This window comes from Aeromonas sp. 600282 (genome assembly GCF_049175755.1).
Lineage (GTDB): Bacteria > Pseudomonadota > Gammaproteobacteria > Enterobacterales > Aeromonadaceae > Aeromonas > Aeromonas veronii_A.
This window is the reverse complement of sequence record NZ_JAAKVR010000027.1, coordinates 1-47,413: the sequence shown is the minus strand read 5'-3', so window position 1 is coordinate 47,413 and position 47,413 is coordinate 1. Positions and strand designations below refer to the sequence as shown.

General features: G+C 59.2%; 41 protein-coding genes and 2 tRNA genes. 25 read left to right on the top strand and 18 right to left on the bottom strand.

What is annotated here, in order from left to right; all coding sequences use genetic code 11:
- Positions 1 to 245: 245 nt before the first annotated feature.
- Together G5137_RS19865 and yjjG are read left to right on the top strand one after the other, a co-directional pair.
- Positions 246 to 1,736, top strand: a complete 1,491-nt coding sequence (locus tag G5137_RS19865) for a M17 family metallopeptidase (protein WP_227342736.1) — start codon at positions 246 to 248, stop codon at positions 1,734 to 1,736.
- A 22-nt stretch (positions 1,737 to 1,758) separates the two neighbouring features.
- Positions 1,759 to 2,439, top strand: a complete 681-nt coding sequence (gene yjjG / locus G5137_RS19860) for a pyrimidine 5'-nucleotidase (RefSeq protein WP_216953489.1) — start codon at positions 1,759 to 1,761, stop codon at positions 2,437 to 2,439.
- A gap of 136 nt (positions 2,440 to 2,575) precedes the next feature.
- Here the strand turns inward: yjjG and G5137_RS19855 are convergent, their stop codons facing one another.
- The 3 genes from G5137_RS19855 to dusC form a co-directional block, all read right to left on the bottom strand.
- Positions 2,576 to 3,283, bottom strand: coding sequence for a substrate-binding periplasmic protein (locus G5137_RS19855; RefSeq protein ID WP_421255860.1), 708 nt, complete (start codon positions 3,281 to 3,283; stop codon positions 2,576 to 2,578).
- 158 nt (positions 3,284 to 3,441) lie between these two features.
- Positions 3,442 to 3,810, bottom strand: a complete 369-nt coding sequence (locus G5137_RS19850; RefSeq protein WP_227342738.1) for a TraR/DksA family transcriptional regulator — start codon at positions 3,808 to 3,810, stop codon at positions 3,442 to 3,444.
- 97 nt (positions 3,811 to 3,907) lie between these two features.
- Entirely contained in the window at positions 3,908 to 4,852 is a 945-nt protein-coding gene (dusC, locus tag G5137_RS19845; RefSeq protein ID WP_227342739.1) for a tRNA dihydrouridine(16) synthase DusC, read from the bottom strand.
- 123 nt (positions 4,853 to 4,975) lie between these two features.
- On the opposite strand from dusC, the gene G5137_RS19840 reads away from it, so the two are divergent.
- The 5 genes from G5137_RS19840 (at position 4,976) to nfo (ending at position 10,388) form a co-directional block, all read left to right on the top strand.
- Complete coding sequence (locus G5137_RS19840) at positions 4,976 to 5,353, top strand: YbaN family protein (RefSeq protein ID WP_005352406.1); 378 nt, start codon at positions 4,976 to 4,978, stop codon at positions 5,351 to 5,353.
- Between the two features lie 134 nt (positions 5,354 to 5,487).
- Positions 5,488 to 6,033 carry an adenine phosphoribosyltransferase gene (gene apt / locus G5137_RS19835; protein WP_005333447.1) on the top strand — a complete coding sequence of 182 codons (546 nt, stop codon included), beginning with the start codon at positions 5,488 to 5,490 and terminating at the stop codon, positions 6,031 to 6,033.
- A gap of 171 nt (positions 6,034 to 6,204) precedes the next feature.
- Positions 6,205 to 8,796, top strand: coding sequence for a DNA polymerase III subunit gamma/tau (gene dnaX, locus G5137_RS19830; RefSeq protein ID WP_421255859.1), 2,592 nt, complete (start codon positions 6,205 to 6,207; stop codon positions 8,794 to 8,796).
- Positions 8,797 to 8,910: 114 nt separating this feature from the next.
- Complete coding sequence (locus G5137_RS19825; protein WP_005333445.1) at positions 8,911 to 9,240, top strand: YbaB/EbfC family nucleoid-associated protein; 330 nt, start codon at positions 8,911 to 8,913, stop codon at positions 9,238 to 9,240.
- A 305-nt stretch (positions 9,241 to 9,545) separates the two neighbouring features.
- Positions 9,546 to 10,388: a deoxyribonuclease IV gene (nfo, locus tag G5137_RS19820; protein ID WP_005352396.1), complete on the top strand. Its 843-nt coding sequence runs from the start codon at positions 9,546 to 9,548 to the stop codon at positions 10,386 to 10,388.
- A gap of 95 nt (positions 10,389 to 10,483) precedes the next feature.
- Here the strand turns inward: nfo and G5137_RS19815 are convergent, their stop codons facing one another.
- Complete coding sequence (locus G5137_RS19815) at positions 10,484 to 11,389, bottom strand: LysR substrate-binding domain-containing protein (protein WP_019445811.1); 906 nt, start codon at positions 11,387 to 11,389, stop codon at positions 10,484 to 10,486.
- A gap of 102 nt (positions 11,390 to 11,491) precedes the next feature.
- On the opposite strand from G5137_RS19815, the gene G5137_RS19810 reads away from it, so the two are divergent.
- From G5137_RS19810 to G5137_RS19795, 4 genes are all read left to right on the top strand, one after another.
- A complete protein-coding gene (locus G5137_RS19810; protein WP_158112510.1) occupies positions 11,492 to 12,484 on the top strand; it encodes a TDT family transporter in 993 nt (330 codons plus the stop codon).
- 255 nt (positions 12,485 to 12,739) lie between these two features.
- Positions 12,740 to 13,729 carry a lauroyl-Kdo(2)-lipid IV(A) myristoyltransferase gene (gene lpxM / locus G5137_RS19805; RefSeq protein ID WP_216953494.1) on the top strand — a complete coding sequence of 330 codons (990 nt, stop codon included), beginning with the start codon at positions 12,740 to 12,742 and terminating at the stop codon, positions 13,727 to 13,729.
- 150 nt (positions 13,730 to 13,879) lie between these two features.
- Positions 13,880 to 14,875, top strand: a complete 996-nt coding sequence (locus G5137_RS19800) for a lauroyl-Kdo(2)-lipid IV(A) myristoyltransferase (RefSeq protein ID WP_216978871.1) — start codon at positions 13,880 to 13,882, stop codon at positions 14,873 to 14,875.
- A 195-nt stretch (positions 14,876 to 15,070) separates the two neighbouring features.
- Positions 15,071 to 15,931: a PA4780 family RIO1-like protein kinase gene (locus G5137_RS19795; protein ID WP_216978870.1), complete on the top strand. Its 861-nt coding sequence runs from the start codon at positions 15,071 to 15,073 to the stop codon at positions 15,929 to 15,931.
- Positions 15,932 to 16,172: 241 nt separating this feature from the next.
- On the opposite strand, the gene G5137_RS19790 is transcribed toward G5137_RS19795, so the two are convergent.
- The 3 genes from G5137_RS19790 to G5137_RS19780 all read right to left on the bottom strand — a co-directional run bounded on the left by G5137_RS19790 (position 16,173) and on the right by G5137_RS19780 (position 18,455).
- The gene (locus G5137_RS19790) at positions 16,173 to 16,517 is read right to left on the bottom strand and encodes a hypothetical protein (protein WP_421255858.1); all 345 of its coding nucleotides are present in this window, start codon (positions 16,515 to 16,517) and stop codon (positions 16,173 to 16,175) included.
- Positions 16,517 to 17,755 carry a GGDEF domain-containing protein gene (locus G5137_RS19785; RefSeq protein WP_421207270.1) on the bottom strand — a complete coding sequence of 413 codons (1,239 nt, stop codon included), beginning with the start codon at positions 17,753 to 17,755 and terminating at the stop codon, positions 16,517 to 16,519. Before G5137_RS19785 ends, G5137_RS19790 begins: the two co-directional genes overlap by 1 nt.
- A 208-nt stretch (positions 17,756 to 17,963) precedes the next feature.
- Positions 17,964 to 18,455: a prolyl-tRNA synthetase associated domain-containing protein gene (locus G5137_RS19780; RefSeq protein WP_421255857.1), complete on the bottom strand. Its 492-nt coding sequence runs from the start codon at positions 18,453 to 18,455 to the stop codon at positions 17,964 to 17,966.
- Positions 18,456 to 18,621: 166 nt separating this feature from the next.
- Here G5137_RS19780 and G5137_RS19775 point away from each other — a divergent pair, with 166 nt between their 5' ends.
- Positions 18,622 to 21,048, top strand: coding sequence for a DNA polymerase II (locus G5137_RS19775; RefSeq protein ID WP_421255856.1), 2,427 nt, complete (start codon positions 18,622 to 18,624; stop codon positions 21,046 to 21,048).
- A 74-nt stretch (positions 21,049 to 21,122) separates the two neighbouring features.
- A complete protein-coding gene (locus tag G5137_RS19770) occupies positions 21,123 to 21,374 on the top strand; it encodes a DinI family protein (RefSeq protein WP_129503940.1) in 252 nt (83 codons plus the stop codon).
- A gap of 172 nt (positions 21,375 to 21,546) precedes the next feature.
- On the opposite strand, the gene G5137_RS19765 is transcribed toward G5137_RS19770, so the two are convergent.
- The 5 genes from G5137_RS19765 to dcuC form a co-directional block, all read right to left on the bottom strand.
- Positions 21,547 to 22,410, bottom strand: coding sequence for a DUF2927 domain-containing protein (locus G5137_RS19765; protein ID WP_421255855.1), 864 nt, complete (start codon positions 22,408 to 22,410; stop codon positions 21,547 to 21,549).
- A gap of 26 nt (positions 22,411 to 22,436) precedes the next feature.
- Complete coding sequence (locus G5137_RS19760) at positions 22,437 to 22,940, bottom strand: M48 family metallopeptidase (RefSeq protein ID WP_005333421.1); 504 nt, start codon at positions 22,938 to 22,940, stop codon at positions 22,437 to 22,439.
- Positions 22,941 to 23,084: 144 nt separating this feature from the next.
- Positions 23,085 to 24,728 carry a hypothetical protein gene (locus G5137_RS19755; RefSeq protein ID WP_421255854.1) on the bottom strand — a complete coding sequence of 548 codons (1,644 nt, stop codon included), beginning with the start codon at positions 24,726 to 24,728 and terminating at the stop codon, positions 23,085 to 23,087.
- A 193-nt stretch (positions 24,729 to 24,921) separates the two neighbouring features.
- Complete coding sequence (locus tag G5137_RS19750; RefSeq protein WP_216978863.1) at positions 24,922 to 26,568, bottom strand: bifunctional metallophosphatase/5'-nucleotidase; 1,647 nt, start codon at positions 26,566 to 26,568, stop codon at positions 24,922 to 24,924.
- 90 nt (positions 26,569 to 26,658) lie between these two features.
- A complete protein-coding gene (dcuC, locus tag G5137_RS19745) occupies positions 26,659 to 28,011 on the bottom strand; it encodes an anaerobic C4-dicarboxylate transporter DcuC (protein ID WP_421249971.1) in 1,353 nt (450 codons plus the stop codon).
- A 195-nt stretch (positions 28,012 to 28,206) separates the two neighbouring features.
- On the opposite strand from dcuC, the gene G5137_RS19740 reads away from it, so the two are divergent.
- Together G5137_RS19740 and G5137_RS19735 are read left to right on the top strand one after the other, a co-directional pair.
- Positions 28,207 to 28,671 carry a hypothetical protein gene (locus G5137_RS19740; RefSeq protein WP_421173185.1) on the top strand — a complete coding sequence of 155 codons (465 nt, stop codon included), beginning with the start codon at positions 28,207 to 28,209 and terminating at the stop codon, positions 28,669 to 28,671.
- A 183-nt stretch (positions 28,672 to 28,854) separates the two neighbouring features.
- On the top strand, positions 28,855 to 29,451 hold the full coding sequence (locus G5137_RS19735; RefSeq protein ID WP_216953506.1) for a DUF922 domain-containing protein: 597 nt from the start codon (positions 28,855 to 28,857) through the stop codon (positions 29,449 to 29,451).
- A gap of 108 nt (positions 29,452 to 29,559) precedes the next feature.
- Here the strand turns inward: G5137_RS19735 and mnmC are convergent, their stop codons facing one another.
- Positions 29,560 to 31,578 carry a bifunctional tRNA (5-methylaminomethyl-2-thiouridine)(34)-methyltransferase MnmD/FAD-dependent 5-carboxymethylaminomethyl-2-thiouridine(34) oxidoreductase MnmC gene (gene mnmC, locus G5137_RS19730; RefSeq protein WP_421223801.1) on the bottom strand — a complete coding sequence of 673 codons (2,019 nt, stop codon included), beginning with the start codon at positions 31,576 to 31,578 and terminating at the stop codon, positions 29,560 to 29,562.
- 90 nt (positions 31,579 to 31,668) lie between these two features.
- Between mnmC and fabB the strand changes: the two genes are divergently transcribed.
- Positions 31,669 to 32,880: a beta-ketoacyl-ACP synthase I gene (fabB, locus tag G5137_RS19725; RefSeq protein ID WP_421255853.1), complete on the top strand. Its 1,212-nt coding sequence runs from the start codon at positions 31,669 to 31,671 to the stop codon at positions 32,878 to 32,880.
- A gap of 299 nt (positions 32,881 to 33,179) precedes the next feature.
- Here fabB and G5137_RS19720 read toward each other — a convergent pair whose 3' ends face one another.
- Entirely contained in the window at positions 33,180 to 34,865 is a 1,686-nt protein-coding gene (locus tag G5137_RS19720) for an aspartate:alanine antiporter (RefSeq protein ID WP_005345980.1), read from the bottom strand.
- 773 nt (positions 34,866 to 35,638) lie between these two features.
- Positions 35,639 to 35,714: transfer RNA gene (locus G5137_RS19715), tRNA-Asn, on the bottom strand.
- A 133-nt stretch (positions 35,715 to 35,847) separates the two neighbouring features.
- Between G5137_RS19715 and uvrB the strand changes: the two genes are divergently transcribed.
- The 3 genes from uvrB to G5137_RS19700 all read left to right on the top strand — a co-directional run bounded on the left by uvrB (position 35,848) and on the right by G5137_RS19700 (position 38,940).
- Positions 35,848 to 37,860 (top strand): excinuclease ABC subunit UvrB, encoded by a 2,013-nt coding sequence (gene uvrB, locus G5137_RS19710; protein ID WP_421255852.1) that lies wholly within the window; start codon positions 35,848 to 35,850, stop codon positions 37,858 to 37,860.
- Positions 37,857 to 38,114, top strand: coding sequence for a YkvA family protein (locus tag G5137_RS19705; RefSeq protein WP_005360976.1), 258 nt, complete (start codon positions 37,857 to 37,859; stop codon positions 38,112 to 38,114). Before uvrB ends, G5137_RS19705 begins: the two co-directional genes overlap by 4 nt.
- Before the next feature lie 178 nt (positions 38,115 to 38,292).
- A complete protein-coding gene (locus G5137_RS19700) occupies positions 38,293 to 38,940 on the top strand; it encodes a DedA family protein (RefSeq protein ID WP_158111158.1) in 648 nt (215 codons plus the stop codon).
- 79 nt (positions 38,941 to 39,019) lie between these two features.
- On the opposite strand, the gene dsbB is transcribed toward G5137_RS19700, so the two are convergent.
- Together dsbB and nhaB are read right to left on the bottom strand one after the other, a co-directional pair.
- A complete protein-coding gene (dsbB, locus tag G5137_RS19695; RefSeq protein WP_005336895.1) occupies positions 39,020 to 39,541 on the bottom strand; it encodes a disulfide bond formation protein DsbB in 522 nt (173 codons plus the stop codon).
- Positions 39,542 to 39,639: 98 nt separating this feature from the next.
- Positions 39,640 to 41,220 (bottom strand): Na(+)/H(+) antiporter NhaB, encoded by a 1,581-nt coding sequence (gene nhaB / locus G5137_RS19690; RefSeq protein WP_204419054.1) that lies wholly within the window; start codon positions 41,218 to 41,220, stop codon positions 39,640 to 39,642.
- A 333-nt stretch (positions 41,221 to 41,553) separates the two neighbouring features.
- On the opposite strand from nhaB, the gene fadR reads away from it, so the two are divergent.
- The 6 genes from fadR (at position 41,554) to G5137_RS19660 (ending at position 47,166) form a co-directional block, all read left to right on the top strand.
- On the top strand, positions 41,554 to 42,267 hold the full coding sequence (fadR, locus tag G5137_RS19685; protein ID WP_026034983.1) for a fatty acid metabolism transcriptional regulator FadR: 714 nt from the start codon (positions 41,554 to 41,556) through the stop codon (positions 42,265 to 42,267).
- 265 nt (positions 42,268 to 42,532) lie between these two features.
- Positions 42,533 to 42,673 (top strand): TIGR02808 family protein, encoded by a 141-nt coding sequence (locus G5137_RS19680; RefSeq protein ID WP_005345965.1) that lies wholly within the window; start codon positions 42,533 to 42,535, stop codon positions 42,671 to 42,673.
- A 188-nt stretch (positions 42,674 to 42,861) separates the two neighbouring features.
- Positions 42,862 to 43,419 carry a YaeQ family protein gene (locus tag G5137_RS19675; RefSeq protein ID WP_005336887.1) on the top strand — a complete coding sequence of 186 codons (558 nt, stop codon included), beginning with the start codon at positions 42,862 to 42,864 and terminating at the stop codon, positions 43,417 to 43,419.
- A gap of 12 nt (positions 43,420 to 43,431) precedes the next feature.
- Positions 43,432 to 44,316: an AEC family transporter gene (locus G5137_RS19670; RefSeq protein WP_421255851.1), complete on the top strand. Its 885-nt coding sequence runs from the start codon at positions 43,432 to 43,434 to the stop codon at positions 44,314 to 44,316.
- Positions 44,317 to 44,582: 266 nt separating this feature from the next.
- A complete protein-coding gene (locus tag G5137_RS19665) occupies positions 44,583 to 45,047 on the top strand; it encodes a hypothetical protein (protein WP_076491525.1) in 465 nt (154 codons plus the stop codon).
- Between the two features lie 283 nt (positions 45,048 to 45,330).
- Entirely contained in the window at positions 45,331 to 47,166 is a 1,836-nt protein-coding gene (locus G5137_RS19660) for a sigma 54-interacting transcriptional regulator (protein WP_227342775.1), read from the top strand.
- Between the two features lie 170 nt (positions 47,167 to 47,336).
- On the opposite strand, the gene G5137_RS19655 is transcribed toward G5137_RS19660, so the two are convergent.
- A tRNA-Val gene (locus G5137_RS19655) sits at positions 47,337 to 47,413 on the bottom strand.

Below are 47,413 nucleotides of genomic sequence, written 5' to 3'. Positions count from 1 at the left end.
GGGTGGAGCAGCTCGGTAGCTCGTCGGGCTCATAACCCGAAGGTCGTCGGTTCAAATCCGGCCCCCGCAACCAACTTCCTGATAGTTTTCTTCTTTTCCCCCTCATTACATTGAATATATCTCCATCGGGTATTCAACCGATGGCGATTAATGCTGTTTCCTGCGCTTTTTCAAGACCATAACTGGTCGTCTCGACCATTTGTTAGGTATCATCAGATATCTCTTCATGGATGAGGCACGCGCCTGTGATCACTCCTTTTACCTATCTTCCTCCTGCTATTGAAAGCCGGGATGCCACGCTGACCGAGACCCTTTCACAGGGCTTGCCATTGCAACTGCTGCTGATCGCCGAAGAGCAAAAGGAGGCATTGCTGTCGCTACCGGCCCTGTCGGGGATCAACACCCAGTTGGCGCTTGGGCAAAAAGCACCTTTCACCCTGATGCATGGTTCCACCCTGTTGCTGGTCATATTGGTGACCGGCAATGTGACGCGGGATCACCGTCTTTATAAGCAGGTCAGAGGTTGGATAGCCCCGCTCTCCGGGCTCAAGGTAGAGCGGCTCGGGCTGCATCTGGAGGGGTTCTCCCCCTCAGAGCGGGTGATGCTGGCTGAATTGATGTTGTCGGCTCTGTTGGCCGCCAATCTACCGTTGCCGACCAGCAAAAGCCGTAGCGAAAGTGGCTGGAACTATCAGCATGTGTCGGTCTCTCCTGCTGTAGTGCTGGATCTCGCTCGTATCTACAGCGAAGCAGGGGGCAATGGGCTGGCTCGTCATTTGGCGGTGTTACCCGCCTCGGAGCTGACTGCGGCCAGCTATCGCGAGTTCGTCAGCCAGCTGGCTCAGGATGAAGGTTGGCAGTGCCATCACTACGATCAGGCGCAGCTGGCCGAGCTGGGAGCGGGGGCTTTTTTGGCGGTAGCCCGCGGTTCGGAAGATAATCAGGGGGCCATGGTCAAGCTCAGCTACTACCCGTCCAAGCCGGTACGCCGCATTGCGTTGGTGGGCAAGGGGATCTGCCATGACTCAGGTGGCTATAACCTCAAGGTTTCCGGCAGCATGTATGGCATGCATCTCGATATGGGGGGCAGTGCGGTGGCGTTGGGTACCCTTTATGCCATCAGTCGGGCTCAGCTGCCCTATGAGGTTCACTGCTGGTTGGCGATTGCCGAGAATCATATCGGTCCCCAGGCTTATCGTCCGGGTGAAGTGGTGACAGCGATGAATGGTCTCACCATCGAAGTGGTGGATACCGATGCGGAGGGACGAATGGTGCTGGCCGATACTCTGACGATGGCGGCGCAGGATACCCCGGATCTGCTGATCGATTATGCGACTCTGACCGGCGCTTGCAAGCGGGCACTGGGCAGTCGCTATAGCGGCGTCTTTACCAATCGCCACGAATGGCTGGCATCGCTGGTCAAGCTGGGTCAGCACAGCGGTGAACGAGTTTGGCCCTTTCCGCTCGATGAGGATTACGATGAAAATATCGAGAGCGAGTGGGCCGATCTGTTGCAGTGTGCACCAGGCAGTTCGCCGGATCACATTGATGCGGCCCGCTTTCTTGCCCATTTTATCCCCGAGCAGACGCCCTGGCTGCACTTCGACCTGAGCGGTTTTCGCAACAAGGGGGGCAATGGGGTGGTCTCCAGCGAAGTGACCGGCTTTGGTGTGCGGCTCACGCTGGATCTGCTGGCTGGCCCACTCGGTCGAGTGGGGCACTCAGCTTCCGAATAATCTGACTGATAAAAGGATTTCTGTGAAACAACCAAGCTATGACTGGGTGCTGTTCGATCTGGATGAAACCCTGCTCGATTTCCCGGTCGCCGAGGCACTGGTGCAAACTCTGCAGATCTATGGTGTGGAGGCCGATGACGCCAGCATGGCGCAGTATCATGCTATCAACCATGAGCTCTGGCAGCAGTACAACGATGGCGAGATCGATGCGACAGTGCTACAGCAGACCCGCTTCTCCCTCTTTGCCCAGCAAGTTGCCGCCGACCCCATGGCGATGAACAATACCTTTCTGGAGCAAATCATTGCCCTTAGCATGCCCCTCGAAGGGGTGGTCGAGACCCTGCAGCAATTGCGCAGCAAGGTGCGGATGGGGATCATCACCAATGGTTTCAGCGTCCCCCAACGTGGCAGACTTGGAAAACTGGGCTGGAGCGAGTGGTTCGAGCCCCTGGTGATCTCTGACGAGATCCGGGTGACCAAGCCGGCGCCGGCTATTTTCCAGCACACCCTCTCCCTGATGGGGAAGCCGGATCCGGCCAGAGTGCTAATGGTGGGGGACAATCCGAAAACTGATATTGCCGGGGCTGCGTCACAGGGATTGGCCACCTGCTGGTATAACCCGAGGCGGCACTCGGGGGAATGCGATGCGACCCACGAGATCCACCACTTCGCCCATCTTGCCGACATTGTGCTGGGATGCTGACGGGCAGAGGTAACCCATCATGTCATCGGTGGCCAAATCGTCTTGGCAAGTCGCAACAAGGGTAGTTTGAGACAAGATAGGGTTTGCTTGAGACGGCAAGGGGAGCGGATGCTCCCCTTGCTCATTGGGTGTTTTGTTATGGTTGCAGTGATCTGAACTGGTAGCGGTCGAGGATCTGCTGATAGTCGGGGCTCTGTTTCAACTGATGGATGGCCTGATTGATCCGGTGCAGTTGCGCCTCTGTGGTGCTCTCTTTGCTCAGCATCAGGTGTACTGGTGTCTGCTCGAGCGGCAGCTGGATCTTGAATTCGGAAAGTATATCTCCATCATGACTCAACCCCTGCATCCCGTGGGGGTCTAGCACGAGCCCCTGAACTCGCCCAGCCCGTAGCATCTTCAACAGCTGATCCAGCCTCAGGCGTATCTGCAGGCGTGGTTGCATTTCGGGTTCGGTCATCAGCTGGCGAAAGGCATTGCCGTAATCAAAATTCTTGAGGACACCAATATTGAAGTCAGCTCGTTCGCGCAGCGATGCCAGCGAGGTAATGTCGCGCCAGCGTTGCTCATCCTGCCGGCGGATAATAATAACGGCCTGCTCTTCCCGGTAGGGATGGGTGAATCGCGCATATTGTTGTCGTTCGGTGGTGATATTGGCAGACATGGCAAGTTGTACCGTGCCAAAACGCAGTTCATGAAGCACCCTAGACCAAGGCATTTCGCTGAATCTGGCCTGATAACCGGCTCGCTGGAAGATGGCGTTGACCAGCTCAACGTCCAGCCCCCGCAACTGTTGCTGCTTATCGCGAAAACTGAAGGGTTGCCACTCTGTCCAGCCTACAACCAGGGGCTCTTGTGCTATTGCTTGGCAGCATAAACACCATATCAGCAAGACTCTGTACACACCTTATCCCCCCGGATCGGCTGATAGGGTTGAGTATTGGACAGGAATGACGGACTAACCAGTAGAGAAGAGGGGTGAGTGGATGCACTGATGTGCATCCCTCACAGTTCGTGGGCGTGGAATCCCTTGCGATAACGGGTTTCACAGCGCGGGCAGCGTTGCAGGGTCGGATCCTGTTCCAGCTGTTCGATGGAAAGCGGCTCTTCACAATCGGAGCAGAGGCCATAGAGGCCGAGATCCATCTGGCAGAGTGCCGCATCGATCCGCTTGAGGCGAGCCACGCTCTGCTCAACCTTCGGCAGATCCAGCTGGCTGGTCAGTTCCACCAGTTGATCCTGCTCGCAGTGACCGACCTGTTCGGCCCACTCGTCACGGCGGCAAGCTTTAAGCTGACCGATCAGCGTTTCTCTTACTTGGGCCCAGTCTGACAGCAGGCGATTACGCCAGACAGTCAACTGTGCTTGCGTCATTTCACACACATTATCCCCCACAGGACAGACGACAGATTCGGGGCAGTATAGGGATCCGATAACTTTATCAAGATGATATGCGTCAAGTTAAACGTGGTTAGCTGTGGCTTTTGGCTGCTTGCAGCAGGGCATCGCGGATCGGATCCGTCTCTTTGAGCACCCGGATCTCCTGAAACAGCAGGTCCGCTTCGGGATATTCCCGCTTGAGATAGCTGAACCACTGTTTGATGCGGCTGGGGTAGTAGTCGGCTTTTTCGCTGTCCAGATCCTGCTCGGTATAGCTCACCATCAACTGCAGCACCTCGGCCCAGCTCATGTGCGGGCAGCCGGTTTTCATCACGTTGGCCAGATTGGGCAGGGAGATGGCGCCGCGCCCGACCATCAGGGCATCGCAACCCGAGACCCTGGCGCAGGCGAGGGCATCTTTGTGATCCCAAATCTCGCCGTTGGCGGTGACGGGGATGGGCAGGGCGCGGCGAATGGCATCCACATACTCCCAGTGGGCGGGGGCCTTGTAGCCTTCGCGCTTGGTGCGGGCATGAACGGCCAGCTCGTTGGCGCCCCCCTGGAAGACCGCCTGAGCGTTCTCCAGATAGAGATCCTTGTCGTCGTAACCGAGGCGAATTTTGGCGCTCACCGGCAGATGGGCAGGCACCGCCTCGCGCACCGCCTTGACGATGCGGTAGATGGTCTCGGGCTCTTTGAGCAGCACCGCACCGCCCTTGCTCTTGTTGACCGTAGGGGCGGGACAGCCGAAGTTGAGATCGACGCCGGGGGAGCCCAGCTCGATGGCGCGCACGGCGTTCTCGGCCAGCCACTCGGGGTGTTGCCCCAGCAGTTGCACCCGCACCGGGGTGCCTGCGCGGGTTTTGCCATCTTGCAGCAGTTCAGGGCAGAGGCGGTAGAACACCTTGGCGGGGAGCAGCTGATCGACGACCCGGATAAACTCGCTCACGCAGAGATCGTAATCATTGACGGAGGTGAGTACCTCCCGCATCAGGTGATCCAGTACCCCCTGCATGGGGGCCAAAATAACGCGCATAACGGCTTTCCGACGAGAGTGGGGAGAAAAAAGAGGGCAGATTGTAGTGGGGTTGCGGCCCGCTGTCAGCACCCGCTCAAACTCTGTTAGGCTAGAGGGAGATAAATCACGCAAGGAGAAGGAATGAAGCGTTGGTGTCTGATGGCGCTCGGGTGGCTGGCATTTGCCACCGGTATTGTGGGCATTGTGCTGCCGCTCTTGCCGACTACCCCCTTCATGTTGCTGGCAGCCGCCCTGTTTGCCCGCTCATCGCCCCGTTTTCATCGCTGGTTGCTGACCCATCCCTGGTTTGGCCCGCCCATCGTGGATTGGCAGCAGTATCGCGGCATTCGTCGTCAGGCCAGACGGCGCGCCATTATCTTCATTTTGCTCACCTTTTCGGTGTCACTGGCGGTGGTGCCACTGCTGTGGGTCAAGGGGTTGCTGGTTGTCATAATGGTGATCCTGCTCACCTGGTTAATGCGTCTGCCAGTGCTGGAGCCAGTTGCAATGGTGAAGTGAAGTCCCTAAGCTATTGCAGCAATAATGCTATGGAGTCGGCCTGTCATTTTTGCGTGACAGGCTTTTTTATTTCCCGCAGAAGGGAATTGAGAAAAAATGGCCACCCCTGGGTCAAAAAAATAAGCGGTCAACACATGAATCCGGAAACCCTGAAATTTATCGAAGCAAGCATCAAGACCATTCCCGACTATCCGAAGCCGGGCATTCTGTTTCGTGACATCACCAGCCTGATCGAGAACGCCGAGGCCTTCAAGGCCACCATCGATCTGCTCGCCAATCATTATCGTGATCAAGGGATCACCAAGATTGTTGGCACCGAAGCCCGCGGCTTCATCTTTGGTGCACCGGTCGCTTTCGCCATGGGACTGGGCTTCGTGCCGGTCCGCAAGCCGGGCAAGCTGCCGCGCGAAGTGATCGAGGAGTCCTATGCCCTCGAGTACGGCACCGACACCCTGCAACTGCACACCGATGCCATCGTGCCCGGTGACAAGGTGCTGGTCGTGGACGATCTGCTGGCGACCGGCGGTACCGTCGATGCGACCGTCAAGCTGATCCGCCGTGCCGGTGGTGAAGTGGCCGATGCGGCCTTCATCATCTCCCTGCCGTCTCTGGGCGGCGATGCCCGCCTGACTGCCGCTGGCATCAAGGTGGTCTCACTGGTCGAGCTGGCCGGCGAGTAAAGCCTCTTCGGCCCGATCCTCTGCATCGGGCCTGCATTGAACCGGTGCCCTGCGGGCATCGGTTTGAAAATCAAGCGATCCCTCCCGCTCTCACCGATAGCCGATACAGCCAGCCCGCCATTTGTGTTAGCATCCGGCCTCAATGCCCTGTCTTCCCTGCATGATGGATTTATGAGCTATCAGGTTCTGGCGCGTAAATGGCGCCCCCATACGTTTGAACAAGTGGTAGGCCAGCAACATGTGCTGACCGCCTTGACCAACGCCCTGGATCAGGGACGGCTGCATCACGCCTATCTGCTGAGCGGTACCCGCGGGGTCGGCAAGACCACCATCGCCCGTATTCTGGCCAAGAGCCTCAACTGCGAACAGGGGATCAGCAGCCACCCATGCGGCGTCTGTGATACCTGCCGCGAGATCGATCAGGGCAACTTTGTCGACCTGCTGGAGATTGACGCGGCGTCCCGCACCAAGGTGGAAGATACCCGCGAGCTGCTCGACAACGTGCAGTACCGTCCGGCCCGCGGCCGCTTCAAGGTCTACCTCATCGATGAAGTGCACATGTTGTCGCGCCACAGCTTCAACGCGTTGCTGAAAACCCTGGAAGAGCCGCCCCCCTATGTGAAGTTTCTGCTGGCCACCACGGATCCGCAGAAGTTGCCCATTACCATTCTCTCGCGCTGCCTGCAGTTTCATCTGAAGAGTCTGGATCAGACCCAGATCGCCAAGCAGCTCGAATGGGTGCTGGATCAGGAGGGGCAGCCCTTTGAACCGCGTGCGCTGCTGGCCCTGGCCAAAGCCGCTGACGGCAGTATGCGCGATGCCCTGAGCTTGACCGATCAGGCGCTGGCCCACGGCAATGGTAGCGTGCGCCTCGACAGCGTGCTGGCGATGCTGGGCACGCTCGATCACCGCCATCTGCACCAGCTGCTGGAAGCCATTTTGCGGCAAGATGCGCCAGCGACCATGGCCAAGATCACCGAGATCGCCACCCTGGGCCCCGATTTTGATCAGCTCCACGCCGAGCTGGAAGGCTTGCTCCATCGCATCGCCATGGCGCAGCTGCTGCCTGCCAGTGTGCAGGAGCAGGGGGCGGATGCCGATTCCCTGCTGCAACTGGCCAAGGCGATGAGCCCGGAAGAGGTGCAGCTCTGCTACCAGATCGTGCTGGGTGGCCGTAAAGATCTGCCCTGGGCCCCCGATGGCCGCACTGCGCTGGAGATGACCTGCCTGCGGATGCTCGCCTTCTCCCCAAGGTGTGATGCCCTGCATCCGGCCAGCCTCACCGCGTTGCCCCCGTCAATGACGAGCGGTGCGGCGAGCAGCGCTACTTCGGTTGCCTCTTTGCCGGGAAAGCGCCCGGCCGCTGAATCGGCCGCACTGGCACCGATCAGCGGCGCCGTGCCTGCACCGCTAGCCAGCCCTGTTGCTACCAGTGCCGTGCCCGCGGTTGATGTCTTCCTGCCTTCGATGGTGGATGACATCGGCAACCCCGCCGATAGCGAGGAGGAGGCACAAGCCGCCGAGCTGTTCAGCCAGCAGGATGAACTGCTGCGTGAAGCCGCAGGCATGGGGTATCAACCCGAGCCCGCGTTACCCCATGTGCAGCCCGATGTGTCTGCGCACTCGGTTGCACAGCCCGCAGATGCGGATGATCGAGCGTCTGCCGCAGCCGATACCGACTATTCCCGTGGCGAGCCGCTGACCGCCCCCTTCGAGCCCGCGCTCGCAGCGACAGCAACGCCTGTTGCCGCTGCTGAACCGGTATCAGCGGTATCGAGCATGCAGAGTCTGCTTGGCAAGCGAAATATGCTGCGCAGCCGCCAGCGAGGTCAGGATGCCCCGGCGGCGCCTGCGCCGCGCGCAGTACCAGTTGCGCCAGCTCGCCCTGTCGCGCCCGCTGCTGCACCGGTCGTCTCGCAACAGCCAGCTCCGGTCGGCCAACCGGCCGGGCAGGGGATGGCGGCGATGGGTCACTATGATGATCTGCCGCCGGTGGATTTCTATGGCGATGGCTACGAGCCACAGGGTGACAACGGGGAATACGAAGAGTACCTCAATCAGGGCTTTGCCGAGCAGGCTCCAGCAATGAGTCACGCCCCCGTCACGGCACCGGCCCAGCCAACCGATCTGCCACCCTGGGATCTCGACGGGCAGCCGAGCTATCGACCCGGTGAGCGCAGCGCTGCGGCGCCAGCGGTGACGTCCACCCCAGCGACCCAGCCGCCCGTTGCAAGCACGGCGGTGGCTGCTGCCCCTGTGACGCAGGATGAACCCCCTCAACCAGTGATGGAGACCATCGACTGGGATGAGCTCGAAAGCGACAGCGAGCCGCAAGAGGGGGAGGCGACCCGTCTGATTCCCTCCTCGCTGCTCAATGGTTGCGGCGACCCTTGGGCCGAGTTGATCGCTCACACTCAGGTGGGAGGGCGGCTGCGCCAGCTGGCCATCAACTCGGTGATGACGCGGGAAGGGGACAAGGTACTGCTAACCCTCAAGCCCGAGCAGCGCCATCTGGTGAGCGACAAGGCGCGCGCCGATCTGGCCGAGATCATCGGGCCAGCGCTGGGTCAACCGGTGCAGGTCGAGGTAACGCTCGGTGTGGTGCCTGACAAGGAGACCCCCCTCGAGATCGAGCATCGCCTCTATCTCGGGGTGCGCGAGCAGGTGACCCGGGATCTGGAGCAGGATCCCAACGTGCAGTTTTTAGTTCAGCGGTTTGGTGCCGTGCTCCATCACGAGAGCATCGAGCCCCTCAACCGCTAAATTCCGTGGCCGGGAGCTTGCTTCCGGTTGAAAAGCAGTTTGGCTGTCCCCATCTAGGACAGACAAGCCCACAGCCCGGCGCTGGATGCCGGATTTCAAGACGAGAGACGACATATGTTTGGTAAAGGTGGAATGGGGAACCTGATGAAACAGGCCCAACAGATGCAAGAGCGTATGCAGAAGGCGCAGGAGCAGCTGGCTCAGATGGAAGTGACCGGTGAAGCCGGTGCAGGCATGGTCAAGGTCACCATGACCGGTAGTCACAGCGTCCGTCGCATCGAGATCGACCCCTCCCTGATGGAAGATGACAAGGAGCTGCTGGAAGATCTGGTTGCCGCCGCTTGCAACGATGCCGTGCGCCGTGTGGAAGAGCAGAACAAGGCCAAGATGGGCGAGCTGACCGGTGGCATGCAACTGCCGCCAGGCTTCAAGATGCCCTTCTAAGGCGACTCTCCCCGCGCATTCTTGCTCCCTTGTCGCTGGCCATTCGGGTCACGGCAAGGGGGACGGCCGAGAGACCCAAAGACGCAGCGTTATTGCTCAGGCGATACGCTGCGTTTTTTTATGGGCGCCATGCTGGCGCGGGCGGGCTCTAACTGAGAGGTTGCCACAGCGAAGGCCGATTACGCCATGAAACGCAGCGCCTTGTATAGGCGGCACTATTTGTCGATACCCGCTATCGGATATCCCGGTTTGGCGTGGCCGGGCGGGAGCGGCATAATGGCGGCTTGCCGTATTGAGGAGATTGTATGAAATATATCGGAGCCCACGTCAGTGCGGCCGGCGGGGTGGAGAATACCATCGCCCGCGCCCAGGCCATCGGGGCCAACGCGTTTGCCCTCTTTACCAAGAATCAACGTCAGTGGCAGGCGGCCCCCTTGTCGGATGCCACCATTCGTGCCTTCAAGGCGGCCTGTGACAAGGCCGGTTTTCTGCCGGAGCAGATCTTGCCCCACGACAGTTACCTCATCAATCTGGGCCACCCGGATCCCGATGGTCTGGCCAAATCCCGCGATGCGTTTCTCGACGAGATGAAACGCTGCGAGCAACTGGGGCTCTGTTATCTGAACTTCCACCCCGGTAGCCATCTCAAGCAGATCCCAGAGGCGGCCAGCCTCAAGCTGGTGAGCGAGTCCATCAACTGGGCGTTGGAGCGCAGTGAAGGGGTGACGGCGGTGATTGAGAATACCGCAGGGCAAGGGACCAACCTCGGCTGGTCGTTCGAGCACCTAGCCACCATCATCGAGGGAGTGGAGGACAAGAGCCGGGTCGGGATCTGTTTCGATACCTGCCACGCCTTTGCCGCCGGCTACGATCTGCGCACTGCAGAGAGCTGCGCTGCTGTCTTTGCCGAGTTCGATCGCACGGTGGGTTTTCATTATCTCAAGGGGATGCATATCAACGGCGCCAAGTGCACCTTCGGCAGCCGGGTCGATCGCCACCACAGCTTGCGGGAGGGCAATCTGGGAGAGGCGGTATTCCACCACATCATGAATGATGAGCGCTTCGATCGCATTCCGCTGATCCTCGAGACCATAGACGAGTCTATTTGGGGCGAGGAGATCAGCTGGTTGCGCAGTCTGGCGAAGTGATACTCAGAAGCGGATCAAAGAGAGGGAGCCGTGGCTCCCTCTCTGCTTTTTCCGTTATTGGTGGGCGGACCAGCCAGCGGCGCTCCGATCGGGCGTTACTCTGCGCGGCTCACTTCGGCATTGTTCACCTGAGCCCGGCAGAAGTGGATAAAGTGGCGCAGGGAGGTGGAGTGGTACTTCTGCTTGTGCCAGATAAGGGAGAGCTGGCGCGGGAAGCGACGGGAGAGGGGCAGGGCGATCAGCCGCCCATCTGCCAGGCGATCCGAGGCTGCCAGCCGGGAGATAAAGGAGATGCCAAGCCCCTTCTCCACCGCCAGCATCACCGCCTCCAGGGTGTTGAGTTCAAGCCCTGGTTGCCAGCGGGGCAACTCGGGCTGGATCTGCTGGATAAATTGCTCGCGGCTGCCCGATTGTGCTTCACGCAATACCCAGGTTTCGCCCCCCAGACGGGAGAGGGAGAGCTCCTTCTTGTTGGCAAGCGGGTGACCGGGTGGGGCCACCACCAGCATCTCGTCCTGCAGCCAGGGTTCGGCGAGCAGGTCGGGGTGGTGGTTCTCCCCCTCGATCAGTGCCATATCCAGCTCGAAGTTGGCCAACGCATGGCAGAGCAGGTGAGTGTTGTTGATGGTCACCTTGGGGGGGAGCCCCAGCTCCTGTTTGCTGCTGGCGAGCAGGGTGGGGAGCAGGTAGTTGCCGATGGTCTGGCTGGCACCAAGGCGCAGTTGGCCGCTCGGCTCGGCATCGGGGCTGAACAGGTTCTCGATATCTTGCATCCGTGTCAGCAGCTCTTCGGCGGCCGGTTGCAGCAGGCGCCCCTCGTTGTTGAGCTGCAATCTGGGGTGAATGCGGTCAAACAACGGGGTGGAGAGCTGGCGCTCCAGCTCCTGTAGCGACTGGGAGACGGCCCCCTTGCTCAGGCAGAGCTCGTTGGCGGCAAGGCCAAGGTTTCCATAACGGGCAATGGTGGCGAACACTTTCAGCTGCTGCAGGGTCAGTTTCATCGTGTTTGGTTTTCCTGAATGATTGATTTAATTCATTTAGATATCGTAAACGATAAGGGACCATTATCCTATCGCCATCGTCATCAATAGAAAGGTGTCATCATGATCGCAAGAACCCGTAAATCACTGGCTGCCGCCCCAACCCCCATGGCGGGTCTGGCGCTGGGCATCGCCAGCCTTGGTTGGTGTTGGGAAAATGCCGGTCACTTCGATGGCCGGATGCAACTGCTGGGTGCTGCCATTGCGGCCGTGCTGCTAGTGATCCTGACCTTCAAGTTTCTGCTTCACCCCCGCCTGCTGTTGCTGGATCTCGCTCACCCCGTGGTGGGCAGTGTGGTACCGACCTATGCCATGGGCACCATGGTGGTCTCCAAAGCGCTCGGTATGATTGCGCCGCAAGCGGGCGAGGCCCTCTGGCTGTTTGCCGTGGCGGTTCATCTGCTGTTCCTGGCCACCTTTATCTGGCATCGCGCCAAAGAGTTTGAAATCCACCACATGGTGCCGAGCTGGTTCGTGCCGCCGGTGGGGATCATCGTGGCTGACGTCGCCTTCCCGGGTGGTCAGTTTGCCCCGCTGGCCAACGGTCTGCTCTGGTTCGGGATCATCTGCTACGGCTTGATGCTGCCGCTGATGCTCTACCGCCTGATCTTCAGCCATGAAGTGCCGGATGCCGCCAAACCGACCATTGCCATTCTGGCTGCCCCTGCCAGCCTCTCTCTGGCCGGTTACCTGACTGTCAGTCAGGAGCCGTCACTGCTGCTGGTGGCCGTGCTGTTGGGGATCGCCATCCTGATGACCGGCATCATCTATCTGGCCTTCATCAAACTGCTGCGTCTGCCCTTCTCGCCGGGTTATGCCGCCTTCACCTTCCCGCTGGTGATCGGTGCCACCGCTCTGTTCAAAGTGGCTCATCTGGTTGAAGGGTTTGCGCAAGGGAGTCACTACGTCGAGCAGATCAGACTGCTGGCTCACTTCGAGCTGGGGGTGGCTACCGTGATCGTCGGGTATGTGGCACTGCGTTACCTGATGTTTTTTCTGCCGCAGCGTAATACCGAAATGAATAACGGCATGGCTCGCCAAGGGGCTCACCGATAAACCTTGATGATGTGACAACGGGAAATGGATAAGCAGTGCGCTCCGAGAGCGACGGGATAAACGACCAGTCATACGATGGATGGACAAAGAGCCTCCACCCTGGTTGTGTAACGAGCAAAATGCCCCGCAGTGCGGGGCATTTTTTTATGGTTTTTTGATGTGGCGCCAGTGGCGGGCTATTTGACATGGATTTAACTGGTATTACCTGTCAGGACGACTACAATGCAGCACCACTTTTTCGCTCGACCCCGATACATGTCGTCCCAAGATCCCGTATTTGACTCCTCTTTTGAAGCCCGTTTTCTGCATCCCCGCTACTGGTTCAGCTGGCTGGCGCTCGGTGTGCTGATGCTGCTGGCCTTTGTGCCGGTGCGATTGCGCGACCGTTTGGCCGAAGCCTTGGCACCGCTGGTGTTTCGTATCTCGAAAAAACAGATCTATATCGCCAGAACCAATCTGGAGATCTGCTTCCCGGACAAGAGCCCGGAAGAGCGGGATGCCATTGCACTGACCTCGATCCGGGTCGGCCTCAAGAGTCTGTTGGGATTTGGCGAGTTCACCATGCGCAGTCAGCGTTATCTGATGAGCCGGATGCAGGTGATCGGTTGGGAGCATATCGAGGCGGAGCGGGCTGCCGGTCGTCCGGTGATCCTGGTGGTGCCCCATACCTGGCCGGTGGATGCCGCCGGTTACTGCTTCACCCAGCGCGGGGTGCCCATGTGCACCATGATGAAACGGGCACGCAATCCGGTGTTTGACTGGCACCTCAACCGTGCACGGGCCAAAAACGGTTGCCGCGTTTACGAGCGCAGCGCCGGGATCAAGGCGGTGATCAGAACCATCAAGAGTGGTCGCAGCTTCTTCTACCTGCCGGATCAGGATCACGGTCGCGAGAAGAGCATCTTTGCTCCCTTCTTCGGCCACCCCAAGGCGACCCTGCCAGCCTTGCCCCGTCTGGTTCAGGTCAGCGGCGCCAAGGCGGTGCCGCTGCTCGCCTGCTATGACGAAGCGAACCACTGTTACCGGCTTGAGATAGATGCCCCGTTTGACAACTATCCCACCGAGGATGTGATGGCCGATACCTGTCGGATGAACGATATGGTGCAACAGCAGCTGACGCGCCATCCGGGCCAGTACATGTGGTTCCTCAAGATCTTCGATACCCGTGAAGATCAGGAGGGGCCGGATGGCCTCTACGAGGCGGGGATCCAGCGGATCCGCAAGGGATTGTCGCCCCACGGCTGACCCTGAATTAAGATTGATTGAAATGGCCCCAGGTGGGCCATTTTTTATGATAACTAGTCTGATCTGTGCCTTGCAGGTCGATAGCAAGCCTCCTCAGGGTAGAAAAAAATGTCAGGATAATTACAATAACCGCTTGTTTTTGATGACTTGATGGTCGCCATGTCTGCGTTAGATCCGGTATTTGATACCTCATTTCATAGCCGCCTGCTGCATCCCAAATGGTGGGGCAGCTGGTTCGCACTGGGCCTGCTCTCCCTGCTGGCATTTACTCCTGCGAGGTTGCGGGATCGCTTTGCCGATCTGGTCTCACCGACCCTGCTGCGTTTTTCGAAAAAGCAGGCCTATATTGCCGATACCAACCTCAAGATCTGCTTTCCAACGCTGGATGCCGCCGCACGTCAGGCGCTGCTGCTCAAATCGATCCGGGTCGGGCTCAAGACCTTTATGGGCTTTGGCGAGCTCAGTTGGCGCAGCAAGGCGCGCCTGACCCGCCGCGTCAAGGTGAGCGGCTGGGAGCATGTGCAAGCGGAGCAAGCTGCGGGCCGTCCGGTGATCCTGGTGGTGCCTCATACCTGGGCGGTCGACATGATTGGCCGCTACTTCTCCATGATGGGCATCGAGATGTGCACCATGATGAAGAGCCCGAAAGATCAGGTTTTTGACTGGTACATCAACCGCGAGCGGGCCAAAGGGGGCAAGGTCTATGAGCGCAGTGTCGGTATCAAGCCGGCGATCAAGTCGATCCGCGCTGGCGCCAGTTTTTTTTATCTGCCGGATCAGGATCACGGCCGTGAGGCGAGCGTGTTTGTTCCCTTCTTCGGTCGTCCCAAAGCAACCCTGCCAGCGTTGCCCAAGCTGGTGAAACTGACTGGTGCCAGAGCCGTGCCCATCTTCGCCAGCTATGACGAGGATGAGGGATGCTATCTGCTGGAGATCGAGCCGCCGTTTGACCCTTATCCCACCGCCGATCTGCTGGCAGACGTCAACGCCATGAACCGGGTGGTGGAGATGCAGGTTGCCCGCCATCCCGAGCAGTACATGTGGTTTCTCAAGATCTTTGAAACCCTGGAGCATCAGGAGGGGGATGACGGACTCTATGAAGCGGGGATCCAGCGTATTCGTCAGGGCTTGCCGCCCGAACCTTGAAAATTGGCCCGCATGCGGGCCAATTTTGTTGGCAGAGGAGCCTTTCGTATTTGGTCTGTTGCGGGTGGTTTTTAAGGCGAACGGGTGGACAAAAACAGCGCAAACAGAGGATAACAGGGTGTCTTATGACAGGGAGAGGCAAGTGAGCGTGCGCGGAGCTATCTTCGAGAGCGGAAATAGGGTAAAAGGGCGGCCATGAAAATTCCAAATCGAATCCAACCCCTGGTGGATGACGGCCTGGTCGATGACGTCATCAGCCGGCTGATGAGCGGCAAAGAGGCCGACGTCTATGTGGTGCGCTGCGGCGACGAGATCCGCTGCGCCAAAGTCTATAAAGAAGCGTCCAAGCGCAGCTTCAAGCAGGCCGTGGTCTATCAGGAAGGCCGCAAGGTGCGCGGCAGTCGCGATGCTCGCGCCATGGAGAAGGGCTCCAAGTACGGCCGCAAACAGCATGAAGAGGTGTGGCAGAACACCGAGGTCGACGCCCTGTTCAAGCTGGCGGCGGCCGGTGTGCGGGTGCCGCAGCCCTATGTCTGCCTCGATGGCGTCCTCTTGATGGAACTTATCACCGATGAGGATGGCAATGTCGCGCCGCGCCTCAACGATGTGGCGCTTACCCCCGAGCAGGCGGTCATCGACCATGCCAAGGTGATCCGTTACGTGGTGAGGATGCTCTGCGCCGGTCTTATCCACGGCGATCTCTCCGAGTTCAATGTGCTGGTGGATGAACAGGGCCCCGTCATTATCGACCTGCCCCAGGTGGTGGATGCCGCCGCCAACAACCAGGCCAAGGCGATGCTGGAGCGGGACGTCAACAACATGCGCAACTACTACGGCATGTATGCCCCCGAGCTGCTCAAGACCCGCTACGCCCGGGAGATGTGGGCCCTGTATGAAGATGGCAAACTGACCCCCGACAGCGAGTTGACCGGCTTGTTCGAGGAGAGCCGCGAGCAGGTGGATCTCGATTCTGTATTGCACGAGATCGAGAGCGCCCAGGAGGAGGCACTGGCTCGTCAGGCCAGGATGAAGGCCGAAGAGGAAGACAGCTACTGATCTTGTTGGTGGCCGTGGTCAATGGAAAAAGAGCGCCTAGTGGTGCTCTTTTTTATTGTCTGCCGCACAGCCCTGGCCTCTTGGCCGGGGCCAGCCGGTAAAACCGGACCCAGCAGAGATCGCCGGTATGATAGCGGCGATCCAGCCATTGTCCATCTGCAGCTTCAATGACCTTGAGCGAGGCGGGATTTGTCTTGTCACAGCTGATGAGCACAGGTTCGCTGAGCACATGGCGCTGCACTCAACCGAGCAGGATGCGGGCGGCACCTTCACCCCGGCGGGTGGGATGGTCTCGTAATCGATATAGCCAAGCCACTGGTGGGTGGCTTGGCTTGTCGCCGTGGCGCAGGCGCAAGGTGGCGAGGAGCGCTTCCCCTTCGAGGGCAAAATAGGTGGTGGTCGGTAGGTAGCCCGGCGGCAGATGCAGGCCATTGGCATGGGCGAGCAACTCCTGCAGCCACTGAGTCGAGCCGAATTGCGCCACCTGACAGAGCGGCAACCCGGCGGCGCCACATTCGGCCTCGTAGCGGCGGTAGGCGGGGGCGTCGGTCAGCCGAGCGGCCCGGCACTCGATGAGGGGTTGCATCAGGTCTGGGTGGCCAGAGGCCACAGCGGCCAGGGTTCGCTGTGGTGTGGCTCCTGGATGCAAGCGCGCTGGCGGCCAGCCTGTTTGGCGGCATAGAGTGCCCGATCCGCGCGCGAATAGGCCTGCTCAAAGCTCTCGCCCTGCTGCAGCGAAGTGAGCCCTATGCTGAGGCTGATGGGGCCACCGGCCAGCGACCGAGTGGCGTCTGCGACCCGCTGCTGCAGGGTCTGGCAGCAGGCCGGCAGCGTTTGCGAAGTCTCCATCACCAGCAGCGCCAGCTCGTCGCCGCCAAGGCGCCCGGCTAGCCCCGCCGTCGGCAGGCTCTCCCGGATCACCCGTCCCACCGCCCGCAGCATGGCGTCGCCAGCGGGATGACCGTGGCGGTCATTGATCTGCTTGAAGTTGTCCAGATCGATCAGCAGCAGCTGGCCGGGGCTAGCCATCTCGCGGGCACGCAGGGCCACCTGGTGTTCGAAATAGTGTCTGCTGTCCAGTCCGGTCAGGGCATCCAGGTTGGCGCGCCGCTCCAGCTCGCGCTGGGTGGCGAGCAGCGCCTGCTGCTGACGGGTGTGCACTAGGCTCAGCAAAATGAAGCTGCGGGCAATGGTAAAGAGCAGGCTGAGCAGGAGCACCGGGCCGAGCAGGGGATCGGTCAGGCTGGAGGCAGCCGACTCAGGCCACCACTGATGCTTGGCCATCCTGATCAGTTGCAGGGCCAGTTGCAGCGCAAGCAGCAAGATGGCAAAGCGCAGCACCCGGTAGGCGGGGGCCAACCGCTGATAGCGCCAGAGCTGCCACAGCAGCAGGCACATTTGCAGCGAGATGGCCCCGGATAGCACCACGATCCGGCTGTGTATGTCATCCTGCGGTAGCTGTGTGGCGGTGACAGCGAATAGCAGGAAGCCGGCGAGGGCAAGGAGCGGGCAGAGCCAGCCGAAACGGTCGGCCTCGCGCCGGAAGAAGTGGCGCAGCCCCCGCTCATAGAGTAGCGGGGTGGCGATGATCAGCAGATTGGTAAGCAGGATATTGGCAAGGGAGATCTCTCCCGTAAGGGGTCGCAGCAGCAGGCAGCCAAAGGCGGCGGCGATGGCCAGTTCGCTGGCCGACCAGTAGAGCAGGGAGCGCAGCTGTCGCTGGGTATGCCACAGGTAGGCGAAAATGGCCGCGACCCCGATGTGCGACAGGCTGACGAACAGCACCAGACTCAGCAACTGGGCCGAGGAAAACAGACTCTGCATCAAGGGTTTGGGCTCTTCCTGCCGGGAACGGCGCAGCGACCTCAGGGCCGGGTGACTGGGCCGGATCACAGCATGAATTGCGCCGTTGAGCAATGGTTCAAGTGATCCGGGCACGATCGCGGCAACAACCGCCACAAGAGGGCTGCTGACTCGATTAATCAGGGGCGGGGCATGACGCCGGAGCGTTTATGCTTCCCACACTCTTGGGTCAGTCAATAATGACCGGCAGCCGCATGACGTTGGCCTCCCGACCGAGGTGGGCCAGCAGGCGGCGCACGTCGTCGAGGCGGATGATCAGAGTCGCGGTGTTGACCAACGGATGGCACTGCACCTGTTCGGCCTGCCAGATGGCCTCGTCTACCACCAGCTCTACCGCTTTTTCCCTGTCGCGCACCATGGCGAGCAGGGTTACCGAGCCCGGGGTAAGGCCGAGCACCGCATTGAGTCGCTCGGGGGCGCCAAAGCTCAGCCGCTTGACGCCGAGCATGGCAGCCAGCGCCTTGAGGTCGACCCGGCGCTCCTCCGGACTCACCACCAGAAACAGCCGCTCGCTTTTCGGATCGCGCAAAAAGAGGTTCTTGGTCTTGGCTGCGGGCAGGTCGGGCAGCAATTTGCTCGCCTCCTCACAGGTAAACACCGGGTGATGATCGACACGCTGGTAGGGGATAGCCAGCTGATCCAGCAGAGAATAGATTGCCACAGAGACTCCTTTTGTCGGCGAAGAGTGGTCAGAACGGGATGGGTGGGAATCACGACCGGATCGAGCTTACCAGTTTGACTCCCGCCTCGCAGCCAGCGTGACGATTGCGAGCAGGCACTGTATGAACGTACAATAGTCCCATTCTCGGACAGCCCCTTTACGCTTCATGACTGCAACCCAGCCCACCGTACCCGCCACTCCGCCCCTCGACGGTTTTATCCTGACCCGCCATGGTCGGGACGTGCGCGGTCGCAACGGGCAGCCTGCAACCACCGAAATCGTGATGTGGCTCTGGAGCGCGCAGGGGCCGGTGCGGGTGGTGGTGCCGGGGCAGGAGCCGGTGTTTTTTTTGCCGCAGAGCCATATGGCTGAAGCTGCCGAGCTGTTCAAAGGCGCCGGGGTGAGCGGGCGGTTTCGCCGCCTGCCGATGCACACTTTCGATGGCCGCCCTGTGGTGGGCTGCTATTTCGCTACCCTGAGCGCCTTTCACCGCGCTATCGAGCTGCTGCTTATTCGCGGACTGGAGCACTTCGAGGCGGATATCCGGCTGCCGGAGCGCTTCCTGATGGAGCGTTTCATCACAGCTGGCGTGCGCTTCGATGGCCGGGCTGTAAAAAAGGGGGGCAAGCAGGGCTACTGGGAGGTCAACGAGGCGCGCTGCGCGCCGCAGGCGGTGACACCGACCCTCTCCTGGGTGTCGCTCGACGTGGAGTGCGCCATGGACGGGGCCCTCTTCTCGGTCGGTCTTTACAGCGAACAGGATGCGCGGGTCATCATGATCGGCACCCCGGAAGCGGATGCCGACAGCTGGGGCACCCAGGTCCAGTGGGTAGAGGACGAGAGCGCCCTGCTGAGTGCGCTGGAGAGCTGGTTCAGCCTGCATGACCCCGATCTGGTCATCGGCTGGAACGTGGTCAATTTTGACTTTCGTCTGCTGCTGCGCCGCGCCGAGCTTAACAAGCGGAGACTGCGGCTCGGGCGGGGGCGCGAGCTCTGCTTCTGGCGCTCGTCACGGGGCGATCCCCAGACTGGCAACGTCATCATTCCCGGGCGCATGGTGCTCGATGGCATCGATACCCTCAAAAGCGCCACCTGGCAGTTTGCCAGCTACAGCCTGGATGCGGTGGCGAGCGAACTGCTTGGCCGTGGCAAGGATATCGAGGATGTGGCCAATCGGGGGGAGAAGATCACCGAGCTGTTCCACTCCGACAAGGAGGCGCTGGCTCGCTACAACCTGGAAGATTGCAAGCTGGTGTGGGAGATCTTCGACTACTGCCACCTCATCCCTTTTGCCATCGAGCGCGCCTCCCTCACTGGTCTTGAGCTGGACAGAGTAGGGGGCTCGGTGGCGGCCTTTACCAACCTCTATCTGCCGCGGCTCCATCGTGGCGGCTACGTGGCCCCCAATTTGCCGGCCGACGGTGGGCTGGCGAGCCCCGGCGGCTATGTGATGGACTCCAAACCCGGTCTCTATCGCCATGTGCTGGTGCTCGATTTCAAGAGCCTCTATCCCAGCATCATCCGCACCTTCTGCATCGATCCCATGGGACTCATCGAGGGGTTGCAACACCCCGACCACGCCATTCTAGGTTTTCGCGGCGCCATGTTCTCCCGCGAGCGGCACTTTTTGCCGGATCTCATCGCCACCCTGTGGGCGGCGAGGGACAGAGCCAAGGCTGCCAGCAACAAGGCACTCTCCCAGGCCATCAAGATCATCATGAACTCCTTCTACGGGGTGCTGGGGTCGGGGGGCTGCCGTTTCTATGATCCGCGACTTGCCTCGTCAATTACCTTGCGTGGTCACAGCATCATGCAGCAGACCCGCGAGTGGATTGAGGCGAAGGGGTTCGAGGTGATCTATGGTGACACCGACTCCACTTTTGTCCATCTGGGGCGCGAGACCAGCCCGGATGAGGCGGACGAGATTGGCCAGCGACTGGCGCAAATGATCAACGATAACTGGGCTGCACTGATCAGGCGAGAGTTCGACCTGCCGAGTTATCTCGAGATCCAGTACGAGACCCACTATCGCCGCTTTCTGATGCCCACCATCCGCGGGCTGGAGAAGGGCAGCAAGAAGCGCTATGCGGGGCTGGTTGGCAAGGCCAGTGAGGAGAGTGAACAGCTGGTGTTCAAGGGGCTCGAATCGGTGCGCACCGACTGGACCATGCTGGCCAAGCAGTTTCAGACCCGCCTCTACGAGCTGGTGTTTCACGATGAAGATCCCAGCGGCTATGTGCGCACCATGGTGGATGAGACCCGCGCCGGTCGTCACGACGATCTGCTTATCTACCGCAAACGGCTGCGCCAGAAGCTCGAAGAGTATCAGAAGAATGTGCCGCCCCATGTGCGTGCGGCGCGGCTGGCCGATGAGGAGAACCTGCGCCGCGGGCTGCCCCAGCGCTATCAGCATCGGGGCGCCATCGCCTATCTGATGACCCTCAATGGCCCCGAGCCGCTGGAGTACCGGCGCAGCGCCATCGATTACGAGCACTATATCGACAAGCAGTTGCGGCCCATTGCCGATGCCATCCTGCCCTTTATCGGCGAGTCGTTCGACCGGATCTGTGGTCAGCAGCTGGATCTTTTCTGATTGGTGCAAGTTGGCACTTTACTTCCCATGAATACTGGATAAAAATACAGTTATAAATCATGGAGAAGTTTCCTATGCGTCTTGAAATCATCATCGACAGAAAACATCAGATCCCGACCTCGACCATGGAGGCGCTGCGTCAGGAGCTGCTCAAGCAGCTTGGCGAAAAATTTCCCGACATCCATGTGCGGGTCGCGCCGGGCAGTACCATGGCTCTGACCGTCAGCCGTGCCAGCAAGGAAGACAAAGAGCTGGCCGAAGCTATGGTGCAGGAGGTGTGGGAGAACGCCGACAGCTGGATGCCGGAAGAGAACGTCGCATCCTGATCCCCATGGTCAGTGGATAATTCTGGGCGGTGGATAAATGGGCTGCGGATAAACGGGCATGCCTGCTAATGCACTGCTGATACCCATACAACAAAAAACGCAGCCAGGTGGCTGCGTTTTTTGTTGGTGGTGAGTCGCAGTGGCTTGTCTGGCTCTGGGTTGAGCCATGCCGTTACAGTCCCGCCCAGCTTTTCAGGCTCTGCTGCTGCACCCGGCGGTTGGCTTCGCGGATCTCCCCTTTGGCGCGCAGGTCGGCCAGCGCAATGGGCAGTGCGGCGCGGATCTCGGCACTGCTCATTCCGGCTTTGAGGGCCGGGTGATAGGCCATCTTGAGCAGCACATAGTCCAGCCCGGTCAAAAAGCTGTCGATGCTGTTGTCATTGAAGATGGAGGGAAACACCTTGTCCGAGTCGTTGGGCAGACCCATCACCTGGGTGAACTCCTCCACCACGCAGTCGAGAAAACGCCCCTTGGCTCTGCTGTAGTCTACCGGAATGATGATGGTGGCACGGCTGATCTCGTGTTTCGCATTGGTTGCGAAGTTGGCAAGGCAGAGCCCCCCCTTGAGCGCCATCTTGACCGATGGATCCCCCCCCATGGTGCGGTTGGCCCAGCTCTTCATCTTGCTGTAGTCGGTCATGATCAGGGTGAGGTTGGGCTTTGCGGTCACCATGCTGATGGGGTGGCCGGTGATGCGGGCCAGATGGGCCGCCTGTACCTTCACTACGTCGGCCTGCAGCGGCTTGTCACCCGATTCGTTGATAAGTTGCAGCCGGATCGGCTGCTGCCAGCGGGCAAAACGGGTCTGCCTGGCTTCGCCATACTCCCGCTCCATGGCGATGGCTATAAAGCTCTCGACCAGATAGCTGTCGCTCTGCCAGCGCTCATCGGCCAGGGCGCTGTGGCCCGCGAGCAGAAGCAGCAGGGCCAGCAGCCCGCGTGACGCGCGGCGGGGATAGGCAGCGCAGCCCAAGTTGGCCATTACCAAAGTGGCAATAAAGCGGGTGGCACCAAAGGGGATGGCGGCAAATGACATGTTTCCTCCCTGAAACGGTTGTCAGCCTAGCGGTTGGCCTTGTCGATATCACGCCAGGTGAGCCAGAGTCTGAGATCAAACTCCAGTTGATGATAGTCGGGCTCCATGTGCTGGCAGAGCTGGTAGAAGCTCTTGTTGTGATCCTTCTCTTTGATATGGGCCAGCTCGTGCACCACGATCATTTTCAGGAACGGGGGCGGCGCCTCCTTGAACAGGGCGGCGATGCGGATCTCGTTCTTGGCCTTGAGCTTGCTGCCCTGTACCCGGCTGACGTAGGTGTGCAGGCCGAGGGCATCCTTGATCACGTTGATCTTGCCATCGAACACCACCTTTGACAGGGGCGCCGAGCTCTTGAGGTAGCGGTTCTTCAGCTCCATGGTGTAGGCAAGCAGCGCCTTGTCGCTCTGGATCTGGTGGCTTTCCGGATAGCGTTTGGCCAGCATCTCCCCCAGCTTGCCCGCCGCAATCAGCTGCTGTACCTGTGCCTTGAGGGGGTCTGGATAGCCGCCCAGATAAGTCAGTTCCGCCATGGTGTCACTCGTTACATCAAAAAGAGCGTCATTGTAGTTATCTCGGGCGGGCTTGCCTACTGCGGGCCGCCGCTGCAAGGCGATCTGGCGCAATAAAAAGGGCGGCCATTGCAACAATGGCCGCCCTGCGGGGCGTATTGACGATCAGCGTCGGCGATAGAGACCCGGATCCACCTCTTCGTAGTGGCTGGTCAGGTATTGATAAAAGGCGAGATGGGAAGGGGAGCTCGGCTTTTTCAGCTCCTCGCTCACCCGATCCGGCTTGGCGATGATGAACTTCGGATTCTGGCGCTGGATATCGGCCAGCACCCGCTCGCGCACGTCATAGGGCGGATTGACGTTGGCAAAGAAGAGATAGGCGGACGCTGGCTGGCGATCGGTCCAGAGATAATATTGCGGCTGGATGCCATCGACCCAGATCTTGTCGCTCGGGACTGTCTCGGCCTTGATGCGATCGACCCGTACCTGCGCCGCCGGATTGAAGGGGCGACCCTTGAGGGTCCCTTCCCAGGCGTTGTTGATCATCAGCAGCAGCATGGCCAGAGTCGCCAGCCAGGGGGTGGCACTGCGCACATCCCAGGCTCGCCAGAGGGGGATGAGGATCAGCACCGGCAGCGCCCACAGCAGGCTGGTGCCGAGCACCTCGTTGACCCGCTCGAGGGACCACTCCTTGGTGCTCCAGCCAAAACCGAGCTGCTGGGCCAGCAGCCAGCTGGCGGTGAGCACCACCAGCGAGATGCAGAGCAGCCCGATGGCATCTGCCTGCTGTTCGCTGCGATCCAGCAATACCGCCAGCGGCAGCACTGCCAGTTGCAGATAGAGCACGTCGTAGTGATCGAACACATGGCCGGAGACCGAGTTGGCGATCAGGGTAAACAGCACCCCAAACAGGGTTGCCAGCAGGGCGGGCAGATACCACTCCTGACGGCGGCTCAGCATCAGAATGATGAAGGCGGGCAGCAGCATCACAAGGCCGGTGCGCAGCAGGCCGACGGCGCCCACCATGGGGGAGAAGCCATTGCCGTAGCTCCCTTCGAAGAAGATGTCGAAGGCGTAGTATTTGAAGGCCGCCAGCAGATCATGCTGCTGGAAGTAGGCGTAAAGCGGGCCGCCAATCAGCGCCAGCCCCAGCAGGCTGGAGATGAGCAGCAAGATGGCATCACGCCACTTCTCATGCAGACACCAGTGGCAGAACAGCACCAGATACCAGGCTCCCCAGAAGGCGCCGTTGTTGGTGCGCATCCAGGCGACGATGGCGAAGGTGAGGGCCGCCACCAGCGCCGGCCACCAGCGAAATCCCTTGTCCAGCAGCAGGGTGATGAAGGCCCACTGGGCGATGAGGGCGAGGTGGAAGGTCCAGTCCTCAGTCATGTTGCCGTAGTAGTAACGGGTGCCGTAGAGAGCCAGCACCGCCAGCATGGCGCCAAGGCGCGCCTTGAACGAGAGTCCGAGCTGGGCAAAGGCCTGCCAGCTGGCCAGCAATCCGAGCCAGCAGAGCACCCACTCCAGTGTCCAGATCCCGACAAATCCCCCCATTCGATAGCCCAGCGCGTCGAGAGCGAAGATCATCGGCCCCTTGATGTCGATCATGTCGCGATAGAGCACCCCCCCTTCGCTCCACATCTTGCCCATCACCGCGAACAGCGAGGCATCAAACCCCGGCGCCATGGCGTGGAAGAGCGGGTTGCGCAGACAGAAGAGCAGCGCCAGCAAGGCGGTCAGCAGCACAATGGCTGGCTTGATACTCGGGTTGACGCGAGGGGGAGTGAAACGGATGGAGTGATTCATGAAGTCGCCTGTTCCTGCAGCTGGTCTTGAAAGCGGGCCTATCTTGCCGAGCTAGTGAGTGCGATGCAATGGGGCAGGCCCGTGTGGGGCAAATATTCTCGAAAAAGCCCGGTTCTTGCAGGGAACCGGGCGCTGGCTGCGGCAATATTGGCCGTCAGGGGGATGTGGCGAAGCCAGCCATTCCCCCTCTGCATCAATGGATGTACTCAAGCAGGGGGGGCTGCGCTTCCAGTGTCGGCAGGTGACGGGCCCAGCGGATAAAAGCGTCGGCCAGGGTGATGCCGAGCTCCTGATTGTGCTGGGTCAGGGTGCGCGCCAGTGCGGTGTAACCCTCCTTGCCGGAGGCGGTATAGGCGCTCGACACCCCGCGATAGACCTGTGCGGCATTGACCGCTTGCCACTGGCCGGGGGCGGCTTCCCACTCCAGTCGGGTGATGCGCTGGCCCTTGGGCCGATCGGCCTGATAGGTGAATCGCACCCCTGCGGTGTAGGGGAAGCTGCCGTTGCCATTGCCGACCACGCCGTTGTTGGTGGCGTTGTCGATGGCATTCTCCAGCGCCTCCGCCAACTCGTGACCGTGCACCCGATAGAGGGTGAGGGGAATGGCAAACGGCAGCAGGCGACCGGCGATATCCGCTTCGCTCAGGGGGCCCGGCTCCAGCGAGCAGCGCACGCCGCCAGCATTGTGCAGGGCAAAGTCCACCTCGCCTACCTGTTCACGGGCAGCGGTCAGCATGGCGCGGGCCACCAGCGGGGCGAGCTGGCTGCCGTGCGGCAGGGTGGCATCCGGCAGCCGCTGATGGGGCAGTGGCGCCGCCAGTCGGGTGACGATGCGCTGGCTCATGGTTTCAATCTCAGGCCGATAGCGTTTGGCCAGATGTTTTTCAAGCTGTGCATCCGGCTCGCAGAAGGTGAGCCCGGCGGGTGGGGTGGAGGCAAATGGCCAGGGCTGCCAGGGGAGCCACTCCAGCTGCCCCTGACTCTGCACGACGCGGCCCGCCTCATCGAAGGTGAGCTCGCAGACACCGAGGCAGAGGGCGCTGTGGCCAGCGTGCAAAATAGCCACCCCGTTGTTCATCAGCGGATAACTGCCTTCGCTTGGCAGACCCAGCGGCGCGAGATCGCCGAGCAGGCTATGGGTATGGCCGCCGATGATGAGGCTGAGCTCGGGGAAGCGCTCGGCCAGCAGCTTGTCCTGATCCAGCCCGAGGTGGCTCAGCAGCACGATATGCTGGATCCCTTCGCGCTTGATCTCCTGCAACACCCTGGTGAGGGTGTCGGCGACCGCGTGGAAACGGGTGTGGGGATCCGGGTTGGCGATGGCAGCCATCTGGGCGAGGGTGATGCCGAGCAGCGCAAAGGGAACCCCGTCGATCATCTGACGATGCCAGGGCTGATGGGCGTCGTAGAGATGGGGAATATCCCACAGCCCAAGCGGCGTGTCGGCAGGCTCCTGACTGTTATCCAGATTGGCGGCCAGCACCGGAAAATCGAGCTGGCGCAAGAACTCCACCAGCGGGCCGTTGCCCAGATCGAACTCATGGTTGCCAAGTACCATGGCATCGGGGGCCAGCATGGCGAGCAGGTCGGCGTTGGCGCGCCCTTTGAAGCGGTTGAAATAGAGCGAGCCCTGAAAGGAGTCGCCACCGTGCAGAAACAGAAAACGCTGGCCGGCAGCTGCGGCTTTTGCACGCAGTTGGGTCAGTCGGGTCAGGATCCGGGCATAACCGCCGCACTGGGTGCGCCACTGGCCTTCACCGATAGGGGAGAAGCTCATGGGCGCGCCATCGAAGTGGGAGTGGCAATCACTGAAATGGGCAAGTTGAACCGTAATACTCATCTCGGTCCTCCTTAGGGGAAAATGAGCACCGAGTCTACTGCAAAGGAGGGGGAGGATACCAGCCCGGCAGGGTGCCGGGCTGGTCAGCGATCAGGCGGGTACCATGATCTGGGTGGCGACGATCACCACCAGCAGGCCGACGGCGACCGGCATACTGGTGCGCTTGACCACCTCGAACGGCGAGAGCTTGCCCATCCCGGCACAGGCGACCACCACCCCGGAGACCGGAGAAATGGTGCGACCCAGGTTGGAGGCTTGCAGCATCGGGATCACCAGATAGGCCGGGTTGATGCCAAGGCTGCTGGCCAGGTTGGGGATCAACTCCACGAAGGCGTAGAAGGGGGCATTACCCGAACCGGTGGTGAAGGCGGCCAGGGTGGTGATCACCACCAGTGACAGCATCATGATCAGGCCGCCGGAACCGAGATCCTGCGCGTGAGCAAGCAGGGTGTCGATAAAGCCGATGGTCATCAGACCCTGGGCGAAGACGCCAGCACCGACCAGCAGCATGACCACACCGGCAAAGGCATCAGCCATGTTGCGCCAGCAGACCTGCAGACCGTCCAGCAGCTCCTTGCCATTGCGGATCCGCACGAGCTCCAGCAGGCTGGCCAGCACCATGCACATGACGATGATGGTGACGATATCCAGCTGCGGACCCCATTTGCCGTCAAATACCAGCACCCCGATGATGGGGGTAAAGGGCAGGATGGCGTAGAAGGCAGGCGCAGTCGTCACCAGGTCACCCGGGGCGACCGGCTCGTTGTGCTCACCGGATTTTTGATCAAGGTAGCGCTGCCAGAAGAAGTGGGTCACCGCCATACAGGCGATCGCCACCAGCGAGATGGGCAGGGTCAGCTTGAAGGCAAAATCCAGCAGCGGCATGTTGGCGGCCTGAGCAGCCATCACCACGTCCCCTGAGGTCGGTGCCAGAATGATAGCGGCTGGCGAGGCGCACACGGCCGCAGCCGCGCCACGGGAGATCCCCATGTTGACCATCAGCGGGAACAGGGTGGCCATCAGCAGCACGCCGAGGCCGGTAGCGGAGCTCACCGCCAGCGACATGGCGCAGGCCACCAGATAGGCAGCCACCAGCAGGATATAGGGGGATTTGATGATGCCGAGCGGTTTGCTGGCCAGCTTGACCAGAATGGTGTTGGCGCCGATATGGCTCATGTAGCCGGCGAAGCCACAGAGCACCATGATCAGCATCCCCAGTCCACCGCCACGATCATTGAGCAGGAAGCGGACGTATTCGAAGATATCGGTTGCGAGATAACCGGTGCTGACCACCTTGCTCGGCAATACCGGCTTGCCCATCATGGCGGTGATGACCAGCAGCAGCAAGCCGCCGCTCAGCAGCACCCCGGTTGCGGAGTATCCTTTGAAAATGGCACGGCCCACCACCAGGGTGACCAGGGTGCCAACAATGAGTTCCAGCATATGTTGCCTTCTGATTGGATGAGAGTGGAAGGAGTCTATTCCGATAGGGGTAGAGTGGCGACTGGAAACAGGATGTTGTGTGAGCTAAATCAACGTTTAACCCCATGAACAGAATTAAAGAAAGGTAAAGGTACTTTACCCAGCGGGTTTGGCTACCTACCCTTGCCAGCCTTGGTTGTCTTTTGAGGCTTTTATATGGTGATTGGTGATTTTTCAGGCATTAAACGCTCTCTTTTCCTGCTCGCGATGCTATTTTCACCTACTTGCGTGTTTGCGGTAACCAATGACGGTTTTCATCAAACCGGTCCTCATCAGGCGGTCGCCATGCGGCGTCTCATGGCTCCTCACTCTTACGGCGTACTGGTGGTTGCCGAGGGGAACAAAGCCCGTTTTGCCGCGCTGGCATCCAAAACCACCGAAGCAAACTGTCTGGCCCGTCATGCCATCCGGGTAGATGGGGTCGCGTTGCTGGTCACCCCGAGATTTTATGCCAAAGAGGGAAAACGGGGACTTTGCGAGCTGTGGCTCAATGAGGGGGCAGATCAGGACTTTTTTGCCAACCGTCTTAAAAATGATCATTTCATTCAGATAGATGGTCATGACATCAATGTGAAAAACTATCACCTCGACTGGCAGCGCATCAGTCGTCCTGCTCAATAAAAATACAGTTTCATCCTTGTGCCATACTTTGCTCACGCAACCTGTGAGCTTGCTCTGATTTCTGGGCTCATCATTGTATTGCGCCGCCTCTTGGTCACACATAGGCTATACCCGTCATCTGTGTGGCGGTGGGTTTCACCAAGGTTGGTACTCCGCCCGTGCAATCAAGGAAGGTAGTCTGGCATGGTCAGCAAGGTTTATGGAGTAGTGGGGAGCGTGCTGTTGCTGTTGCCCCTGATGAGTCAGGCTCAGCCGAGCCGGCCGCAAGTGGTGCCAGAGTCCCGCATCAATGTCCGTTTTTATGAGGTAAGTGCTGCCCAGCCAGATCAACTGGCACGCGCCATTGCTCAGAGTGCCCCCAAGGTGAATGGCAAGCCTGTGCTCGGCAAGGCGAGTTATCAGGTGGACTGGCAGCTGGAAACCGACCAGTTGCCGGGGCGTTGCCAGCTCAAACGGGTAACGGTAACGACTCATGCCACTGTATTGTTGCCCCGCTGGCGTCAGAGTTCGGAGGGGAGTGACCCTGCTCGCCAGCGCTGGGGTCGGCTGCTCTCCAGCATGTTTGACTATGAATCCCGTTTCAAAGAGATGGTGCTGCAAGGCGGAAATCAGGTGGGCGGGGCGATTGCGGCACTACCAGGCCATGCAGATTGCCAGGCGTTGCGCTATGCCGCCTGGGCTGCGGGCAGTGGCGAATTGAACAAGGTTAAGGCACGGGTAGACGATTTCCAGCGTCAGACGGGTTACGGCGAACAGCTCGGGGTGCATTGGCCCAAGTGAACGCTGTCTGGAGGTGCGAAGCCCTGCCAAACCCGGTCAATATGGCACGATTCAACATCTGAAATGGCCGCCCATCGGGCGGCCATTTCATTGCAGACAGCGCCAAGTTTAGACCAGCGCCTTGCCTTTGAGCAGCTTGCGTACCCAGTAGCGGGCCGGGTGGAGCGCTTCCAGCAGATCGGCTGCCAGCGGCAGGGGCTCACCGCAGATCTCGCTGGCGAGCAGCTCGCCACAGAGCGGCGCCGAGCAGAGACCCCGCGAACCGAGCGCCCCCAGCACATAGAGGCCGGGGTGAAGGGGGAGCGGCTGGGCGTTGTGCTGTTCATGCTGCAGCTGCACATAATGATCCGCCAGACCTTGCAATCTGGCCACTGGCCCCACCACCGGCAGGTGATCCCGGCTGGCACAACGCACCCCCACGCGCGCCTCGTTGCCGCTCACATCCACCTCGGCGGGCCAGGTTTGCTCCGGCAGGCAGGCTTGCAAGCGCACCTGATTCTGGATTTGCTCCTCGGCACGAAACTCAAGGCTGCTCTGGTTACGGCCATAGCTGGCACCAATACAGTGTTGATCGTTGTGCATTGGCGTGAGGTAGCCATCGTAGCAGAGCACGGTATTAAGCCGGCTCAGGCTGGTTGAGGTCGGCACATGGCTTACCTGACCGCGTACCGGATAGAGCGGCAGCTCGGCAAAGGGGAGCAGTGATGGCAACTGGTGACCGGCGGCGACCACCAGATTGGGGGCCTGCCAGTGGCGGCCATCCTGGCTTTTTATTTGCCAGCCATCGGCCAGTTCAGTAATAGCGACCACCTCGGTATTGAACGCCACCTCAAGCAGCCCGCTGGCTTGCGCTTCTTTGATAGCTGCGTGGGTGAGATCGGCCGGACAGAGCCAGCCTCCCAGCGGGTAACTGACGCCGCTGTGGCCACAGGGCAGGCCAACCACCTGCTCTACCTCTGCTGTAGAGAGGGGATACATCAGCTCGGGGGGGAAGGGGCCCTGGCTCATTTTCGCCAGCTTGGCTGCCGATTTGTCGTCATAACCGAGCTGGGTTACCCCGCACAGTGCAAAAGCGATGGGATGTTGCGCGGCCAACGCCAGTAGCCGTTGGCGGGCATAGCCAAAAGCGAGCGAATAGAAGCGTGACAGGGCATCGTGCTCGCCGTTGAGCAGCGGATAGAGCGCGCCCTGGCGGTTGCCGGAGGCGCCGGTGGCCGGTTCGCCATCTGCACACAACAACGTCACCTTGCGGCCCCGCTCCACCAGAGAGAGCGCCGTCATGGCCGAGGCAATGCCGCCGCCGATGATCACTACCTCGCCAGCGCGTCCGGCAGGACGGGCATACCAAGGGGCTATGGTCTGCTGCGGCTGCTTGTCGGTGCGATCCCCCACCAGCATCTCCCGCTTGCTACCGTGGCCCTTCACCTTCTTCATGGCAAAACCGGCGGCAATCAGGCCGCGACGGACAAAACCGGCACAGGTAAAGGTGGCGATGGAGCAATCGGGACGGGCGAGGCGAGCGAGACTATCAAACAGCTCCTGTGTCCACATCTCCGGGTTCTTGGCTGGGGAGAAACCATCCAGATACCAGGCATCCACCAGCCCCTCTGCCCGGTGAGGCACTTGCGGCAGCATATCCTTGATGTCGCCAAACCAGAGATCGAGGCGAATGCGGCCACCCGTAAAATGCAGGCGGTGGCAACCGGAAACCGGCAGTGGCCACTGGGCGACAAGATCCTGGCTCAAGTGGCCAAGTTCAGGCCAGGCGGCCAGCGCCTTGCGCAGATCGTCTTGGGTCAGGGGGTATTTCTCGAAACTGATGAAGTGCAGACGGGAGCCGTTACCGGATTGGGGCGCCTGTTCCAGGAAGGCTTGCATTGTCGCCAGAAAGTTAAGACCTGTGCCGAAACCTGTTTCACCTATCACGAAACTGTCACTATCGTGGTGCGAAAATCGCGCAGGTAGCCGGTTTTGCTGCAAAAAGACGTAGCGGGTTTCACTTAGACCGTTATCATTGGAAAAGTACACATCCCCGAAGTCACTGGAGACAGGAGTTCCCGCTTCATTCCAGTCCAATCGGGCATGATGTAAGGATGTTTGACTCACGTTTTCCTCGGCTCGCGTCACAAAATCGCGGGCATTCTACGTGAAAGCAGACCAGTTTGGCAGCCGAAAGCGGGTAGACTTGGCGCCAGTTTTTCCAGACGAGATGAATTAATGAGAAGAGCAGTGATCACCGGTATCGGCGTCATCTCCAGTATCGGCAACAACAAGGAAGAAGTGCTGGCCTCCCTGAAAGCAGGTAAATCCGGCATCACCTATTCCGAGCAGTTCGAGCGGCACAATCTGCGCAGCCGTGTCTGGGGTAACATCAAACTCGATCCGTCTGAACTGATCGACCGTAAAGTCATGCGTTTCATGGGCGACGCTGCGGCCTACGCCTATCTCTCCATGCAGCAGGCCATTGAAGATGCCGGTCTGGCGGAAGATCAGGTCTCCAACGAGCGTACCGGCCTGGTGGTCGGTTCAGGTGGTGCCTCCGGCAAGAACACTTCGGAATCTGTGGACATCGCCCGCGAGAAAGGGGTCAAGCGTGTGGGCCCTTACATGGTGCCGCGCACTATGTCCTCCACAACCTCTGCTTGCCTGGCGACCCCGTTCCAGATCAAGGGTGTCAATTACTCCATCAGTTCAGCTTGCGCCACCTCTGCTCACTGCATCGGTCACGCGCTTGAGCTGATCCAGCTTGGCAAACAGGATGTGGTCTTCGCCGGTGGCGGTGAAGAGCTGGACTGGTCCTCTACCATCCAGTTTGACGCCATGGGGGCCCTCTCCACCAAGTACAACGACATGCCGGAAAAAGCCTCCCGTACCTATGATGCGAATCGCGATGGTTTCGTTATCTCCGGTGGCGGCGGCATCCTAGTGATCGAAGAGCTGGAACATGCGCTGGCCCGTGGTGCTCACATCTATGCCGAGCTGACCGGTTACGGTGCTACCTCCGATGGCTATGACATGGTCGCGCCGAGCGGCGAAGGCGCGGTGCGTTGCATGAAGATGGCAATGCAGGGGGTTGGCAAGGTTGATTACATCAACACCCACGGTACCTCCACCCCGGTTGGCGATACCAAGGAGCTGGAAGCCATCCAGACTCTGTTTGGTGCCAACGGTCCCAAGATCTCTGCCACCAAGGCGATGACCGGCCATGCGCTCGGCGCTGCCGGCGTGCACGAGGCTGTCTACTCACTGCTGATGATGGAGCACGGCTTTATCGCTCCCAGCATCAACATCGAGACTCTGGACGAGAAGGCCGAAGGTCTGCCCATCGTGCGCGAGTACGAAGAGGCCGAGCTCAACACCGTCATGTCCAACAGCTTCGGCTTTGGCGGTACCAACGCCTCCCTGGTGTTCAGCAAGTTCAAAGCATGATTATCCGGTTGATATGAAAAAAGCGCCTCAGGGCGCTTTTTTTGTTTCCGTGATCTGCCATCACTCATTGCAGAGCAGAGCAGAGCAGAGCAGAGCAGAGCAGAGCAGAGCAGAGCAGAGCAGAGCAGAGCAGAGCAGAGCGTCAACCATTGTAGGATAGGGGGCAGAGTTCAGCGCTGATGGTTGGTGTCAGGTGAGATCACACCAATAAGCCTGCTTCGCATCTTGGGAGAAAGGCAGATAGCAAGAAGGGAGCCTGAGGCTCCCTTCTTTGTTAGCGGTAATTTGATGGTTACTGGTTAGAACCAGAAGCCGATAATAAAGGAGCCTGCCAGCGTCAGCATCACGTTGGCCACCGCATAGGTACCTGCGTAGCCAAGCGCCGGAATGGAGCTGTTGGCGGCCTCGTTGACCACATCCATGGCGGGGGCGCAGGTACGGGCACCAGTGATGGCGCCGAGCAGCAGCGCCGGGTTCATTTTCAATACCCAGACCCCGAACAGATAACCGACAAGCACCGGCAGGGTAGTGACCAACATGCCGGAGAAGAGCACTACGGCACCCACTTCGCTCAGGTGATCCAGAATGCCGCCACCCGCCTTGAGGCCGGTGCTCACCATAAAGACCGCAAGACCGAGATCCTTGGCCAGTCGCAGGGCTCCGGGCGGTACGTAACCCACGGTGGGGTGGTTGGCCCGCAGATACCCCATCAGAATACCAGCCAACAGCAGACCGACGGCGTTGCCGAGGCCAAATTCAATCTGGCCGAACACAAGCGAGACGGAGCCGATCAGCAAGCCGAGCACGAAGAAGGTGGTGAAAGCCACTAGATCTGTGGTCTGGCTGTGGATACTGATAAAGCCGATCTTGTTGGCCAGCAGTTTGACCCGCTGTTTCTCGCCGCTGATCTGCAGCACATCGCCTTTTTGCAACATGATGTTGCGATCGAACGGCATCTCGATTTGGGAGCGTACCACCCGGTTGAGGAAGCACCCTTTCTCGGTGAGGTTGAGCTCCACCAGATGGCGGCCGACCACGGCGTCGTTTTTCACCACTATCTCTTCGGTGACGATCTGCAGGTCGAGCAGGTTGCGATCAAATACCTCTTTACCGTTGCGGTAGTTGACGTCCAGTTTCTCGTGGCTCTCGGGATAGCCCACCAGGGCGATCTCGTCCCCTTCCTGAATGACGGCATCCCCATCGGGACTGGCGAGAATACCGTTGCGGCGGATCCGCTCAACATAGCAGCCGGTATGGGGGTAGATGCCGGTCTCCCGCAGGGTACGGCCACCGATCCAGGCTGCCAGTTCGGGGCCAACCCGATAGGCGCGGATGATGGGTAGATAGGTCTTGCGACTGTCGCTGTCGGAGAGACCCCGCTCACGGGCGATCTTTTGCGCTTCGGTATTGAGATCGAGTCGTGCCAGTGACGGGAGATAGCGCACCACCAGCATCAGACCCACCAGACCCACCAGATAGGTCAGGGCGTAGCCGATGCCCATGTTGTCGAGTACCGCCTGCATATCGGTTTGATGGGGCAGGTTGAGCAGACCACTGCGCAGGGCATCCTGTGCACCCACCAGCGCCGGGGTCGATGTGAGGGAACCCGCCAGGATCCCCGCCGCCATGCCCGGCCCCAGATTGAAGAACTTGGCCAGCCCCACTGTCAGCAGCAGAGCTGTCAGCAAGATCACCAGAGTCAGGGTGATGTAGTGGATGCCATCGCGCAGGAAGACGCTGAAGAAGTGGGGGCCAGCCTCAATCCCCACACAGAAGATGAACAGCATAAAGCCGACGTTTTCTGTGGTGGCAGTAAACTCGAAGCCCATCTGGCCAAACAGCAGGGCGGTAAACAGCACACCTATGGTGTTGCCAATCTGGAAGTTGCCAATCCGCACTTTGCCAAGCAGCAGGCCGAAGGCCAATACCACGAAGAGCAGCAGGGAGTCGCTTTGATGCAGCAGTGTCACAAAATCTATAGTCATGCCCGGAAAAACCGAGGAAAAAAGTGGGGCCGATATTGTGCCGTATCTATCACTAATAAAGAAGCATAAGGGGGGATTAATCGGAAGTTATCGGACGCTATTTAATGAGCAGGCGGCGGGATAAGGGGAGCATCGGAAAAAAGCAGGTGATTTTTGCTCTCCTTCCCGTTGTCAATTAGTGAAACATGCTGGTTGCAGCCGGGCTTGCACTGTCATGGGTGAGATTTTAGATTCTGCTGTCTAGCGCTTCGCCACAGATCGGTTTCAGCAGATTCAACCTGGGGCTCTCTTGGTCGTAAAAGAGTCAAATGACGAGATACTAGCGTCATTCCCATATGGGGAAAGGGCTGGCAAAAAGATATCTCCGGAAAGTGCCAATAGAGCCTGTTAATCAACAGTTACAGAGGGTGGGACAAAACAGAATAAAATCAGGTTAGCCTGTAAAATGGTCTCCTGTTGCAGGGGATAACAGGCAATCCCGCGTCCTGACAGGGCTTGCTGCACTTACCCACAGAATCTGTGGATAACCCTGTTTATGAAACTTGTTCATCGCCCTGAAAGCCGCGCCAGTACTGGGATGCAAGGGCTGTTCAAAAAATACCGGAAGAAAAATGTTTGTATAAAAATCAAATAGTTAGATGCGACAGGAGAAAACTCTGTCGAGCCGGGACGGGTAACAAAAGGGAGCGTCAGCAGCAAGAAGGATCTTGTGCATTAAAATTGGCTGGAGAGGGCACTAAAGTGGATAACTTGCACCGAGATGGTGAGGAATTTGGCTCCCCCGACTGGACTTGAACCAGTGACATACGGATTAACAGTCCGCCGTTCTACCGACTGAACTACGGGGGAACATCAGGCAAGGAGGAGCATCATACAGAAGGTGTCCTGGGTGGTCAAGCCATTCGCGGGATGATGGCACGGGTGTACCGCTGCCAAACCCTCGGTTACACTGCTCCTCTGCTGTTTTGTGTCGGGAGTGTTCATGAGCAAATTGTTCAAGTTAGCCAGCCAGTTTCAACCCGCCGGGGATCAGCCCGCGGCGATTGCCCAACTGCTGGATGGCATCGAGTCGGGGCTGGCTCATCAGACCCTGCTAGGGGTGACTGGTTCGGGCAAGACCTTCACCATGGCCAACGTCATCGCCACCTTGAACCGCCCGACCATGATCCTGGCTCCCAACAAGACCCTGGCCGCCCAGCTCTATGGTGAAATGAAGGAGTTCTTCCCCGATAACGCGGTGGAGTATTTCGTCTCCTACTACGACTATTACCAGCCCGAAGCCTATGTGCCGACCACCGACACCTTTATAGAGAAGGATGCCTCCATCAACGATCACATCGAGCAGATGCGATTGTCCGCCACCAAGGCTCTGCTGGAGCGGCGCGACGTGGTGATCGTTGCTTCGGTGTCGGCCATCTATGGTCTGGGGGATCCCCAGGCTTATCTGAGCATGATGCTGCATCTCAAAGTGGGGGATGTGATCAACCAGCGGGATATCCTGCGCCGTCTCGCCGAGCTGCAGTACACCCGTAACGACATGGCGTTCCAGCGCGGCACCTTCCGGGTGCGCGGTGAAGTCATCGATATTTACCCTGCCGAATCTGACAAGCTGGCGCTGCGGGTAGAGCTGTTTGATGAAGAGGTGGAGCGCCTCTCCCAGTTCGATCCCCTGACCGGCGCTATCGAGCAGACGGTAGTGCGCTACACCATCTACCCCAAGACCCACTACGCCACCCCGCGCGAGACCATTCTGGGGGCCATAGAGCATATCAAGGAGGAGCTGCGCAGTCGCCGCGAGCAACTGTTGTCTCTCAACAAGTTGGTGGAGGAGCAGCGCATCAGCCAGCGCACCCAGTTCGACATGGAGATGATGCAGGAGCTGGGTTACTGCTCTGGCATAGAGAACTACAGCCGCTACCTCTCCGGCCGTGCGCCGGGGGAGCCGCCGCCCACCCTGTTTGACTACCTGCCAGGGGATGGCCTGCTCATCATCGATGAGTCCCACGTCACGGTGCCGCAGATTGGCGCCATGTTCAAAGGGGACCGCTCCCGCAAGGAGACCCTGGTGGAGTACGGCTTCCGGCTCCCCTCGGCGCTGGACAACCGGCCACTCAAGTTCGACGAATTTGAAGCGCTGATGCCGCAGACGGTGTTTGTCTCGGCGACTCCCGGCCCCTACGAGCTGGAGAAATCCGGCGGCGATGTGGTGCAGCAGGTGGTGCGCCCAACCGGCCTGCTCGATCCGGAGATCGAGGTGCGTCCGGTGACCACGCAGGTGGACGATCTCCTCTCCGAGATCCGCAAGCGGGTCGCCGTCGAGGAACGGGTGCTGGTCACGACCCTGACCAAGCGGATGGCGGAAGACTTGACCGAGTATCTGGCGGAGCACGACGTCAAGGTGCGCTATCTCCACTCTGATATCGACACGGTCGAACGGGTGGAGATCATCCGCGATCTGCGCCTTGGCAAGTTCGATGTGCTGGTGGGCATCAACCTGCTGCGGGAAGGTCTCGACATGCCGGAGGTGTCGCTGGTGGCGATTCTGGATGCGGATAAAGAGGGCTTCCTGCGCTCGACCCGCTCGCTGATCCAGACCATCGGCCGGGCGGCGCGTAACCTCAACGGCAAGGTCATTCTCTACGGCGATACCATCACCAACTCGATGAAGGTAGCCATTGAGGAGACCGAGCGGCGCCGCGCCTTGCAGCATGCCCATAACCTCAAGCATGGGATCACCCCCAAAGGGCTCAACAAATCCATTGGCGATGTGATGGACATGGGAGGCAGCCGCACGGCAGGCCAACCTGGCAAGGGGATGCGCAAGGCAGCCGAGCCGCAAGGGGAATACCATGTCCGCTCTGCCAGCGAGATTGCCAAAGAGATCAAGCGGATGGAGGAGCAGATGTTCCAACATGCCCGGGATCTGGAGTTCGAACAGGCGGCGGCACTGCGGGATCAGATCCAGCGGCTGCGCAGCGAGTTGATCGAATCATGAGCCGTAAACGCTGGCTGATTTGGCAACGACTTCGTCGTCTCTATCAGGGCTTTCGCCATCCCGGTACCCCCTGGTGGGCAAGGGGACTGGTGATCCTTATCCTGCTCTATGGCATCAGTCCGGTGGATCTTATCCCCGACGTGGTGCCCTTGCTGGGTTGGTTCGATGATGTGACCCTGCTGCTGGTGTTGCTATGGGGCTGGGAGCGTTGCCTGCCCCCTGCAGTGCGCAGCGATCTGGAACAGGCCTCCTAGTTCACCTTTTCAACACCATACTCGGCTTCTCTCTTTATGCTCCCACCCTCGAAGGAAGCGGAAAAACGGTTTCATTTGAAGGTGGGCACAGCAGGATGAAAAAGAGGCTGGCCCGGTGATTGTCGCCCGGATGGCATTGGCGTAGACTCCACGCCGTTCACTTTATGGGTATGGAAAAATGGATCTGATCCTCTTTGCAATCGACTTTATCCTGCACGTTGATGTGCATTTGAAAGAGCTGTTCGAGAACTATGGCGTCTGGGTTTACGCCATCCTGTTTCTGATCATCTTCTGTGAAACCGGGTTGGTAGTGACGCCGTTCCTGCCGGGTGACTCCCTGCTGTTTGCCGCCGGTGCGCTTACCGTGGGCAGCGTGCTGGACGTCCATACCCTGGCGGTCGTGCTGATCATTGCTGCCGTGCTGGGCAATGTGGTCAACTACACCATTGGTCACTTCTTTGGCGAGCAGCTGTTCCGCAACCCGGATTCAAAAATCTTCCGCCGCGACTATCTGGAGAAGACCCACGCTTTCTATGCCAAACATGGTGGCAAGACCATCATCATCACCCGTTTCCTGCCTATCGTGCGTACCTTTGCGCCGTTCGTGGCAGGGATGGGGGCCATGACCTATCCGCGCTTCCTGGCGTTCAACCTGGTTGGCGGCCTGCTGTGGGTGCTGTCGTTCGTCTATGCGGGCCACTTCTTTGGCAACCTGCCGGTGGTGCGTCACAACTTTACCCTGCTGATCTTCGGCATCATCGGTATTTCCCTGTTGCCCATGGTAATTGGCGCGGTCAAGGCCAAGATGAGCACTGCCAGGGCGTAACCAGAAATACGGTCAGCCAGAACGAGAAAGGGGGGAGCCATCATGGCTCCCCCCTTTTATCTCCACACGGCCATGATGATCAGTTGCAGCAACGCCCTTTCACCAGATTGCCGATGGCCACTACGGTGAAGACCAACAGGTAAGCGGCGAAGATGACGACCAGCCACTGGGGCATGGAGTAACCGAAGAACTGCCAGGTGATCTGGGCACAATCCCCTTCCGGCATAAAGAGCCAGGGGAGCCACTGATCGAGCGGAGCCCAGCTCGGGAAGTCGGCAAACGGGCTGCAGACGTTGAACGGGGAGGGGTTGACCTGATAGTCCACATGCTTGAGGGCCAGCTGGAAGCCGCGGAAGGCACTGTAGCCCCACAGCAACATGGCACTCCAGCGAACATACCACTTATCCGGCGCCACCATGCCGAGCAGTCCAGCGGCCAGCACACCCAGGGTCGCCAACCGTTCGTAAACACACATCACGCACGGGGAGAGGCCCAGCACATGCTGGAAGAAGAGGGCGCACAACTCGAGGAACAGGGCTGATGCTGCCAACAGACCCCAGGCCAGCCGATGGGCGGCGATACGGCGGAGAAACTCGATCATCTCATTGATCTCTCAGAAAAAACAGTGGCTGAATTAGAGCAGAGCGGAACCGAAAAGAAAAGGGCCCTGAAAGGGCCCTCGGAAACCGTCGCAACGGATTAATGCAGTGCCGGCTGTACCGCTGGCAACGCACTCTCCATCACCAGCCATCCGTGCTGATAGAACCACTCAGTGGCAGGACCAAGCAGCAATTCGACAGAGAAAAAGCCGATCAGCCCCAGCACCAATGTGTAGGGCAGCGCCATCCAGACCATGCGGCCATAGGAGAGGCGCAGCAGCGGCGCCAATGCCGAGGTGAGCATAAACAGGAAGGCGGCCTGACCATTGGGGGTGGCGACCGATGGCAGGTTGGTACCTGTGTTGATGGCTACCGCCAGCAGATCGAACTGGGCGCGGTCAATGGCGCCATTGAGCAGGGCAGTCTTGACTTCGTTGATGTAGACGGTTCCGACAAAGACGTTGTCACTGACCATGGAGAGCACCCCATTGGCCAGATAGAAGAGAGCCAGCTGGTTCTCCGGCTTGGCAGCCAGTACCAGCTGGATCACCGGCTTGAACAGCTGCTGATCGATGATGACGGCGACCACGCTGAAGAAGACCGCCAGCAGGGCGGTGAAGGGGAGTGCCTCCTGGAAGGCTTTACCCAGCGAGTGCTCCTCGGTGATCCCGGTCAGGGAGGTGGCCAGCACGATGACCGAGAGGCCAATCAGACCAACGGCTGCCAGGTGCATGGCCAGACCGACGATCAGCCAGACCGCAATCAATGCCTGAACGATCAGCTTGGCCTTGTCTTGCGGGCTGCGTTTTGCCTCTTCGTAGCGGTTGTACTCCTCCATGATGGCGCGCACTGTGTCCGGCAAGCGGGCGCCATAGCCAAACCAGCGAAACTGCTCCACCAACACGCAGGTCAGCAGACCGCAGATAAAGACGGGGACGGTCACGGGGGACATGCGAATGGCAAATTCGGCGAAGTTCCAGCTGGCTTGCTCGCCGATGATGAGGTTTTGCGGCTCGCCCACCAGGGTGCAGACACCGCCCAACGCGGTCCCGATAGCGGCATGCATCATCAGGCTGCGCAGGAAGGCACGAAAATCGTCGAGATCCTGGCGATTGAGCTCGGCGACTTCCTTATCATCGGTATGGTCATGGCTGTGACCAAACTCCTTGCCGGAAGAGACCTTGTGATAGATGGCATAGAAACCGGTGGCAACGCTGATCACCACGGCAATGACCGTCAGTGCATCGAGAAAAGCTGACAGGAAGGCGGAGACCAGACAGAAGGAGAGGGAGAGCAGGATCTTGGAGCGAACGCCGATCAGCAGCTTGGTGAAGACATAGAGTAGCAGCTGCTTCATGAAATAGATGCCTGCCACCATGAACACCAGCAACAGCAGCACTTCGATATTGGCGACCAGCTCGTGTTTGACCTGATCGGCGGAGGTCATGCCGATCAACACGGCTTCGATCGCGAGCAGACCACCCGGTTGCAGGGGGTAGCACTTGAGGGCCATGGCCAGGGTGAAGATAAACTCAACGACCAGTAACCAGCCCGCAATGAAAGGATCAAGGTGGAAGGCGATCGGATTGATCACCAGAAATAGCAAGATGGCGCTTTTATACCACTGTGGTGCATTGCCCAAGAAGTTCTTGGCGAATGCCTGCCCTAGGCTTATTGGCATGATAATGGGTCTCAACTTTGTTGTTAGGATCTGCTTCTATGCAGTCAAGGATGATTCGACCTGTGCCTCCCGATGTTGGCCTTTATCTGTCTGATTCCTCGTGATTTTAATCAAAAAGCGTGACGATTATAAATGATAGCCGATGGATCTCTGCCCATCTGTCTGTTTTATAACCACCTTGTCGGGGTTGGCTGGCTCCCTCGTGGCGATTAGATACATATTCCCAACACTATATTTGCCATATGTGAGCAGAGGACTGACCTTATGCTTGCCAGCCATCATCGCTTTGATATCATTCGTCAGCCTTTTTACGCATTACAACAGAGTCAATTCATGGTTATAAAAGCGCAGAGCCCAGCTGGGTTTGCCGAGGAATACATCATCGAGTCCATCTGGAACAATCGCTTTCCTCCCGGATCTATTCTGCCCGCCGAGCGTGAATTATCCGAGTTGATCGGGGTGACGCGGACTACCTTGCGCGAAGTGCTGCAGCGACTGGCCCGTGATGGCTGGTTGACCATACAGCATGGCAAGCCGACCAAGGTGAACAATTTCTGGGAAACCTCCGGCCTCAATATTCTGGAGACGTTGGCCCGTCTGGATCAGGACAAGGTACCTGATCTGATAGCTCAGCTGCTCTCAGCCCGTACTCACATCTGCACCATCTTTATTCGCGGGGCGATCCGTCACAATCCGGAACAGGCCGCCGAGATCCTGCGTGGCGCCGATGGGGTCGAGAACAACGCACAGGCTTATGCCGAGTTCGATTATCGCCTGCACCACCAGCTGGCGTTTGCTTCCGGCAATCCGATCTACGCCCTGATCCTGAACGGTTTCAAAGGGTTGTACAGCCGGGTCGGCAGCTACTACTTCTCCGACAAGCAGGCTCGCGAGACCGCAGATGCCTACTACAAGACTCTGCTCAATCTGGCCGAGACCAAGAACCACGAAGCCGTGTTCATGACGGTGCGTCAGTACGGTATCGAGTCCGGCAAGCTGTGGACCCGCCTGCGTCAGGACATGCCAAGCGATCTGTGCGACAACTGATCCCTTGTCTGTGCTTTCCAAGAAACGCGCCATCCGGCGCGTTTTTTTATTCTGCCGTGTTTGTGTCTATCCTAGATTGGTGATGGTAATTGCTTGAACTGCATGGATATTTGGCCAAAAATCTTGATCTAGCGCAAATGAACCCTGCATTTATCACTTTGGTGGCATAGGACCCAACCGCTGATTGAGGTCAAATGGAGGCATCAAGAGCGGAGCCAATATCCGCCAGAAGGAACACACCTTTCACCGGATGAAGGACACAACAATGAGTCTTCTTGAACACACCATCTGGACAGTACTGGGATACGGGGCCATGCCCTTTATCTTTCTGAGCGGATTCGTGGCGGTGGCAGTGACCTGTTGCATGCTGCTGAACGCGTTCGGGGTACAGTCCGCCGAGAAGTGAGTCGCTTCTCATGCCGCCAAATGCCAGTCTTCGGACTGGCATTTGTTTTTTGTGTTTTTTAAAGCACTTATCCCGGCAGGGAAGGGGAAATCTTTGGTCAGGATGGTCGAACCTGCCGCCGATTTTGATTACACTGGCGCCCGTATTTCCCACTCACCCTTCTCTAATCCAGGTGTTCAAGGTTTTCTATGGCTCTCAAGGCAACCGTATTCAAGGCCCAGATCAGTTTGTCTGATATGGATCGCAATCTGTATCAGGACTTCTCCCTCACGCTGGCGCGCCACCCCTCCGAAACCGATGAGCGGATGATGATCCGGCTGGCGGCCTTTGCCTGGCACGCTGCCGAGCGACTGGAGTTCACCAAGGGATTGAGCGCCGATGACGAACCCGAGCTCTGGTGCAAGAACTACTCGGACGAAATTGAGCTCTGGATCGAGCTGGGCCAACCCGATGAAAAACGGCTCAAAAAAGCCTGCAACCGCGCCCGTCAGGTGGTGCTCTATCTCTACGGCGGTCGTGGCACCAGCGTCTGGTGGAAGCAGAACCAGGGCAAGCTGAGCCAGCATGACAACCTCAGCATCATCGAACTCTCCGACAGCCAGACTCTGCCGCTGACCGCCATGGTCGAGCGAACCATGCAGCTCACCTGCACTATCTCCGATGGTCAGCTCTGGGTCAGTAACGGCGCACTGGAAGTGACGTTGGATCCGGTGGTGCTGATGGGCAAACCGGCCCGCGAACTGTAACGGACGCAGCCCATGTTCAGCGCCTTGCTCAATATCGTCATTCCGGTGTTCGGTGTGGTCGGGCTCGGTGCACTCTACGGGCGATTGCGACCGGGGGCTGCGCTCGGTTACGTCAATCGGGCCAATATCGAGCTGTTTACCCCGGCGCTGGTCTTCTCCGCGCTGGTCAAGTATCCGCTGGCGCTGGCGGAGCATCTGCCGCTGATTGCGGCGGGGGCGCTGGTTATCCTGTTACCCGGTCTGCTGCTCGCGCTGCTCAAACTCAAAGGGATTGAGCGGGCAGCGCTGATCTTGCCCGCTATGTTCCGAAATACCGGCAATCTCGGTATCCCCTTGATGGTGCTGGCGTTTGGCGAGCAGCAATTGGGGGCCATCGTGATCCTCTTTGTGCTCTCCAATCTGCTGCACTTTTCGGTCGGCATGTTTATCCTCTCGGCCAATACCTCCCGCTGGCTGTGGCTGTGCAGCCCTGTGTTGTGGGCCGCGCTGGCCGGTTTGCTGGTGGCCAACCTGCACATTGCGCTGCCGGAATATGTGGTGACCACGGCCTCGCTGCTCGGCCAGATCTCGGTGCCCCTGATGCTCTTTGCGCTGGGCATTCGCCTGATGGAGGGAGAGCTTGATCACCTTGGCCTCGCGCTCAAGTGCAACCTGCTCTATCTGTTGGCGGGGGGATTGTCGCTGCTGCTGGCGATCTGGCTGTTGCCGCTCAAGACGGAGTGGATCCCGCTGTTGATGTTGTCGGTTTCCTTGCCCCCTGCGGTCTTGAATTACATGCTCTGCGAGCAGTATCACTGTCAGCCGGACAAGGTGGCCAGTATCGTGCTCGGCGGCAATGCCCTCTCTGTGCTGGTGATCCCGCTAGCGGTTTGGTTGGCACTTCATCTGCCTGGCTAAGTCAGATTGCATCGCTGCGGCGGTGCGACTCACTGGTCAATTGCTTGATCGAACCGAGTCACAGTCGTTCGCATCTCATCCTTGCAGGGGAAAGTTAGCCTATCAGGATCAGCAAGCTCTTCCATGCCATCTCTGTCCATCATTGCCTCCGTAATATATCTGTCGTCCCCGTATCCGGCCCCAGAGCCCCGGGCCTAACGGCGACAGCTATAGTATGAAAAAGAGCTGACTGACACTGTTCAACCAATGCCAGTGAGGGAAACCGGATGAGTACAAGTGAGCAATCTGATCCTGTTGGGCAGGCAAAATCGCGCTATGACCCGGCATTGCCTACCGGTTATGACTGGCGCAGACACCGCCGTTTTATCCTCAGTGGTGGTGGTTACAAGGCAGAATGCAGCCGTCGCAACTGGTTTCTGGAGTTGCTCAATCCGGTACCCTATGTGGTAGTGCGCGACATAGCCATCGGCGGCATCGGTATTCTGGGGGCCATACGGCTGAAAGAGGGGGATGAGTTGGTGATTGCCATTCCCTCTGGCGAGAAGCTGCGCGGTCTGGTCGTGAGATCCCAGCCAGACCCGCTCTTTCCCAAACTCTATCGCACCGGTATTCGTCTGCATCGATATCCGACGGCCGAGCTGTTTGCCCGCTGGCAAAGTTACATTCAGCCGCAAGATAAAGCGGATTTCGACCATGAGTGTCAAGTCTTGAAACAGGTACGTGGCGCGTGAGCCAAATGCCATTTCAGTGGCTGTTTTCCCCACCTTCAGCATGATTTGTCGATGGATTCCGCAGATCAGCAGGCTTGGCTGAACCGAGTGGTTTATCTTGCTGCATGTGTTTTCATCTTTATGTTTTTATTGAATTTTATCTGTGCCTCTGAAGTCACGGAGGATACGGATCATTTTCCCTTTTCGTGATCCCCCCCGAAGTAGTTCCCCCTGATATCCCTTAGTATCTGGCCAGCATGACTCCCTTTAGGGGGAGGATAACAAGAACAAAAAGGAATGATGGATGAGATCCGTGAGCAACCAGTGTCTGTTGATGCAGATCCAGCCGACCATCTTGCGCTTTGCCAAGATGCTGGCGAGTGTGCTGCAGCTTGAGGTCGAGATTGTGGATGCCGATATGGTTCGGGTGGCTGGCACCGGGCCTTATGGCAAGTTCTTCGGACGTCAGCTGGAGGGGGATTCCCGCTTGCTGCGCTATGTGATTGATAACCAGCGGGAGAAGATCGTTACCCACACCAGCGATGATCCCGTGTGTGACGGCTGTACCTGCAAGGAGAGCTGCCGTGAGCGCGCCTTCCTCGGGGTGCCCATCATGGTGGACGAGCGCTGCATCGGCGTGATCAGTCTGGTGGCCTTCAGCGACGAGCAGCAGGCGCGCCTCAACAACAATCTGCAGGATGTATGTGACTATGTGCGCCACATCTCCACCATCTTTGTAGCCAAGTTGCTCGATTCACGCGGGCTGTCGGACGGGGTCAACAAGGTGTTCCTCAATCTGATGACCAACATGGATCAGGGTTGCCTGCTGCTCGATGAGAAGAGTCAACTGCTCTACGCCAACGAGGTGGCACTCCATCATCTGGGTTGCCAGCAGGAACAGCTGCAGGGGCGCGAAGTGGGGATCCGCCCGCTCACCTTCTCCCAACAGGGGCTCAGTGGTCATCTTCAGCACATCATCACCTTTGAAGGTCGTCAGGAGCTGATCATCGGCCAGCTACATCATGTGCAGGGCCAGCAGCTCTTTCTGATGGCGTTTCACCAGTCCCACTCCGGTCAGGTTCAGGAGCCGGATCCGGATGTGCGGATCGATCAGCTGATCGGCGAGAGCAAGCCGATGCGCACCCTCAAGCGACTGCTGCACCGCATCGCCCAGAGCCCCTCCAGCGTGCTGATTTGTGGCGAGAGCGGCACCGGTAAAGAGGTGGTGGCCCGCGCTGTCCATCGCCTGAGTCCGCGTCAGGACAAGCCGTTCATCGCCATCAACTGCGCCGCCATTCCCGAACAACTGCTGGAGAGCGAGCTGTTTGGCTATGTGAAGGGCTCCTTTACCGGCGCTTCCAGCGGTGGCAAACAGGGCCTGATCCAGGCGGCCCATCAGGGCACCCTGTTCCTCGACGAGATTGGCGACATGCCGCTGACCATGCAGGCCAAGCTGCTGCGGGTGCTGGAGCTGCGGGAGGTGACTCCCATCGGGGCCAGCCGGCCGGTGCCGGTGGATATTCGTATCATCGCCGCCACCCACCAGCATCTCGATCAATACATCGCCGAGGGGAAGTTTCGTGAAGATCTCTACTACCGCATCAACGTCATCCCCCTCAACCTGCCGCCACTGCGGGAGCGGGAAGGGGACGTGGAGCTGCTGACCCACTACTTCCTCAACCTGCACACCAGCCGCATTGGCATCGTCTATCCTGGTCTGGCACCCGAGGTGATGGCGCTGCTCAAGGGGTATCGCTGGCCGGGCAACGTCCGTGAGCTCAGCAACCTCATCGAATATCTGGTCAACGTCAGCCAGGCGGGCGAGGTGATTGACGCCAGCCTGCTGCCCCCCAACATTATCCGCAATCAGGAGCCCCATCGCGTGGCGGCCCAGTCGATCCCGGTGACCAATCTGGATGCGGCGTTCAATGTACCTGCCACTGTTCCGCTCGCTGCCACGCCGGAGAAACTGCCTGAACCCGTTCCGGGTGAGAGCGGCCTTGAGAGCATGGAGAAACAGATGATAGAAGAGACCCTGCAGCGGCTCGGCAACAAGAAACTGGCCGCACAGGCGCTGGGGATTGGGATTGCCACCCTCTATCGCAAGATAAAGAAGTACGAGATTGCCGTGCAGAGCTGAGGCGCTGGCGGCATCTATCCGGCCCGTGTCGTTTATCGGATGACACGGGTTTTTTATGGGAACAAGGCTCTGCGCCATTGCCGAATTGTGCTGAACGGATTGGCGGGGCAGGGGAGTGGCTGCATGGCAGAATGCAAAAAGCCCGCTCGATGAGCGGGCTTTTTATAATCTGGTGCGTCCTAGTGGATTCGAACCACCGACCCCCACCATGTCAAGGTGATGCTCTAACCAGCTGAGCTAAGGACGC

Bases quoted from the DNA above. Each gene is read 5' to 3' on its own strand.
- G5137_RS19795 (WP_216978870.1), top strand. From the start codon at position 15,071: ATGAAAATTCCAAATCGAATCCAACCCCTGGTGGATGACGGCCTGGTC.
- uvrB (WP_421255852.1), top strand. From the start codon at position 35,848: ATGAGCAAATTGTTCAAGTTAGCCAGCCAGTTTCAACCCGCCGGGGAT.
- G5137_RS19785 (WP_421207270.1), bottom strand. From the start codon at position 17,755: ATGCAGAGTCTGTTTTCCTCGGCCCAGTTGCTGAGTCTGGTGCTGTTC.
- G5137_RS19740 (WP_421173185.1), top strand. From the start codon at position 28,207: ATGGTGATTGGTGATTTTTCAGGCATTAAACGCTCTCTTTTCCTGCTC.
- G5137_RS19840 (WP_005352406.1), top strand. From the start codon at position 4,976: ATGAAGCGTTGGTGTCTGATGGCGCTCGGGTGGCTGGCATTTGCCACC.
- G5137_RS19675 (WP_005336887.1), top strand. From the start codon at position 42,862: ATGGCTCTCAAGGCAACCGTATTCAAGGCCCAGATCAGTTTGTCTGAT.
- G5137_RS19660 (WP_227342775.1), top strand. From the start codon at position 45,331: ATGAGATCCGTGAGCAACCAGTGTCTGTTGATGCAGATCCAGCCGACC.
- apt (WP_005333447.1), top strand. From the start codon at position 5,488: ATGAATCCGGAAACCCTGAAATTTATCGAAGCAAGCATCAAGACCATT.
- G5137_RS19770 (WP_129503940.1), top strand. From the start codon at position 21,123: ATGCGTCTTGAAATCATCATCGACAGAAAACATCAGATCCCGACCTCG.
- dsbB (WP_005336895.1), bottom strand. From the start codon at position 39,541: ATGATCGAGTTTCTCCGCCGTATCGCCGCCCATCGGCTGGCCTGGGGT.
- G5137_RS19810 (WP_158112510.1), top strand. From the start codon at position 11,492: ATGATCGCAAGAACCCGTAAATCACTGGCTGCCGCCCCAACCCCCATG.
- G5137_RS19765 (WP_421255855.1), bottom strand. From the start codon at position 22,410: ATGTCATTTGCCGCCATCCCCTTTGGTGCCACCCGCTTTATTGCCACT.
- G5137_RS19760 (WP_005333421.1), bottom strand. From the start codon at position 22,940: ATGGCGGAACTGACTTATCTGGGCGGCTATCCAGACCCCCTCAAGGCA.
- G5137_RS19735 (WP_216953506.1), top strand. From the start codon at position 28,855: ATGGTCAGCAAGGTTTATGGAGTAGTGGGGAGCGTGCTGTTGCTGTTG.
- G5137_RS19815 (WP_019445811.1), bottom strand. From the start codon at position 11,389: ATGAAACTGACCCTGCAGCAGCTGAAAGTGTTCGCCACCATTGCCCGT.
- G5137_RS19665 (WP_076491525.1), top strand. From the start codon at position 44,583: ATGAGTACAAGTGAGCAATCTGATCCTGTTGGGCAGGCAAAATCGCGC.
- dusC (WP_227342739.1), bottom strand. From the start codon at position 4,852: ATGCGCGTTATTTTGGCCCCCATGCAGGGGGTACTGGATCACCTGATG.
- G5137_RS19670 (WP_421255851.1), top strand. From the start codon at position 43,432: ATGTTCAGCGCCTTGCTCAATATCGTCATTCCGGTGTTCGGTGTGGTC.
- G5137_RS19790 (WP_421255858.1), bottom strand. From the start codon at position 16,517: ATGCAACCCCTCATCGAGTGCCGGGCCGCTCGGCTGACCGACGCCCCC.
- nfo (WP_005352396.1), top strand. From the start codon at position 9,546: ATGAAATATATCGGAGCCCACGTCAGTGCGGCCGGCGGGGTGGAGAAT.
- nhaB (WP_204419054.1), bottom strand. From the start codon at position 41,220: ATGCCAATAAGCCTAGGGCAGGCATTCGCCAAGAACTTCTTGGGCAAT.
- G5137_RS19825 (WP_005333445.1), top strand. From the start codon at position 8,911: ATGTTTGGTAAAGGTGGAATGGGGAACCTGATGAAACAGGCCCAACAG.
- G5137_RS19705 (WP_005360976.1), top strand. From the start codon at position 37,857: ATGAGCCGTAAACGCTGGCTGATTTGGCAACGACTTCGTCGTCTCTAT.
- G5137_RS19755 (WP_421255854.1), bottom strand. From the start codon at position 24,728: ATGAATCACTCCATCCGTTTCACTCCCCCTCGCGTCAACCCGAGTATC.
- G5137_RS19750 (WP_216978863.1), bottom strand. From the start codon at position 26,568: ATGAGTATTACGGTTCAACTTGCCCATTTCAGTGATTGCCACTCCCAC.
- G5137_RS19720 (WP_005345980.1), bottom strand. From the start codon at position 34,865: ATGACTATAGATTTTGTGACACTGCTGCATCAAAGCGACTCCCTGCTG.
- fabB (WP_421255853.1), top strand. From the start codon at position 31,669: ATGAGAAGAGCAGTGATCACCGGTATCGGCGTCATCTCCAGTATCGGC.
- G5137_RS19800 (WP_216978871.1), top strand. From the start codon at position 13,880: ATGGTCGCCATGTCTGCGTTAGATCCGGTATTTGATACCTCATTTCAT.
- G5137_RS19775 (WP_421255856.1), top strand. From the start codon at position 18,622: ATGACTGCAACCCAGCCCACCGTACCCGCCACTCCGCCCCTCGACGGT.
- fadR (WP_026034983.1), top strand. From the start codon at position 41,554: ATGGTTATAAAAGCGCAGAGCCCAGCTGGGTTTGCCGAGGAATACATC.
- dnaX (WP_421255859.1), top strand. From the start codon at position 6,205: ATGAGCTATCAGGTTCTGGCGCGTAAATGGCGCCCCCATACGTTTGAA.
- G5137_RS19700 (WP_158111158.1), top strand. From the start codon at position 38,293: ATGGATCTGATCCTCTTTGCAATCGACTTTATCCTGCACGTTGATGTG.
- lpxM (WP_216953494.1), top strand. From the start codon at position 12,740: ATGTCGTCCCAAGATCCCGTATTTGACTCCTCTTTTGAAGCCCGTTTT.
- dcuC (WP_421249971.1), bottom strand. From the start codon at position 28,011: ATGCTGGAACTCATTGTTGGCACCCTGGTCACCCTGGTGGTGGGCCGT.
- G5137_RS19680 (WP_005345965.1), top strand. From the start codon at position 42,533: ATGAGTCTTCTTGAACACACCATCTGGACAGTACTGGGATACGGGGCC.
- G5137_RS19850 (WP_227342738.1), bottom strand. From the start codon at position 3,810: ATGACGCAAGCACAGTTGACTGTCTGGCGTAATCGCCTGCTGTCAGAC.